The 57,671-nt window shown below is 35.6% G+C and carries 45 protein-coding genes and 1 pseudogene (2 of these 46 cut by a window edge); 33 read left to right on the forward strand and 13 right to left on the reverse strand.

The features are described 5' to 3' along the window. From OPR21_RS06445 to OPR21_RS08610, 24 genes are all read left to right on the forward strand, one after another. A protein-coding gene (locus OPR21_RS06445) for a phage portal protein (protein ID WP_265029851.1) crosses the window boundary here: on the forward strand, positions 1-377 show its end. Its footprint begins 1,051 nt before the window's first position; 377 of the gene's 1,428 nt are visible here — the last part of the coding sequence; the start codon falls outside the window, past its left edge; the stop codon is at positions 375-377. Beyond that, entirely contained in the window at positions 374-1,411 is a 1,038-nt protein-coding gene (locus tag OPR21_RS06450) for a S49 family peptidase (RefSeq protein ID WP_141457038.1), read from the forward strand. The genes OPR21_RS06445 and OPR21_RS06450 overlap by 4 nt, the downstream gene beginning before the upstream one ends. 67 nt (positions 1,412-1,478) lie before the next feature. After that, positions 1,479-1,850 carry a head decoration protein gene (locus OPR21_RS06455; protein ID WP_265029852.1) on the forward strand — a complete coding sequence of 124 codons (372 nt, stop codon included), beginning with the start codon at positions 1,479-1,481 and terminating at the stop codon, positions 1,848-1,850. Positions 1,851-1,874: 24 nt separating this feature from the next. Next, positions 1,875-2,879 (forward strand): major capsid protein, encoded by a 1,005-nt coding sequence (locus OPR21_RS06460; RefSeq protein WP_264376316.1) that lies wholly within the window; start codon positions 1,875-1,877, stop codon positions 2,877-2,879. A gap of 83 nt (positions 2,880-2,962) precedes the next feature. Then, positions 2,963-3,283 carry a head-tail joining protein gene (locus tag OPR21_RS06465; RefSeq protein WP_174516711.1) on the forward strand — a complete coding sequence of 107 codons (321 nt, stop codon included), beginning with the start codon at positions 2,963-2,965 and terminating at the stop codon, positions 3,281-3,283. Next, the gene (locus OPR21_RS06470; RefSeq protein WP_265029853.1) at positions 3,276-3,755 is read left to right on the forward strand and encodes a phage tail protein; all 480 of its coding nucleotides are present in this window, start codon (positions 3,276-3,278) and stop codon (positions 3,753-3,755) included. The genes OPR21_RS06465 and OPR21_RS06470 overlap by 8 nt, the downstream gene beginning before the upstream one ends. Beyond that, positions 3,736-4,263: a hypothetical protein gene (locus tag OPR21_RS06475; RefSeq protein WP_224721422.1), complete on the forward strand. Its 528-nt coding sequence runs from the start codon at positions 3,736-3,738 to the stop codon at positions 4,261-4,263. The genes OPR21_RS06470 and OPR21_RS06475 overlap by 20 nt, the downstream gene beginning before the upstream one ends. After that, positions 4,253-4,822 carry a phage baseplate assembly protein V gene (locus tag OPR21_RS06480; RefSeq protein WP_205517798.1) on the forward strand — a complete coding sequence of 190 codons (570 nt, stop codon included), beginning with the start codon at positions 4,253-4,255 and terminating at the stop codon, positions 4,820-4,822. The genes OPR21_RS06475 and OPR21_RS06480 overlap by 11 nt, the downstream gene beginning before the upstream one ends. A 39-nt stretch (positions 4,823-4,861) precedes the next feature. Further along, a complete protein-coding gene (locus OPR21_RS08500) occupies positions 4,862-5,314 on the forward strand; it encodes a PAAR domain-containing protein (protein ID WP_318010167.1) in 453 nt (150 codons plus the stop codon). A gap of 5 nt (positions 5,315-5,319) precedes the next feature. Then, on the forward strand, positions 5,320-5,655 hold the full coding sequence (locus OPR21_RS06490; RefSeq protein WP_015588498.1) for a GPW/gp25 family protein: 336 nt from the start codon (positions 5,320-5,322) through the stop codon (positions 5,653-5,655). 9 nt (positions 5,656-5,664) lie between these two features. Continuing rightward, positions 5,665-6,462 (forward strand): baseplate assembly protein, encoded by a 798-nt coding sequence (locus OPR21_RS06495; protein ID WP_015588499.1) that lies wholly within the window; start codon positions 5,665-5,667, stop codon positions 6,460-6,462. Positions 6,463-6,468: 6 nt separating this feature from the next. Further along, positions 6,469-7,686, forward strand: a complete 1,218-nt coding sequence (locus OPR21_RS06500) for a phage tail protein (protein WP_265029854.1) — start codon at positions 6,469-6,471, stop codon at positions 7,684-7,686. A gap of 20 nt (positions 7,687-7,706) precedes the next feature. After that, positions 7,707-8,390: a hypothetical protein gene (locus tag OPR21_RS06505; protein WP_265029855.1), complete on the forward strand. Its 684-nt coding sequence runs from the start codon at positions 7,707-7,709 to the stop codon at positions 8,388-8,390. Between the two features lie 16 nt (positions 8,391-8,406). Beyond that, positions 8,407-10,347 carry a DUF4815 domain-containing protein gene (locus OPR21_RS06510; protein WP_265029856.1) on the forward strand — a complete coding sequence of 647 codons (1,941 nt, stop codon included), beginning with the start codon at positions 8,407-8,409 and terminating at the stop codon, positions 10,345-10,347. Positions 10,348-10,367: 20 nt separating this feature from the next. After that, a complete protein-coding gene (locus OPR21_RS06515) occupies positions 10,368-11,564 on the forward strand; it encodes a hypothetical protein (protein WP_265029857.1) in 1,197 nt (398 codons plus the stop codon). A 7-nt stretch (positions 11,565-11,571) separates the two neighbouring features. Beyond that, entirely contained in the window at positions 11,572-11,775 is a 204-nt protein-coding gene (locus OPR21_RS06520; protein ID WP_264687101.1) for a hypothetical protein, read from the forward strand. Further along, complete coding sequence (locus tag OPR21_RS06525) at positions 11,762-13,213, forward strand: SF-assemblin family protein (RefSeq protein WP_265029858.1); 1,452 nt, start codon at positions 11,762-11,764, stop codon at positions 13,211-13,213. The genes OPR21_RS06520 and OPR21_RS06525 overlap by 14 nt, the downstream gene beginning before the upstream one ends. 14 nt (positions 13,214-13,227) lie before the next feature. Next, positions 13,228-13,788, forward strand: coding sequence for a hypothetical protein (locus OPR21_RS06530; protein WP_012673237.1), 561 nt, complete (start codon positions 13,228-13,230; stop codon positions 13,786-13,788). Next, on the forward strand, positions 13,781-14,938 hold the full coding sequence (locus tag OPR21_RS06535) for a phage tail sheath subtilisin-like domain-containing protein (protein ID WP_264376307.1): 1,158 nt from the start codon (positions 13,781-13,783) through the stop codon (positions 14,936-14,938). Before OPR21_RS06530 ends, OPR21_RS06535 begins: the two co-directional genes overlap by 8 nt. A 21-nt stretch (positions 14,939-14,959) precedes the next feature. Then, the gene (locus OPR21_RS06540) at positions 14,960-15,463 is read left to right on the forward strand and encodes a phage major tail tube protein (protein ID WP_265029859.1); all 504 of its coding nucleotides are present in this window, start codon (positions 14,960-14,962) and stop codon (positions 15,461-15,463) included. A 16-nt stretch (positions 15,464-15,479) separates the two neighbouring features. Then, entirely contained in the window at positions 15,480-15,731 is a 252-nt protein-coding gene (locus tag OPR21_RS06545; protein ID WP_174516917.1) for a phage tail assembly protein, read from the forward strand. Positions 15,732-15,843: 112 nt separating this feature from the next. Continuing rightward, complete coding sequence (locus OPR21_RS06550; RefSeq protein ID WP_265029860.1) at positions 15,844-18,015, forward strand: phage tail tape measure protein; 2,172 nt, start codon at positions 15,844-15,846, stop codon at positions 18,013-18,015. A 3-nt stretch (positions 18,016-18,018) separates the two neighbouring features. Continuing rightward, on the forward strand, positions 18,019-18,444 hold the full coding sequence (locus tag OPR21_RS06555) for a phage tail protein (RefSeq protein WP_264687705.1): 426 nt from the start codon (positions 18,019-18,021) through the stop codon (positions 18,442-18,444). Positions 18,445-18,454: 10 nt separating this feature from the next. Next, a complete protein-coding gene (locus tag OPR21_RS08610) occupies positions 18,455-18,691 on the forward strand; it encodes a tail protein X (protein WP_406829252.1) in 237 nt (78 codons plus the stop codon). Here the strand turns inward: OPR21_RS08610 and OPR21_RS06565 are convergent. Beyond that, positions 18,632-19,597: an IS110 family RNA-guided transposase gene (locus tag OPR21_RS06565; RefSeq protein WP_265029861.1), complete on the reverse strand. Its 966-nt coding sequence runs from the start codon at positions 19,595-19,597 to the stop codon at positions 18,632-18,634. The two genes, OPR21_RS08610 and OPR21_RS06565, sit on opposite strands and share 60 nt — an antisense overlap. A 308-nt stretch (positions 19,598-19,905) precedes the next feature. Here OPR21_RS06565 and OPR21_RS06570 point away from each other — a divergent pair, with 308 nt between their 5' ends. Beyond that, positions 19,906-20,886, forward strand: a complete 981-nt coding sequence (locus OPR21_RS06570; RefSeq protein ID WP_265029862.1) for a phage late control D family protein — start codon at positions 19,906-19,908, stop codon at positions 20,884-20,886. Here the strand turns inward: OPR21_RS06570 and OPR21_RS06575 are convergent. After that, positions 20,852-21,388 (reverse strand): ankyrin repeat domain-containing protein, encoded by a 537-nt coding sequence (locus tag OPR21_RS06575; protein WP_007549904.1) that lies wholly within the window; start codon positions 21,386-21,388, stop codon positions 20,852-20,854. The genes OPR21_RS06570 and OPR21_RS06575 overlap by 35 nt on opposite strands. A gap of 124 nt (positions 21,389-21,512) precedes the next feature. On the opposite strand from OPR21_RS06575, the gene OPR21_RS06580 reads away from it, so the two are divergent. The 5 genes from OPR21_RS06580 to OPR21_RS06600 all read left to right on the forward strand — a co-directional run bounded on the left by OPR21_RS06580 (position 21,513) and on the right by OPR21_RS06600 (position 38,779). Beyond that, the gene (locus tag OPR21_RS06580; protein WP_012673232.1) at positions 21,513-21,731 is read left to right on the forward strand and encodes a hypothetical protein; all 219 of its coding nucleotides are present in this window, start codon (positions 21,513-21,515) and stop codon (positions 21,729-21,731) included. 9 nt (positions 21,732-21,740) lie between these two features. After that, on the forward strand, positions 21,741-22,658 hold the full coding sequence (locus OPR21_RS06585) for a patatin-like phospholipase family protein (protein WP_265029863.1): 918 nt from the start codon (positions 21,741-21,743) through the stop codon (positions 22,656-22,658). A gap of 100 nt (positions 22,659-22,758) precedes the next feature. Beyond that, positions 22,759-30,018 (forward strand): SpvB/TcaC N-terminal domain-containing protein, encoded by a 7,260-nt coding sequence (locus OPR21_RS06590; RefSeq protein ID WP_265029864.1) that lies wholly within the window; start codon positions 22,759-22,761, stop codon positions 30,016-30,018. Between the two features lie 57 nt (positions 30,019-30,075). Beyond that, positions 30,076-30,441, forward strand: coding sequence for a hypothetical protein (locus OPR21_RS06595; protein WP_265029865.1), 366 nt, complete (start codon positions 30,076-30,078; stop codon positions 30,439-30,441). Between the two features lies 1 nt (position 30,442). Next, on the forward strand, positions 30,443-38,779 hold the full coding sequence (locus OPR21_RS06600) for a Tc toxin subunit A-related protein (protein WP_265029866.1): 8,337 nt from the start codon (positions 30,443-30,445) through the stop codon (positions 38,777-38,779). Positions 38,780-38,824: 45 nt separating this feature from the next. On the opposite strand, the gene OPR21_RS06605 is transcribed toward OPR21_RS06600, so the two are convergent. The 4 genes from OPR21_RS06605 to OPR21_RS06620 all read right to left on the reverse strand — a co-directional run bounded on the left by OPR21_RS06605 (position 38,825) and on the right by OPR21_RS06620 (position 48,898). Next, positions 38,825-46,672 carry an ankyrin repeat domain-containing protein gene (locus OPR21_RS06605; RefSeq protein WP_265029867.1) on the reverse strand — a complete coding sequence of 2,616 codons (7,848 nt, stop codon included), beginning with the start codon at positions 46,670-46,672 and terminating at the stop codon, positions 38,825-38,827. A gap of 490 nt (positions 46,673-47,162) precedes the next feature. Next, positions 47,163-47,534, reverse strand: a complete 372-nt coding sequence (locus tag OPR21_RS06610; protein WP_265029868.1) for a helix-turn-helix domain-containing protein — start codon at positions 47,532-47,534, stop codon at positions 47,163-47,165. 34 nt (positions 47,535-47,568) lie between these two features. Next, positions 47,569-47,856 carry a helix-turn-helix domain-containing protein gene (locus tag OPR21_RS06615; RefSeq protein ID WP_265029869.1) on the reverse strand — a complete coding sequence of 96 codons (288 nt, stop codon included), beginning with the start codon at positions 47,854-47,856 and terminating at the stop codon, positions 47,569-47,571. A 97-nt stretch (positions 47,857-47,953) separates the two neighbouring features. Then, complete coding sequence (locus OPR21_RS06620; RefSeq protein ID WP_265029870.1) at positions 47,954-48,898, reverse strand: hypothetical protein; 945 nt, start codon at positions 48,896-48,898, stop codon at positions 47,954-47,956. 177 nt (positions 48,899-49,075) lie between these two features. Between OPR21_RS06620 and OPR21_RS06625 the strand changes: the two genes are divergently transcribed. Beyond that, the gene (locus OPR21_RS06625) at positions 49,076-50,158 is read left to right on the forward strand and encodes a hypothetical protein (protein ID WP_265029871.1); all 1,083 of its coding nucleotides are present in this window, start codon (positions 49,076-49,078) and stop codon (positions 50,156-50,158) included. Positions 50,159-50,308: 150 nt separating this feature from the next. Here OPR21_RS06625 and OPR21_RS06630 read toward each other — a convergent pair whose 3' ends face one another. From OPR21_RS06630 to OPR21_RS06645, 4 genes are all read right to left on the reverse strand, one after another. Then, complete coding sequence (locus OPR21_RS06630; protein WP_265029872.1) at positions 50,309-50,671, reverse strand: helix-turn-helix domain-containing protein; 363 nt, start codon at positions 50,669-50,671, stop codon at positions 50,309-50,311. Positions 50,672-50,685: 14 nt separating this feature from the next. Next, entirely contained in the window at positions 50,686-50,970 is a 285-nt protein-coding gene (locus OPR21_RS06635) for a helix-turn-helix domain-containing protein (protein WP_265029873.1), read from the reverse strand. Positions 50,971-51,123: 153 nt separating this feature from the next. Continuing rightward, on the reverse strand, positions 51,124-51,783 hold the full coding sequence (locus OPR21_RS06640; protein ID WP_265029874.1) for a JAB domain-containing protein: 660 nt from the start codon (positions 51,781-51,783) through the stop codon (positions 51,124-51,126). Positions 51,784-51,815: 32 nt separating this feature from the next. Then, a complete protein-coding gene (locus OPR21_RS06645) occupies positions 51,816-51,980 on the reverse strand; it encodes a hypothetical protein (RefSeq protein WP_265029875.1) in 165 nt (54 codons plus the stop codon). Between the two features lie 228 nt (positions 51,981-52,208). Here OPR21_RS06645 and guaB point away from each other — a divergent pair, with 228 nt between their 5' ends. Further along, positions 52,209-53,702 carry an IMP dehydrogenase gene (gene guaB / locus OPR21_RS06650; protein WP_006279746.1) on the forward strand — a complete coding sequence of 498 codons (1,494 nt, stop codon included), beginning with the start codon at positions 52,209-52,211 and terminating at the stop codon, positions 53,700-53,702. A 63-nt stretch (positions 53,703-53,765) separates the two neighbouring features. Continuing rightward, positions 53,766-54,747 (forward strand): annotated as a pseudogene (locus OPR21_RS08795) (IS3 family transposase). A 44-nt stretch (positions 54,748-54,791) separates the two neighbouring features. Here the strand turns inward: OPR21_RS08795 and OPR21_RS06665 are convergent. The 3 genes from OPR21_RS06665 to leuS form a co-directional block, all read right to left on the reverse strand. Beyond that, positions 54,792-55,624 (reverse strand): IS5-like element ISWpi1 family transposase gene (locus OPR21_RS06665; RefSeq protein ID WP_236514306.1). Its coding sequence is split into 2 segments (ribosomal slippage): positions 54,792-55,255 and positions 55,255-55,624, totalling 834 coding nucleotides; the frame shifts between segments, so codons are not numbered across the junction. A gap of 573 nt (positions 55,625-56,197) precedes the next feature. Beyond that, positions 56,198-56,833 (reverse strand): hypothetical protein, encoded by a 636-nt coding sequence (locus OPR21_RS06670; RefSeq protein ID WP_077188484.1) that lies wholly within the window; start codon positions 56,831-56,833, stop codon positions 56,198-56,200. A gap of 128 nt (positions 56,834-56,961) precedes the next feature. Then, positions 56,962-57,671 carry the 3' portion of a leucine--tRNA ligase gene (gene leuS, locus OPR21_RS06675; protein ID WP_077188483.1) on the reverse strand. The gene runs 1,807 nt beyond the window's last position, so the window shows 710 of its 2,517 coding nt (coding positions 1,808-2,517); the start codon falls outside the window, past its right edge; the stop codon is at positions 56,962-56,964.

A 57,671-nucleotide genomic window follows, 5' to 3' on the forward strand; every position in this document is an offset into this window, starting at 1 on the left:
TTCGTCGTAGATGCGCTATGCTGCAACACAACATTATGGTATTCCAGTTTTGCCGTCCTGTATGGGATAGGTGGTTAGAGTTAGCACTACTTTCTGGAGAGCTAGACATAGGTGAAGAATGGACAAAGGGAAAAGAAGGAGCAAAAAAAGAAGTAAAATGGATACCACAGGGATTTGATTGGGTCGATCCGCTAAAAGATCAGCAAGCACAGCAAATGGCAGTAAGAAATGGATTTAAGAGTCGATCGGAAGTAGTATCAGAAATGGGTTACGATGTAGAAGAAATTGACCAAGAAATAGCAGAAGATCAAAGACGTGCAAGTGAACTGGGCTTAAGTTTTGATTCTGACGTTACGGCCAATCAAGAGGTACTATGAAACAACAATGGCTAAACAGATGTGTAATGGTAGAACCAAGGAGTTTTGAATTACTGTCACTACAAGCAGGAAAGCAGCCTATCTTTAAAAATATAAAACATGCAGTAAGAAATAGTGAAAGAGGAATAATACCGATACATGGAATCTTGACAAAAAAGTCAGAAACTTTTGATGGTTTACTGGGTATGACATCATATGAAAAAATTCATGAAGAGATAGAGAGCGCTTTAGAAGATAAAAGCATAGAGACGATTCTACTTGATATAGATAGCCCAGGAGGAGAAGTAAATGGAGTGTTTGACCTTGCTGATTTTATTTATGAATCAAGAGCAAAAAAGAGAATTATTGCAATAGCAAATGACGATGCGTATTCTGCTGCGTATGCAATTGCTTCTAGTGCTGAAAAGATTTTTCTCACCCGCACTTCAGGAGTTGGGAGTATAGGGGTAATCGCAAGTCATATAGATCAAAGTGGGTTTGATGAAAAACAGGGGATAAAATATACTACAGTATTTGCTGGAAGTAGAAAAAATGATTTAAATCCACATGAGCCAATAACTTCTGAGAGTTTAGAAAATCTAAAAAGCGAAGTGAATCGTTTATATGGAATGCTGGTTGAGCTAATAGCGCGGAATAGAAGCCTCTCTGTAGAGGCAATAAAAAATACTGAAGCAGGGCTATATTTTGGGGAGAAAGCAATAGAGATGGGTCTTGCAGATGGAATGACAATTCTTTCATCTATTAATAAAAACAGGAGTATTACTATGAATGAACAAACTACAAATGACCTAGAAACTGATAATTTAACCAAGTATCGTACTGAAGTTCTTGAATTAATACGATTATGTAATATATCGAAGATGCCAGAAAAGATAGGAGAATTTATTGAGCAAAGCGTAAGTGTTGAGCAAGCAAGGGAGGTTTTAATGGAATTACTTGCAGAAAGAACGAAGAAGACAGAGATACTGAGTGCAGTACCACAGAATTCAGGAGAAGAATTGATGATGCAGGTAGCGAAAAGTCGTAGGAGTTAAAGTATTTTTATAACCGCCGTATATAGCATTGATAAAAGCGGCGGTAATCAGTTAAGGAGAGAAATTTATGAGTTGTATAAGCGAACAAAATAATCTGGGTGACTTATTAAAGTATGAGGTGTCAAGTCTATATTCAAGAGATCAGATAACAGTAGCCAAGGGACAAAATATTAAGCTTGGTGCAGTAGTTGCCAAAAAGACGGAAGATGGTCTTATTAGAGTACTTAATCCCGCTGGAACAGATGGCACACAAACAGCGATAGGTGTAATAGTAAGTGATGTAAATGCAATAGAAAATACTAAAGCGGTAATTATTACTTGTGTTGCAATACTAGCAGATCATGCAGTGGTGTGGCCAGCAAATATCACTGAAGAGCAAAAAGCTGAAGCAATAAAGCAACTTGAAGGACGAGGGATCATTATCCGCAAGGTAGTTTAACTAAAATTAATAAGGAGAAAAAAAATGCAAAATCCATTTACAAATACAGCATTTAGTATGACGGCACTAACAAATGCGATGAATATATTGCCGATAAATTATGGACGTGTTGAAAATTTAAATTTATTTCCAAGTAGGTCAGTAAGATTTAGACATATTACCATAGAAGAGCAAAATGGAGTATTAAGTTTACTACCAACGCAAGTACCCGGAGCACCAGCAACAGTAGGAAAAAGAGGAAAAAGAAAGGTAAGAACATTTACGATTCCACATATTCCACATGATGATGTAGTGTTACCAGAAGAAGTACAGGGAATAAGAGCATTTGGATCAGAAAGTGAACTTAAAGCGCTGGCAGATGTAATAACTGACCATTTGCAGCTAATGAGAAATAAACATGCAATAACGTTGGAGCATTTGCGTATGGGAGCGCTGAAAGGAATAATTTTAGATGCTGATGGGTCAGAATTATTAAATTTGTACAACGAATTTGAAATAACACCAAAAGTAGTAAATTTTGCACTGGGAACAGCAACAACAGATGTCAAGCGTAAGTGTCTGGAAGTATTGAGGCACATAGAAGATAATCTAAGTGGTGAATATATGACAGGAATTCATGCTTTAGTAAGCCCTGAGTTTTTTGATGCACTTACTTCTCATACTAAAGTGAAAGAAGCATATGAGAGATGGCAAGAAGGAGCAGCGCTAAGAAATGATATGAGGTCAGGATTTGCGTTCTGTGGAATAACGTTTGAGGAATATAGAGGACAAGCAACTGATCCTGAAGGAACCGTGAGAAGATTTATTGACAAAGATACAGGGCACTGTTTTCCACTAGGAACAGCAAGCACATTTACAACATATTTTGCACCAGCAGACTTTAATGAGACAGTAAATACTCTTGGACAGCCACTATATGCAAAACAAGAGCCAAGAAGATTTGATAGAGGGACTGATTTGCATACGCAGTCAAACCCTCTGCCAATGTGCCACCGTCCAGCAATACTAGTCAAGATCGTTGCAACATAGGTAGAGCAAATATAAAGCGGTGTGAGGCAGAAGAATGCTTTACCTCTTCTTAGCATATAAATGTTAGTATATAGCGGAGAAATGTGCAAGAGAATATTAAGAGATTATTTAAAGATTGTTTTGCTCATTTAGGAAAAGTAGCTTTGTATGAATCAAAGGATAAGTCATATATGGTACAAGTACTAAAGCAACAGCCAGATAAATTATACGAGATTGGTGAAGGACAATTTGTGGGAGAGATGCTTTTTCTTGAGGTAAGCGTTTTTGATGTACTCAGGCCAATGGTGGGAGATATTTTTGTTATTGATGGTTGTAAATATAAAGTATATTCTCCGCCACTGCGAGGTAATTCAGGAATAGTTTGGAATATAAACTGTACAGTACTTGGAGAGAAAGATGTTTAAAATTGAAGTTAATGAAAACATTGAGAGAATTACTCACGACATTAAAGCTAAAGTAGAGTTGGCAGCGGTAAGAGCGCTAAACAAAACGGCATTATGGTTAAAATCTCAGGCTGTCCGAGAAATCAGTGAAGAAAAGCAAATTAGGCTAAAAGTAATTAGAAAAAGGCTAAGAATTATCAAAGCAAGGAAAAGCACTTTGAAAGTTTTAATTAGAGCATATCTGTATGATATAAATATAAAACAAGCAAAAATAAGAACAGCATTTAATGATGAATTTATGGCAACAATGCCAAGAGGCTATCGTGGTATTTTTAAACGTGTAGGAAGAACAGCACTACCGATACAGGAGGTTAAACTACCACTTGAACCTGAGGCTTCAAGGATAATAGAAAATCTTGTTAATTATGAAGTTGAAAGGATATTTGAAAAATATTTTACACATGAGTTATTTTATGACGGCATTTTGGACTAATTTACATGAGGCAATTTGTAATACGCTAAAGGCAGAGATACCAGCAATTCAAACTTGTGAGGTTTATCCAGCAATCAGGAAAGAATTGATAGCACCAGCAGTATTTATAGAACTTAGTGGCTTTGAAAAAGGACATGATCCAGGAACAGAAGAATTAGCGCTGAGAGCAAAATTTGAAGCACGAATTGTGATTGATAGCACAATAGAAAATGCACCTATTATTGTCAGAGCATTGGCGGCAGAAGTAGCAAGAGTGGTAAATAAAAACACTTGGAAAGTGGAGAAAATTTCACCAGGAGAATTTATCTCAGGAGGAGGAGATGATTTTAGGCCAGAGCTCGATGCATATTTAGTGTGGATGGTAGAGTGGGTGCATGAAGTACATCTTGGTGATTCAGTATGGGCAGAGAGTAGTATTCCGCCGAGTACTGTTTACATTGGGTTTACGCCTGATATTGGAGTTGCTAATAAGCATAAATATGTAAAGGTTGGCAAAAATGATGAATAGTTTTGAAGATGCGAACTTACTAATAAAACTTAATAACTTGATTAGAGTTGGCACAGTCGAAGAAGTAGGCTGTGGAACGGCTAAGGTACGTGTAAAAATGATAGGTAATATATTAACAGACTGGTTGCCATGGGTAACAGCAAGAGCTGGAGAAGACAGAAGTTGGTCTGCACCAAGTATTGGAGAACAGGTGATAGTACTTTCGCCATCTGGTGAAATTGCCAAAGGGATTGTCTTACCTGCAATTTATTATAAAAAATATCCTATTCCAGAAGGAAGTAAGGAAGAAGTAAGCGGTTTTGTTTTTAAAGATGGAACAGTTATTTACTATGACCGAAATGGTCATAAGTTTACAATTTCTGTCAAAGAAGAAGGAGCTCTTGTTTTTGCAGTGAAAGAAACGCAAATGGAAGTAACTAGTAAGGAAGTTATTTTAAAAACGGGAAAATCAAGTTCAAATATAACTGATGAAAAGATTGTCTTACAGGTTGGGAACTCAAGTCTAGAGATTACTGAGAGTGGCATTAAGTTAAATGCGAAAAAAATAGATTTAAACTAGCCGGAGAAAAATGTTAGAGCTAATAATGATAAGGGTATTATGATTGGTGATATTGAGTATACCTCTCAAACATCAGAATTAAGTGGATATGAATCAGGATGTGAAGATGAGTCAAGAAGAGAGGAGGAAACAAGAGGTTCATTGTTAGGGCAAAAACGACTTTCAGAATCAGACAAAGATTTAAGTTTGGCAAAACAGGGAAAAGTTGTTCGTTTTGGTGATATGTGTAACCAACATGGAGATTATTTACAAAGCCCTGGCATAGGAGGAAGCAGTAATGTGTTTGTAAATGGTAGGCCTGTGCATCGTCAAGGAGATGAATGGTCACAACATGCATCAACAGACCCTTATAAACCACCACATACTAGTCAATCCCTTCTTGAGGGGTCAGATTCAGTGTTTGTAAATGGCAAAGCCATTGCTCGTACTGGTGACCTAATTTCCTGTGGAGCAGTGGCAGAACAAGGAAGCAATGATGTCTTTGCAGGGTAAGTGATATGCGTGGTATGAATTCTGAAACTGGTAAAACAATAAGTGGTATAGAGCATTTAAAACAATCAATAGTTGATATTTTAACTACACCAATTGGTGCTCGTGTTATGCGCCGAGATTATGGATCAAGGTTATTTGAGCTGATTGATCATCCAATTGTACCTGGTTTTGCACAAGAGCTTTATGCAGCAGTTGCAGAAGCATTAGAAAAGTGGGAGCGTCGATTTAAGCTTAAACGTGTACAAATAACAGAAATAAAAGAAGGTAAAGTAACTCTCATTTTAGAAGGAATCTATCTGCCAAATGGAAAGCCGATCCGCCTTGATGGTATTATAGTATAAGGTAGTAGGATGAAAACACCAAATATTGTCGAAACATTAAAATTTGAGGAAATCTTTTCGCGAATGAAAGAAGAGTTAGTGCGTCGGAATGCAAGTTTTTCTGCACTAACTGAGAGTGATCCAGCAATAAAGATACTGGAAGTAGCAGCCTGGCGTGAACTTTTGCTTAGGCAAAGGATTAATGATGCAGCACAGGCAAATTTACTTGCTTTTGCAAGAGGTAATGACCTTGATCACTTGGCTGAATTTTATGGTGTGCTGAGAAAGGAGTCAGAGAATGATGAATCCTTAAGGAAGCGGGTAAAAGCCAAAATTGTTGGTTGGTCAACAGCAGGGAGTAAAGAGCATTATCGCTATCATGCATTATCTGCTGACACGAGAGTAAAAGATGCGCAAGTGGTATCACCTATACCAGGAAGTGTACAGATTTCAATACTTTCCACAGAAAATGGTGGAGTACCTTCAGAAGAATTGCTAGAGATCGTCAGAAATCACGTTATTCGCGATGATATTCGTGTATTAACAGATACGCTTACAGTTATTGGCTGTGGTATTATTCCCATTACTATTCATGCTAAAGTGCATATTTACCCTACTGCATCAAAAGATGTTATCGAAGCTGCAAAGGAACAATTTATCAAAGGTCTTGAGTCTACTAAAGGTTTAGGGTGGAATGTAACCAGGTCCTGGATTATTGCTCATCTTTTTACAGAAGGTATACAAAATATAGAGCTTACAGAGCCAATAGAAGACATAATTGTACAAAATAATGAATGCGTTGCTTTAAGTGATTTAAGTGTTAGGTAAAAATTGGTGATACTTCCTCCAAATGCTTCAAAGCAAGAGCAAATACTTACAGACATAATTAATTATTCTTTTGATGCAAATTCTCTACGGGGATTTAAATTTAACCCACAGACTGAAATGTTGCCGTGGCTAGTAGCGGAATACGGCTTGGGAGAAATTTTATCCTGGGGTAAGAAAGCTACTAAGAGTGCATTAAAAGAATGGGTCTCAGCTAAGCAAAACGGAATAAGATTTCAACGTTTGCGCGGTACACCACAGTCACTGAAGATGGCGCTGAAGTGGGCAAACATTGATAATATTACCATTCAAGAAGAACCACCAGGAGAGCATTTTGCTGAATTTCAAATTGGCATCTCTGATGTTCCTAATGACTTTTTTGTCGATAGTGTAATTGCTCTGGCAAAACTTTCTGCACCGGCAAGATCTCGATTAATGCGAATATTCAATGACTATTACAATGCTCAGCGATTTATGTTAGATGAAAGTATTTTTGGAGATCTTCTTTCAGACTACTCAGGTGTAAAAATAGCAAAAGAAGGACCAGTATTATCGTTTGGAAGAAAAAACTCATTTGAGCTGAAAATAGGAAATCCAAGATTTAAATTTGGCACTTTTAGATCACATTATGATAGAAGTTACAGTAATGATTTATATAGGTTAGATGTTGCAACATTAGGAGAGACAGAGCCTCACACGAAGAATTACAACGGTACATATGAAAGAAATCATGAGTGGTACAACTTAGAAGCACTATATCCTCTACCACAGAGTTTATTGCCAGAAATTAAGTTTGCTAAAGCATTAATAGTATTGTCAGATAGTTGGAATTTAGGGGATATAAATGCTTGTTTTGCATCGACTACTTATGAAGAAATAGAGCATACATTTCACTTAAGTGAAGATAAACTTTCTGAGCAGATTTGGAATTTTCAACGTACACCAATTTTAGAGCGATTTAGTATAACTTATTACTATGAAGCGAAGAATTTTACTGATCAAAAAATAATAGAGTCTAATTTAGTGGAATATCATGTTGATTGTCAAAATGATTCAGATTCAAAACAGAAAGATCCCATTCATGAGCTAGAAAATTACGTAGCAGCATTCTATTCAGGTATGGTTACTTGGCATGAACATCGCCACTTAAATCGCCCTTGGAAAGATTTTGATCCTATTATTGCAAAAAAATTGGACGTTTTTTCTACGGATCTTGTATATACATAATATCAACTGCACAATCAACTATGTCAGTACTCACACAATCAGGCAGAGCAGCTATTGCTGCGAGCATAAAAGAGCAATCTATCCATCTTGCTTGGGGCAGTGGTGATGCCAATTGGGAAAGTAGTCATAAAGTCGAAAAAGTTTTTGTTGAGGATGAAATAGCTCTAGATCACCACACTATTAAAGATGTGAAGGTTTTTACAGGGCAAACAACTTATCAGCCAAGTATTGACTATACAGTTAATGGCAGTACTGGTGTAATAAAACTTACGGAAAATAGCTCTATTCCAGTAAGTGATAAAGTTACTGTAGAGTATAGTGAAAGCACACCACCAGAGCTGATAACTTCTGAAAAACTGCTCAATGAACTTGGCAGACGTACTGCAGATGAAGTGCTATTCTGCACAGGTGATGAAAATGGCGAACTTATAACTCCATCTGGAAGGTTTAGGCCCTCAAATGTACCAACTAATAATCTCTATCTCAAATTTACTTTCGATTTCACGGATGCAGCAAATCAAGTAATCAGAGAGCTAGGGGTTATGGTTGGTACTAAAATAAAAGAAGAATTACCTGAAGGACAGAGATATTTTGAACCTCAAGATATAGAAGAACATGGGATTTTATTGATTTTGGAACACACCGTACCACTTATCAGAACTGCAGCAACCAGGGAAACTTTTTCATTTGTTGTAACTTTTTGAATTTTTCTAGCATTAAATGACTTTAAACACCTATTATAACCGCTTTAATCCTGACAAAGAATACGAAAAAAGTTTGTTCCTGGCAGGAAGAGGTCTACAATCAGCAGAATTAAACGAGACTCAGGAGTATGCTCTCTCTAAGCTTAAAGGCATAGGTGATGCAATATTTCGTGATGGTGATGTTATAACAGGAAGCAATTGTATTATAGATGGGGAAAAAGTTACACTTGAGGGAGGAAAAATCTATCTGCGTGGAGCGGTGAGAAAAGTAGAGGCAAAAGAGTTTGTTATTCCACTGAGTACCACAGTGCGTATAGGTATTTATTACCTAGAATCTACCATTACAGAACTTGAGGACGAAAATCTTCGTGATCCTGCTGTTGGTACAAGAAACTATCAGGAAGTAGGAGCTGCAAGGCTTAAAGTTTCCACCATTTGGGGATACCAAGTAGAAAGTGTTACTGTTAACTCTACAAATGGCGAATTTTACCCAATTTACAATATTGAAAATGGAGTATTGATAGAACATTCACCGCCACCACAAGCAAATATAGTAACTACTGCGCTTGCTCGTTATGACAAAGAAGCCAATGGTTCCTACGTTGTAAATGGCCTTGAAGTGATGTTCCTCCACAAAGAAGAAAAGGGAGAAGAAGGGGTAAAAAAAGGTAAAAAAGAAATATTTGTGATTAATGAGGGTAAAGCTCATGTTGATGGTTATGAGATTGAACTTCCTCACAGTATTCGTGTTTCTTTTGATGAAGATCCAGATATAAAATCAGTTGAATCAGAACCACATACTTTTCAGCCAAATAGCCAAAGAGTAATGGAACTTAAAGTTAATGATTTTCCAATAAGTGAAATCAAAAAAGTAGATATAACTGTTCAAAAAACTATTACCATTACTCACGGTTCATACTCAGGAGCTGTTGATCCAATACCTGACTCTGCGGTACTTGAGATTATTCAAATTAAACAAGGCAATGTTATTTATGAAAATAGTATAGACTATAAGTTAAACGCAGGAAACGTTGATTGGTCATTACCCGGCAAAGAACCAGCACCTGGAAGTAGTTACCTGATAACCTATCGCTGTCGCACTCATGTAAGTCCTGAAGATATAAGTGAAGAGGGATGCAAAGTAAAAGGAGCAGTTGATAACAGCTTGGTTTTGATTGATTATACCTGGAAAATGCCCCGCTTTGATTTAATTACTATCGATAGCAAAGGGGTGGTAAGGAGAATAAAAGGAATTTCCCATTCTTGGCGACCATCGATGCCTAAAGCGCCCTCTGGACAACTTTTGCTCTGCTACATTCATCAGACGTGGAAAAACGGGGAAAAGGTGAAAATAGTGAATAATGCTATTCATGCTGTACCGATGAATGAGCTTGAAGCAATGAAAAAAGGAATAAATGATCTTTATGCGCTGGTTGCAGAGGAACGTCTACGCAATGATGCAAATTCAAGAGAACCTACAACGAAAAAAGGAGTATTTGTTGATTCGTTTTTTGACGATGATATGCGTGATCAAGGAATTTCGCAGTCTGCAGCAATAGTAAATAGAGAGCTAGTTCTGCCAATAGATGTAGAAGTTGCAGATATTGAAAAAGGTGGGGAAAGATATCTTTTGCCGTATGAACTTGAACCGGTACTGGAGCAGCTTTTACAGACTAAAGGAGAAAAGATCAATCCATACCAAGCTTTTGATCCAGTACCGGCACAAATTACTCTAAATAAAAACATTGACCACTGGACAGAGGTTACCACGAATTGGAAAAGTCCAGTAACAAGAGTATTTAATGTTAAAGAAACGACAGAGCTGCTGTCAAGTACTTCATACGAAACTGAATTTATGAGAGAAGCAATACAGAATTTTGAGATCGAAGGTTTTGAACCAGATGAAAAGCTTAAGGAATTAAAGTTTGATGGAATTTTTATTCAACCTCAAGCATAGAAAATATTTGAAAGAAAAACATGATCGCAACATTTATTGCTGATAACAGAGGAAAAATAAAAGGAAGATTTACTGTACCAAGAAACATTCCTGCTGGAACTAAGTTAGTGCAGTTCTTCGGTGATAAAGGCAGTTATGGAGAAGCAACTTATACTGGTAAAAAAACAATTACCATAGAGGAAAGAAGAAGAGTTATCGCGGCAAGAAGAGTTGATCCTTTAGCGCAAACATTTACTCTAAATGAAAGTAGGCACATAGGAGGCGTGGAACTATGGTTTGTAAATAAAGGCAAAAAACGTGTTGTTGTGCAGATTAGAGAAACAGCAGTGGGAATGCCCTCGCAGACTGTCATTGCTGAAAGTTATATTGAGCCAAGAGATATAAAGGTGGATGGCACAGCAACACGTATTACTTGGTCACCAGTGTTTTGCCATGCAGGACGAGAGTATGCAATAGTACTGCTTACTGATGATCAGGGTACTGCAGTAAAAATAGCAGAACTTGGCAAATATGATGCAGTAAATAGCCGTTGGGTAACGAGTCAGCCATATCAAGTAGGAGTATTACTCTCATCTAGCAACGCAAGTACTTGGACTCCACATCAGAACTTAGATTTAACGTTTCGGCTTTTGGCTGCAAAATTTAGCGAAGTTTCTCACATTATTGATCTTGGCAAGGTTACTGCAAATAACGTATCAGATTTAATTGTTTTGACGAACGTCGAAAAAGTAGCATTTGATACCAATGTAGAATTTATCTTAACAGATGAAGAGGGAAGAGAAAACTTTTTGTCTGATAATTTGCCACTTGCATTGCGTGAAAGATTATCTGGAGAGCTAACGGTAAAAGCAAGCCTAAAAGGAGGGCGAGAAAAAAGTCCTGTTCTCTATCCTGGGTTACAGCTAGTTATGGGTAATCTTTCAGAGTTCGGAGATTATGTTACAAGAAGCATTACAGCAGGTTCTAACACTAAGATAACAATTACCTATGATGCGCTGATACCTGGCACTGCAGACATTAAAACTTATGTAGAGAAAAACATGGGAGAATGGCAATTAGTCAATTTAACATCAGGAAAACCAATAGGGGAAAATTGGGTGGAGAGAACTCATGTGCTATCAAATTTTAATGCTAATGAGACTAGAGTAAAATTAGTTTTAAGTGGAACGGTTGTTTATCGTCCTAAAGTCAAAAATCTCAGAGTAATAGTAACATAAAATTTAAATGACTTTTGATCAAACCAAACGAGGATATCCATTGCCACATCCAGAAAATATTGCAGTAGAAGATGTTGTTCGTATCCGTACCACAATTAAGAAAATAGATGAAGATATCGCTAAAAGAGAAAATGAGCACAATCAGCTTAAAAAAGCATTTGAACGACTGAATTTTGAGACTTTTTTGAATTTTTGGAATGACCATTGCTAACGAAGCCATAGATGCATTGCATCAAAGAATTAAAGATTTAGCAGCAAATAGTACACCTGATCAATTAGCGTACCTTGCTAAATCATTGGAATCGATGATAGGTAAAAAAGCTATTTCTGATATTGCGCAAATGACTAAAGTAAAAGAAATAATTGATGCACTACAAGAAAGGCTTAAGGATTTAGCAGCAAATAGTACACCAGATCAATTAGCATATCTTGCTAAAGCACTGGAATCAATAATCGACAAAAGTGCGGTTTCTGAAATTGTGCAGATGACAGATGGTAAGCTAAAAGAACTTCTTGATAGTGCAAAAAAACACTTAACTGATCTGGATAATAAAAAAGCTAGTTCTTTAGCAGTGATCTCTGAATCAGAGAAGCAGTTATTAAAGAGAATTGATGAAAAAGGGACAACAAATTTATCGCTACTTGATACGAGAAAGAATGCCAATATTGCAGCAATAAATAGCATTAGTAACAGTCATAAAGATGGTCTTAAAGGTTTAGTAGAAGATTTTCGTGCTGTTAATAATGTACCATCTGGCTCATCAATTATTAGGGAAATAGAAACTCGTGATAACCAATTAAAAACATCCCTGATAAATGAGGTAAAAACTCGGGATGAACAGTTAAAAGCGTCTCTTATAAATGAAATAAGAAAGCGTAATATGGTTGAACCAGGGTCATTACCTTTCTTATTTGGTGTACTTGGAAGAAAAAATAATTACTTTGGCCACGGAACTTTTACAACAGAGCTTGGAAAGTGGAGTAGTGATATAACAAAAACCGACTGTATGTTGCAATTACTAGCAGGTAGCCATACATACGATACAGATTACGTTAGTTTTTATCGGCCAAGACAACTCTATTTTATAGAGGGAAATAAAGGAACATTTATTTACGGAGAGTTATGCACAAAAAGTTTTTCGGGTAGTTATGATGAGATATACTATTACCCATATGCTGCACTTGGAGTAGTATTTGTAAAAAATACAACCAATGTGAACATAAATAAGACAATGGAATTTGTTGGATCATCTTATTCTAGTACGGAGTATGGGGGAGCAGGATTATTTGTGGGAACTCCTGATAACACTAATTCTAATAAATCAAGTATTTCAAAAATAGTATGGAAAAATGTTTACCAATACACGAGTTCTGATAGCAAGTTAGCCGGATCTGGCAATGTAGAAATTCCAGCAGGAAAAACAGTTGCAATATTACTTTACACATCATCTTATCTGTATTCCAGAACACAAGTTAGTCAAGGTATGCTTGCATCAAATTATGTACACAACTATGGTCAATTTATTCAGTGGGGGATTTATAACATACGTAGCAATTTTCTGACTACAGGACTTGAAGTAGATGTGGAAAGGACTCTCAGGGCTTGGCAATGCCCAGGATTAGATGCCACCCACAAAATCTGGAATTAAAACGGAGAAAACCAATGCCAATTTATATTAGATTTGAACATAACAAACAAGTAGAAACAACGACGCTTAAAAGCAAACCAGCTGGAAATGATTGGTATGAAGCGCCAGAAAATTTTGAATGGCAAAAGAGTTATTGTCTAACGGAAGGAGGAGAAATTGCTCAGCGTACTAAAGAAGATATACAAAAGGAGTTACTGGATAATGCGAAGCTCTGTGCATTTGACAATATTCGTACTCATTTTAATAACTTTACTAGTAGATTCTCAGGGCACTCTCATCAAAAGGCTAAGTCGTACGAGATTCAAGCAAAAACCGCGGAGAACATTTTAACAACACAAGAATCTATAGATGAGAAGGATGCAGCAATTATAGAGCCACTGGCAAGAGTGAGAGGGATTTCAGTAGTGGAGATGGCAAAAATAATAGAAGAGAAGGCAGAAAAAGCAGTAAAAGCAATAATTAAATGTGAAGAGCTTGAAGATTTAGCCAAGAGAAAGATTGAAGAAGCCAAAAGTGAAGAAGAGCTAGAGGACTTACTAAACAATTTTAAACAAAAGATGCAAAGAAATGGCTGAAGAATTTTTACATGGAGTAAATGTTATTGAGGTAACCTCAGGAGCAAAGACAGTACGTACAGCTAAATCATCAGTGATAGGTGTAATTGGTACTGCCCCTGAAGCTGATGAGCAAAAATTTCCACTCAATAGTCCAGTATTAATAGCAGGAAGCTTAAAGGAAGCAGCAAAGCTTGGGAAAAGTGGAACACTACCTTCTGCAATAAACGGGATATTTTCCCAAATTGGTGCAACAGTAGTAGTTATTCGAGTTGAAGAAAGTGAAGCTATTCAAAATATAATTGGTGGAGTTGATGAAGAGACTGGAAAATATCAGGGAATTCAAGCATTCCTCAGCAGTGAAAGCATAATACATGTTGCCCCAAGAATACTAATTGCACCTCAGTTTACTCATCAATTGCCTGAATCTGAAAATCCTAAAAACCCAGTAGTAGCAGCTTTGATAGGAGTAGCAGAAAAGCTAAGGGCAATAATAGTTGCAGATGGACCAAATACCAATGATGAAGAAGCCATAAAATGGAGAAAAAGTGTAGGTAGCTCAAGAGTTTACGTTGTTGACCCATGGGTTAAGGTGTTTATTGAAGGAAAAGAAGAAATTTTGCCGTCTAGCCCATTTGTAGCTGGTTTAATAGCGAAAGTAGATAGCGAACAAGGATTCTGGCACTCGCCTTCAAATAAAGAGATAAATGGTATTGTTGGAACAAGCAGGCCTATTGATTTTACACTTGGCGATAGAAGCTCTCGAGCAAATTATTTAAATGAAAATGAAGTAACGACGATAATTCATCAAAATGGCTATAGGCTTTGGGGAAATAGAACATGTTCAAACGATTCGAAATGGACATTTTTATCAGTAAAAAGAACAGCTGATTTAATTAATGATAGTCTTCTGCGTGCACACCTTTGGGCAGTTGATCGCAATATCACCAAAACTTACATAGATGATGTGATCGAGGGGGTGAATTCTTATTTGGCCAATTTAAAAGCCCAAGGAGCTATTATCAGCGGAAAATGTTATGCAACACCCGAACTCAATACACCAACAAATATTGCGAGCGGAAAAGTGTATTTTGACTTTGAGTTTACACCACCATATCCAGCTGAGCAGATTACTTTTAGGTCACACCTCGTGAGTGGTACAATATTGTAAAAAGGGAAAAAAGAGGAAAAAATGTTACCGAAGATTTTAAAGAATTTTAACGTATTCGTTGATGGTAGAGGTTATGCAGGGAAAATAGATGAAATAACGCTACCAAAGCTTACCATAAAAACAGAGGAGTACCGTGCTGGTGGTATGGATATTCCAATAAATATTGATATGGGAATGGAAAAACTTGAAGCAGAGCTCACTTTTGCTGAGTATGACTCTGAGCTCTTTAGACTTTTTGGATTAATAGACAATAATGCAGTCTCTCTTACTTTACGTGGAGGATTACAAGGAAGTAATAGTGAAGCTGAATCTGTAGTAGTTAACTTAAGAGGGCTCTTTAAAGAACTTGATTTTGGTAGCTGGAAACCTGCTGAAAAAGCAACACTAAAATGCACTGTAGCTGCCAACTATTATAAGCTTACTATTGATGGCAGAGAATTGATTGAAATTGATGCTGAGAATATGATTCGCAAGATCGATGGTGTTGATCAAATGACTTCTATGCGTACAGCCTTAGGAATTTAACTAAAAGGGTAAAACAATGGAAAAAATTAAATTAACTGAACCAATAAAAATCGATGGAATTTTAGTTTCAGAGATAACTCTACGTCGCCCAAAAGTTCGAGATCGTTTAGCTGTTGAACGTATGGGTAATAGCGATGCAGAGAAAGAAGTAGCACTGATTGCAAATCTTGCAAGTATTTCAAGAGAAGCAGTAGAAGAACTTGATTTGGCAGACTACAGTAAGATTCAAGAAGTGTTACAAGGTTTTTTGTCTCAGCAGAAGAGTTGAGGCTGAGCATATTGTCACTTAGCTCAATGGTTGGTGGTGGAATCAATCAGTGGCTTGATATGGATATTGAAGAATTTATTACTTGGTTTGAAAGTAGCGGAAAATTATACAAATGAAGGCAATTTCTATAGTAATTGGAGCAACACTGCAAAGCAGTTTTAATAGTACGATAGCAGGTAGCACGAAGCAACTTTTCCGTATTGGTAGTACGATAAAACAACTTGAATCATCAAGTAAATCAGTATCCAAGTTTAAAGAGCTTAGCCACGATGCTCTGCTTGCTCGGCGCTCTTGGAATGAGCTAGAAATAAAGACAAAATCTCTGGCTAAACAGATAAAAAACACAGAAGCACCAAGTAAGAGACTACAAAATGAATTTACAAGATCTAAAGCTGCAGCACTGAAAGCTAAAACAGCTTATTTACAAAAAAGAAGTGCTCTCCACCTACTACGCACGGAGTTCAATAAAAGTGGTAGAGATATAAAATCTCTTGTTGGAGATCAAGCTAAACTTGGCTCCTCTATTGAAAAGCTTAAAAATAACTATACAGCTTTAAATTCCGTAATGCAAAAACGTAAAGGAGTTTTAGCACAAAGAGCAAATTTCAAAGCTCAAATGATGGATGCTGTGGCACTTGGCCTCACCCTTGCAGCACCACTTAAGGCTGCAATTAGTTTTGAGAGTGCCATGGCTGATGTAAAGAAAGTTGTAAAGTTTGAAGATACAGATGTAAATGGCTTAACAAAACTTGGGGAAACATTAAAGGAAATGTCGCGTACAATTCCGCTATCTGCGGCAGAACTTGCGCAAATTACTGCAAGTGGTGGTCAACTTGGTATTAAAGCTAAAGATCTTACGACTTTTACAGACACTGTGGCCAAAATGGCAACTGCATTTGATATGTCAGCAGAAGAAGCAGGAGACGCTATTGCTAAACTTTCTAATATTTATCAAATTGAAATTGGTGAAATGAAAGGTATTGGTGATGCAATAAACCATATCTCTGATAACACTGCAGCAAAAGCTAAAGACATTGTTCCTGCATTAAACAGAATCGGTGGTACAGCAAGGCAATTTGGCTTAACTGCAGTAGAAGCGGGAGCTTTAGCAAGTAGCTTTATTAGTCTTGGCAAGGCCCCTGAAAAAGCAGGTACGGCAATTAATGCAATGCTCAGCAAGCTGCAAACTGCAAGCAAACAAGGTGGCAATTTTCAAAAAGCTTTTCAAATGCTAAAAATAAATGCTAATGAATTTGAAAAAGCAATTGGTAAGAATGCACAAGGTACATTAGTTAAGTTTTTAGAAACGATTGCAAAACTAGGTAAACAAGAACGTTCTAGCGTTCTCTTTGATCTCTTTGGCCTTGAATATCAAGATGATATAGCACTACTTATTGGTAGTCTTGATGAATACAAAAAATCTTTACGATTAATAAACGGAGAATATAAGGGCTCAATGCAAAGGGAGTTTGAAAATAGAGCAAATACTACAGCAAATAATCTTCAGCTACTTAAGAATTCAATAGCAGAAGTAGGAATGAATCTTGGTTCTGTACTATTACCACCTTTAAATTTTACTGTTAATCTTCTAAAGTCAGCAACTACACAAGTAGCACTTTGTGCCAAGGAATATCCAGTACTGACTACAGTGGTCATAAGTACAATTGCAACATTGATTAGCATAAAAATAACAGCTATATCTCTTGGATATGCTTGGACTTTCGTAAAAGGTTCTTTATTCGCTCTTTTATCTACTTGGAGAGTGTTTGCATCTGTTATTACTTTGGTAAAAATAGGTCTTTCTGCAGTTTTTCCAGCGGTAATTGCTGGATTTAAAGCACTGACAATTGCTCTAATGAGTAACCCTATTGGGCTAATTATCGGAGGTCTTGTTATTGCTGCAACTTTGATAATTACCAAATGGCAAGTGGTAAAGAATTTTTTTGTTACTATCTGGGAATCAGTGAAAATTGTATGGAAATCTTTTTCTGATTGGGTAGGAAAGTTTTGGAATAATATTACTCAGCCTTTTAAAACAATCAATAATCTATGGAGCAAAAAAAATGAGGCTAGACTAGAAGTTAGGTCTGTAAATAATGTTATAAGCGATTCTCTTAAACACCCAATTGCAGAGCATAATAAGACTATAGAGAATAAAACACACAATAATCACTTTAATATTAATATTCACCCAAGCTCTGGACAAGACGTACGTAGTATTGCTGATGAAGTAATGGAGCGAATTAGAGAACAATTTAGTGGTGCGCTTTACGATATAAATTAAATTATGCTATCTCTTGGTCCATATAGATTTTCATTAACTGAGCGAGGCTTTACACGGAGGAGTGAATATCGCTGGCCTGCACTTGAGCGTATTGGAGAAAAGCCATTGCTTCAAAGTATTGGTCCTGGAGAGGATGTTATTGAGCTTGCGGGAGTAATCTATTCGCATTTTTCGGGAGGATTGAAGCAAATAAATAATATGAGAAATTCATCGAAGCCTTTTTTACTCATTGATGGCCAAGGTAACATTTTAGGCCATTTTGTTATCGTAAAAATAGAAGAAACGCAGAAATATTTTTTTCCAAATGGTGAACCAAAAAAGACTGAGTTTCACTTAAGTTTGAAGCACTATGATAACGCGTTGTCAGACGGATCACTAAATAATCTCGTTGATGATATACAACTTGATGATGATGTGTTACAAAACTAAGGAAAATGATATGTTAGATTTAATCTGCTGGAACTACTATGGATTCAGCTCAGGAGCAGTTGAGATTGTGTTAAGAGCTAATCCTGGACTTGCAGCAGTTGTGTTAAAAGTCAATAGAAAAATTGATGTAGCTGTGAATAAGTACTTAAAATTTGTGTGGGCGTACTTATTCACAGCTATGCTATTACTATATAGAAGCAGTTTTAGGGCTATACCCCTCAGTAAACAGTCTACCGTCTCTTACTAAAGAGTTAGCAAGGATAAGTAATTTTCTCATTGCAGCAGTAGAGGCAACTTTATATGGTTTTTTATATTGATTGTATAGCCTATCAAAGAAGATTTTTATATAAGAATTGTACCTTTGCGCACTAAGAATGCACATATGTAAAACCTTTCTAATTTGTGATCTACCACCCTGAATACACCTTTTTCCCTTACTAAAACCACTATCTCGATTAAAAGGTGCAACTCCGGAAAGGCTGGATATTTCTTTATGTTGGAGAGTTCCAAGCTCGGGTAGATAACAAATAAAAGTAATAGCTGTTATTGCACCTACACCAGGTATACTAGTTATTGATATATACTTTTTTTTAAGCTCTTGATTTTTATCGACTAATTCCATTACCTCATCTTCTAAAACTTGAATTTGATTTTGTAAAACTGCAAGTAGCTCTTCCATTTGTTTGATTATAGATAAATCGGTTACTTGATGAGCTTGGGTTTTTTGTATTTTTGCTATTTCTACTAGTTGATTCCTGCGAGATAATTTTTGCTTCAAACAGTCAATACTACTAACTTTTAAAGGAGTGACACGCATGTCTGTATTACTAACATAACGTGAGATGATGCTACAGTCTATTTTATCAGTTTTAGTAGCAATACCAAGGCTTTTTGCATAGTCTCTCACCCATCTTGGTTGAATGACATATACTTCAAAACCATGGCTTAATAAAGTATAAGCACATAATTTTTCGTACCCACCAGTTGCTTCAAGTCCAACTTTGGTTACGTTATGTAAACGCAAAAAGTCGAGCATTTGATCAATAGCTTGAACGTTATTTTCAAATACTTTATGATGTCCAAGTGGATGAATGTGGATGTCTAGTTTATTTTTGCTAATATCAATTCCAGTAATAATATTTGATAAATTCATAATTCCTCCATAAATAATGTGTATACTGCATTTTCCACCCTTATATACGAGCCTAAAAGCTCAACCAGTTGTTCGGAACTTTCAGTATAATACACCAGAGAGGAGAACCTTGCTGCAAGACGGTCCTTATGACCAAGAGTATGGACGGTTCCTCCTCTCTCCGTGTCTTTATACTGCTATTTCGTGACATTTATAAAGACTTGTTTTTAACATATAAGAGTATGAACTTCTTCCTGCAGGCTTAATTATTAAATTGCCTGTCATTCAAAGAACGATACAAAAGCAAGTAATAAAACTATGGGATTAAAATGACACCAGACTTTAGTATTTCAGTAGAAGGCATTTCCATCACTGAGTTGATAAAAAGTCGGTTAGTATCAATGCATATTACTGATGAAGCTGGAGTAATAAGTGATACTGCTGTAATTCATCTTGATGACCGTGATTCATTATTTGAGATTCCTAGAACTGGAGCAAAGCTGAATATTTTGCTTGGATATAAGGAAACTGGCATTATGCCGATGGGAGATTACATAGTAAATGAAATTACGATACAAGGTCCACCACAAGCACTAAAGATTAAAAGTCATGCAGCGGATCTAAAAGAGTCATTAAAGGAACAAGTGTTTAATGAGTGGCATCAAATTACTTTGAATGATTTGGTGAAAAAAATCGCAAGCAAACATGGCTATCAAGCTAAAGTTGCTGCAGAGTTTGTAAATATCATGATATCATATATTGATCAAACTGCAGAGAGCGATATGCATTTTTTAACCAGGCTTGCTCAAATTTATGGAGCAATAGCAAAACCTGCAGGAGGATATTTACTGTTTGTTTCAAAAGGAAAAGCAAAATCAGTTACCGGAAAAACTTTAAGCACTATTACTTTAACACCTAGAGATATTACAAATTGGAAAGTAAAATTTAATGAGCGTAATCAATATGGCTCGGTTATTGCTTACTGGTATGATTATGAAAAAGCAGAGACAATAACGGAAAAAGTAGGTGATCAAGAACCAAGCTATATTTTGCGAGATATTTATGCAAGTAGTGATTTGGCACAAAGTGCAGCATCTGCGAAGTTGAATCAGCTGATGAGTAATGCAGCAACACTCAATGTCACAATGCCAGGAAATCCTGAATTATTTGCTGAAGCAAAGATTAATCTTTCTGGATTTCGCAAAGGAGTTTATGGTAAATGGATAATAAATAGGGCTGAGCATGTAATTGATAACCTTGGCTATCGTACTATTGTTACGGGAATAATTGATAGTTGGAAAGTAAATTGATAATTTCTTCATAGATATCTTCTTTATTATTGTTTAATTCCTCTACAGCAAGATCTAAAGGAGTTTTTTTATCTTTGTTTTTAGCAGAAGGATTTGCTCCATTTTTCAGTAGAAATTTAGCAATTTCCAGATGTCCTTTTCGTGCAGCATAGTGCAGAGCCGTCCAGCTAAAAGCATCAGTAGTATTTACATCAATGCCTTCTTCAATTAGAAATTTTACAACTTCTAAACAGCCTCCACTTGTAGCATAGTGTAATGATGTTGCACCAAAATGATGAGTAGCATTGATATCTACTACATTTTTTATTAAGGATCTTACAGTATCTAAATTACATTTTTCAGCTGCAGTAGATAATGTTTCCAGATCATTGCCACTTGCCTTACTTTTTATTGGCACATCTTTTGATAATTGGTCTGTACTAAAGTGCTGATACAGAACAATAACGCATATTATTGGTATTATTGAACTTGTTAACAATTTCCAAAAAAGGCTAGATTTCATGTTGATTATATTATTTACATCGCTTGTTTAGTGCAACTAATTAACTTTATTTTAGAAAAGATTTTTTGGACGTATTTTTGATGAATCTTGTATATGTATATATACAACTTTTCCTTTAAAAAAGATGACAAACACAGGAAAGATCCCTGTAGCAGTAATTGCTACTATGGTGATACAAACAATAGCATTGATCTGGTGGCTAGCTAAGCTCGACTTAAGAGTTCATATGCATGATAAATTTATAGAGCAAAATCAAAGGACTACAGAAATCATCTATCGTCTTGAAGAAAGGGTCAAAAACCTTGCTGAAGAAGTTAACGAGCTTGAGCAGAGACAAAAATAACTATAACAAATGACAAAGTACATTTTATCTGTAGATGGAGGAGGAATTAGAGGAATCATTCCTGCCATTATTCTAGCAGAAATTGAATCTAGGACAAAAAAGCCAATTTCCCAGATCTTTGACTTAATGGCAGGAACCTCAACCGGTGGAATTGTTGTTGCTGGACTTTGTAAAAGCAATAAACTTCAATACTCTGCCAATGATTTGGTTGAACTTTACCAAGAGTATGGACCATATATCTTTCAAGCATCACTTTGGAGAAAATCAATTGCTTCTTGGCTGAGTGGTTCTCAGTACTCATATAAAAATATGGAATTTATTCTCAACAAATACTTCGGCGAAAGCACTATGGCCGATGTTGCGAGTAATCTACTGCTCACTAGTTATGACATTCACAATAGTTGTGAATTTTTCTTCAAAAGTTGGAAAGAAAAAAACATTAAGTTGAAAGATGCACTCAGAGCTACAACAGCTGCTCCAACGTACTTCACACCAAAACGTCTGAAAATTAGCCAAACAGAGAGAGTGTTGATAGATGGCGGAGTGTTTGCCAATAATCCAGCGGCTTGTGCATATGCAAGTGGTAAAAGGTTATTTCCAAATGATGAGATTATACTGCTATCAATAGGCACTGGTGGAACAGATAGAAGTATAAAGTATGCTAACTCGAGGAGATTTGGAAAAATAGGGTGGGTCAAGCCACTACTGAATGTGATGTTTGCCTCTGGACTGGATTGCGTTGATTATCAACTAGAGCAAGTAATGGGTGATAAATATATACGAATACAATCACAACTCAAAGTAGCATCATTTGAGATGGATAATATAACGTCTAAAAATATTAAATGTTTGCAGCAAGAGGCAAAGGCAATAATAGAAAGTCATCAACGAGTAATTAATGATTTTTGTGCTATCAAAATAATATAAGTTTAAGGCAAGACTTTTTTGATAAAAATAATTTGGACGTTTTTTTTACCAATCTTGTATATATATAACATAAAAGCGCGTTTTCACGCAATCAAATCAAATGGAACATAACAAAGATACTTCACAAAAGTCTACTATTGAGGCCAAAAAGCTTGAACTACCAAAAGGTGGAGGAGCGATAAAAGGAATCAGTGAAGCTTTTGAAGCTAATTCGTTCACTGGTACTGGGTCCTTCTCAATACCAATTCCACTTCCAACGTGCCGTAATTTTTCGCCTTCTTTAAGTGTTGATTATAGCTCTGGTGGTGGTAATGGAGTATTTGGTGTAGGGTTTAATGTTTCAATAGCAAGTATTATCAGAAAAACATCAAAAAAAATTCCAACTTATGATGATGAAGATATTTTCGTACTTACAGGAGCAGATGACTTGGTTGCGATTAATCAAACAAGTAATAGCGAATATGACATTACTTATTATAAGCCGCGTGTTGAAGGATTATTTGCCAAAATAGAGCGTTTGATAAGTAAAAATGATAATAGAGTTTATTGGCAAGTTACTAGTAAAGATGGCAGCATTGCTATTTATGGTAAGAATGAACAAGCACAAATTTATGATCCAAAGAGTAATAGACGCATAGCAGAATGGTTACTTGAGGAATTAAGTGATGTATATGGAAATAAAATATCCTACTATTACCGCTCCAGCAAAGTAGAACAAGGTAGCGGCAGAGTAATTGATCGCATTACTTATGGACATAATAAAGAATTAAAGTACAACCATTTTGAAGTTCTGTTTGATTATGGCGAAAACGATTTTACCAGCCCGATAGATAAAAAGTACAACGAAGAGAGAAAAGCTATCATCCGCCCGGATCCATTTACTTCGCACATTACAGGATTTGCAGTAAGAACTGAACTCTTATGCCGGGCGATAAGAATTTATCACCGTTTTGATGCAGAGCCAATATTAGTAAATGGCACATATTTTGATTACGACGAGAGACCAACGATTACCTACTTAAGAGCGGTAAAACAAGTTGGCTATTATGAGAGAGAAGGCAAAAGATTTACTAAGACTACGCCAATTTTAGTTTTTTCTCATACCAGTGATGATTCTACTTACATTTCAACAGTTTCATCGGTAACACTGAGCGATGGCAGTAAACCGTCTAAAGAGCTTCTACAGATTCTAAAAGAACAAGATTTTGCCTTTTCAGAACAAAATGCAGAAATCTCTGAAGAAAACTCAAATTGGAAAATCAAAGACAGTGAAAAAACTCTTGTCATAAAAGAAAAAGGAAATTTTTTAGACCTTTATAATTCAAATAATAAAAACTCTTTTAAACCGGTAAAAATTCAAGGGTTTGCTGGGTACCTAAATGACCGAAGATTTCAATCGGTAGATCTATATCAAGAAGGTATTGAAGGAATATTATATAATGATGGCAACACAATCCTTTATTTCAGACCAAATGGTGATGGAGAGTTTGCTCAAGCTAAACTACTGGAGCGTTTTCCATCGCTGCTTCGTAAAACTACTTATTCACTAACGAGCTTAGAAGGTAACGGTGAGTTACAGCTTTATGTAAATGAAAGTGGTTTTCAGGGTTACCATGATTTTGATAGTAATAGTAAATGGAGTGAATTTAAGCCTCTTGAATCACAAGTAATCAACTTGAGCAGCGAAATTCAAGAGATGATAGACGTCACAGGAGATGGAAGAACTGATATCGTAGTATTTGAAGGAGAAAGCGTCAGAGTATATCCATCAAAGGGAAAAAAAGGTTACAAAAAAGCTATTTACAGTAAAGCGCCAAAAGACTTGCCAAATCAACGTGCCAGTTCAGAGAGTACTTTAGTACGCTTCGCTGATATGTTTGGTGATGGTAAGAGCCATCTAGTTAAAATAGAAAATGGTAAAGTAGAATGTTGGCCAAATCTTGGTTATGGTAAATTTGGCGAGAAAGTTACATTTAAGAACGCTCCATATTTTAGGGATGGATTCAATGCGAAAAGACTTTACTTTGCTGATATTGATGGTTCTGGTACTACAGATTTAGTTTATGCAAATCACAATAGCTTAGATATCTACTATAACAACAGCGGTAATTCTTTCAGTAAACCAGTAACTTTGAAATTACCGGTAGATTACAATCATATTGGTCGAATTGAGTTTGCTGACATTCTAGGGAATGGTACCAATTGTTTGCTTATTAGTTATCTTGATCAAAACTTAAAGTTACAACATTTATACTATGATTTTTACAATGGAGTAAAACCGCACTTACTGAAGCAAATAGATAATAATATGGGTAACATTACCCGTCTTCATTACGCAGCTTCTACTAAGTTTTATTTAGAGGATAGAAAAGAAAACCGCCCGTGGGTAACAAGTCTGCCGTTTCCAGTACAAGTAATTGAAAAAATAGAGACCATAGACAATATAGTAGGAAGCAAACTTACCAATAAATATCGCTATCATCATGGATTTTATGATTACACTGAAAAAGAATTTCGCGGATTTGGTTTTGTCGAAACCTGGGATACAGAAGATTTTTCTACTACTGACCAAGCTGAAAGAGGGCATTATGTTGCTCCTATTTATACCAAAACCTGGTATCACACTGGAGCTTATAAAAAGGCAGGAGATTTAGTTGAGAGCTACAGAAAAGAATTTTACCAAGGAGATAGAGAAGCGTTAAAAATAACACCGCAAGTGTTTGATGAAAATATCATCTCAATAGAGGATAAAAGACAAGCATACCGTGCTATTCAAGGGCAAATGTTAAGACAAGAAGTATATGGTTTGGATGAAAATCCTGATCTTTATCAGCATCCATATTCGGTAACAGAGTCCAGTGCTTGTGTAAAATTGCTTAGTACAAACAGTTCTCACAAAATATTCAAATACGGAATTTTCTTCGTTAATTTACAAGAAACTATCACTTATCACTATGAAAGAAACTGCTGTGATCCACGTATTCAGCAGGACTTTGTTTTAGAAGTTGATGAATATGGTAATGTTATTAAATCAGCAAGTATTACTTATTCGCGTCGAAATCAGCAAAATAATTATTCAGAGCAGCAAAAGCTGCATGCTACTTTAGAACATAATTTCTACGTTAACAACACAGAAGGGTTTTACTTACTTGGAGCTCTCTATAAATCACAGGCTTTTGAGATTGGTGGATTAGGAATGCCTGCAAATGGCTATACTAATATTAGTGACCTAAAAACCCAAGTAACGAACTCTTTACAAAATATTATCAAGTTTGAAGAAAATCTAAGTCATACAAGACCACAAGCAAGACTCTTAAGTAAAAATCACAATTATTACTGGAATGAAGTGCAGAATGCGACTTTACCACTTGGCTCTGTAACGCAGCAAGCGCTTCTTCACCACACCGAAGCTATGGCATTTTCAGATAGCCAAGTAAAAGAAGTATTTGCCGGAAAAATCGCGTCTGATCAAATGCTAAAAGATCTTGGCTATAAAAAAACTTCTGACTTTTGGTGGGTACCAAGTCCGACACAATACTATTATGGTAGTGATAAATACTATTTACCTGAAAAAGTAATTGATGTTTTCGGTAGCGAAACTGCAGTTATTTATGATCAGTATAATTTACTGCCAATAAAGACGATAGTAAAGGCAACTGAAAGCTCAAATTATGAAACTACTGTAGAATATGATTATCAACGTTTAACGCCAGTAAAACTAACTGATCACAATGATAATGTTTCAGAAGTTATATTAAATCCACTTGGGGTGGTAGTTGCCACATCTCTTTATGGCAGTGAAAAAGGGGAAAAGAAAGGTGATAAACCACTACTCGAATATCAAGTCAGAAAAAATCCAAATTTTGAAGATGTTTTAGGCTTGGCAGATAGAGCAAATGGTCCTGAGTACTACTTACAGAATGCAACCAGTTTCTTTTATTATGACTTAGATGCTTGGAGAAAAAATGGCCAACCTGTGCATGTGATTAATCTGCAGAGAGAAACTCATGTTTCAGAAGGAAGTTTTACAAGAATAAGGCAAATTGTAACTCACATTGATGGCTTTGGTAGAAACCTTGAGACTAGAATGCTCACTGATTCTGAGAGTGAAAAGTGGCTAGCATCAGGGAGAGTTGTATATAACAATAAAGGTACGGAGGTAAAAAAGTATGAACCTTTTTATAGTAATTCACCTTTTTATGACCTCGAAGAGAGTGTGCGTAATCAAGGAGTATCTGACACTCTTTATTATGATCCTCTGCTGAGGAATATTCGTATTGATACGGCAAAAGGGTTTTTCAGCAAAGTAGAATTTGATTCGTGGAGTACTAAAAATTTTGATCTTAACGATACGGTAAAAGATTCAAAGTATTACAAAGAATTTACCGAAAGGTGGAATGGAGCAAGCACAGCAGAGAAAGTAACTCTAAGGGATGAAAAAGATGCGCTTGATAAAACAGAAAAGCATTATAATACGCCAACCATAGAACATTTAGACAGTTTAGGAAGAAAGTTTTTGCAGATAGAGGTTTTAAGTAAGGATAGACAAAGCAATTTAGAATTAAAATCCTACGTCAAACTTGATATTCAAGGAAATGAACTGGAAAGTATAGACCCAAGGTTTTATGAACAAAATAAAGGCAAATCAGAAAATGAGAGAGTAAAAAACTTTCGTCATGTTTACTCTATGGCAGGACTCTTGAAAAGTATCAGTGTTGATGCTGGAGAGACCTGGAATTTAGCAAATGTTGCTGGAAGTGCAGTGTATAATTGGGATGGCAAAGGGTCGCTTACTTACACAGAATATGATAAATTGCAACGGCCAGTAAGAGTAAAAGTTACTGATCAGGATCTAAATTTAAATGGTAATGTTGTCGAAAGATTCTTTTATTCTGAAGATATTCAAGATAAAGCTACCAATCGCTATGGAACGCTGATTGCTCATTATGACCAAGCAGGACTTACAAGAGTCGAAGAAAATGATTTTAAAAGTCAGACATTAAAAAGTAGTTTTCTTTTAAGAAAAAACTATAAGCAAGAAGCAGATTGGAAAAGCGTTGAAAGTATTGTTACAGTGCATGCAGATCTTGAGCTGGAAGTGTTTAATTCAAGCATAAAATATAATGCAATTGGGGAAATAATTGAAAAGACAGATTCGCAAAATAATACTCATATTCCAATTTATGATATAGCTGGAAGAGTAAAACAAATTAACCTTAAGAAGCAAGGAGAAAACATAAAAACCTATGTTTCAGACATCAGCTATAATTCTAAAGGTCAACGTACATCGATTACCTATGGCAACGGAGTTGTTACTAGTTACAGCTATGACTCGAAAACATTTAGATTAACCAAACTTGAAAGCGTTAAAGGACAAAAGAAATTACAAAGTATTAATTATACATATGATCCAATAGGAAACATTACTTGCATGAATGATGAGTCTTATAAGACAATTTTTCCAAATAACAAAAGTATAGATACTAAGTCCGATTATCATTATGATTCGCTTTATCGGTTGATTGAGGCAACAGGAAAGGAACATCCAGCGCTTAGTGGAAAGGAAGAAATTATTACACCGATTCCGCATCTAAACAACCAAAATGTGATTAGCAATTACACGGAATATTATGACTTTGATTATGGAAGTAACATTACGAAAATTAGGCATAACGGGGGAAATCATTCTACTAAAGAGTTTTACATCTCAAATAAGTCCAATAGAAGTTTGCCAATAATAGATAGAAGATCTGTCAATGAAAGCAATATAGATGAGAGTCATGATGAAAGAGGTAATTTACTTAAGCTTCATGGTTCACAAAATTTGCATTGGAATTACCGAGATAACATAGCGTATGTTGATATTATAACAAGGCCAAGTGGTAAAAATGATAGTGAATATTATGTGTATGATAGTGGTGGACAAAGAGTCAGAAAAGTTACCGAGACTTATCAGAACAACGAGACAAGTTCTACTCGAGTAGAAAAAATCTACTTTGGCGATATTGAAGTTACGAGAACTTATCAAGAGAGTGGTTTAAGTAAAGAAAAGTATACTGTCCATGTAATGGACGATAAAAGTAGAGTAGCTCTCCATCATTATTGGACTAAAGGGACTTCTGACGAGACCAGAGAAAGTCAAAGTCGTTATCAGCTAAGTAATCATTTAGATTCAGTTGCCTTAGAATTAAATGATAATGCTGAAATCATGAGTTATGAGGAATATCTGCCATTTGGTGGTACAGCCCTTATTGCAGGAAAAACAGCTCGTGAAGTAACTGAAAAAGAATATAGATATTCAGGAAAGGAAAGAGATGAGAGCACGGGTCTTTACTACTACGGTGCACGTTACTACGCTCCTTTGCTCCTAAGGTGGATAAATCCTGATCCTGCTGGGACTGTCGATGGGTTGAATCTTTATCTGTTTGTTGGGGGAAATCCAGTTAATAGTGTTGATGATGGGGGAATGGCACGCCGCAAAGGAATAATTCAGGATAAATTACCGATTTACACACAAGCTAGAGATCATGCCTACAATCGTGTTGTTGATTTTTTTAGTGCAATAGCATTAACTCAAGGTTTAAACATAAGTAATAATATAGATCTCACTAGTCAGGATCTCTTACGGGATAGTCGGAGTGATCCACACCCGTTTCAAAGAGCTGCTAATTATCAGGACAGAAATGCTTACCGTTCAAGTGGTAAGCAGGCAGCTCACACTGTAGGATTTGGCATCTCTGAAAAAGCTACTGGTCGATTGATAGGTAGAGGAGTAGATCATACAAAAAAAAGTCTAGGAATGATAGTAAAAGCCCAGTTTGGAAAAACTGAATTAATTCCAACTCAATTAAACCAGCAAGGAAGCCTAGATGATGCTGTTGATCGATACCAGTATGATTTTGCAGTAGAAAATTGGCGCGAACAGCTTAGCAATCAGATGATTTCAAATTATTTGACTGGATTGATTGAAAAAATAGAGTCATACCCTATTCCTAGTATGGATGAAAAGGATCACCATTTGCTTTTCTGGGCTAAACAGGATTATTTATCTGCTTTTCACGATATACTACGTGACGTTAGGAATAATGCCATTCCATTAGAGATCAGCAGATTAGCTTTAAATCTAGAGATAGAACTAGGTGTAACTATCCCGGTAACGCTTAATAATTCTGGCAGGAGTAGTGGAAATCAAGATATTATTAATAAACATAGACTGAAGCCAGTATATAAAAATCTCATGAGTGAATTGATTCAACGCACGCAAGAAATAGCTATAACAAATAATGAACGGAAAAGACCTGCTAACGATAATCAAGCTAGTAGTTCTAATAAAAAGCAAAAAAGAGCTCCTGGTGCATAAATAGACCTGAATAACCTCAAAAATATAAGAATTCTTACAACCAAAGGGGAAATTACAATGAATAAAAATACAGCAAATGATTCTCAACTTCGCCTAGAAAAGATGGGAATTGAAAACGTTGAAATAACTGAGAAATTACTCAGCTTTAAAAACGAAAATGACGAGTATTTACATGACTCAGCATTTAAGATAACAGATTTATGTGAGGATGTCTTTATTGAAAGGGTAAAAGACGTAATTACAGAGCAAGAAGCTAAGGATATTTACCATAAGGCCTTAGCAAGAAGGGAATTCGTCTCTCGGTATATAGAAAATGCCAGAGAAATGACCGAACCACATTACCGAGCACTACGAGTTTGCAATATTGATCATGATACTGCAGAGAAGTGCGACGCAATTATACATAGTTTACAAGGGGAATAATATGACAACCACAAGTACTAATGCAGATAGCAACATAGTTGAAGATATATTTAAAACTAAGGATGGTTATAACGAATGTGACCATTGCCAGTCAGTCTTAAGTCCAGCGGCTTATTTTGTTAAGTTGGTGGAGACAATTGAAAAGTACATCCCAACACATCAACTTAAAACACGTCGTCCTGACTTATTCAAAATTCCACTGGATTGTGATAGCACTAACAAGACAAAGCTATATCTGGAAATTGCTAATGAAATAATGGAAGAAAACTTAGGTAAAAAGCTAGGTGGAAATGCTCTGCAGAAGTTAGCAACAGCTAAATATCCTTTTAACTTGCCTGCTAATTTTCCTTTAGTTAGCATACGCGCTTATCTCGAAAAACAAGGCATTACTTTAGCTGATCTATATAAGGTGCTAAAACCAGAAGCTGATAACGTTGCAGAATCTTTAGGTCTTTCATCAGAAGAATATGAACTTATTACTTCTGCAAGTTCTAACTTAAGCGAAGTTTATGGTATAAGTAAAAGTGAGCTTAAAGACGTTGAGAAGTTCATTGCTCAAACTAATATAGACTCTGATAAATTAGAGTGGCTAATTGACTGCTATAACAGAATTGATCCTGCCAATAAGCTAAGTATCAATTCTGGTAATATAGATAACATTGATCAGGCATTAGGCTTTCTACATCGCTTTATTCGCCTTGCAAATAAACTTGGCTGGTCATTTGACGAACTGAGTGGCGTACTGATTGCTGTTGATAATAGAAAAATAAAAGAAATCGATGCAAATTCTTTAAAGGAGATAAGCAGAATAAAAAACTTACAGGAAAAATTTAAGAAGCCTTTGAGTGAGGTATGTAAACTGTACCAAGATGCCTCTATATCAATAGAAGCCAGTAAAAATAAAGAAGATGCTAGTAATGCAGCAGAATCTCTATTCTTTTTACAAGGAGTAAAAGCATCAGACTTAAAGAAAATTTATGGTATAGAGGAACCTTCTGAACCATTTAAAGAAGAAAATTTTGATGAATTCATTGCAAGAACTGGAGTCAAACGTCAGGAAGTGGAATGGCTGCTTGATAACTATAAATCTACTACTCATAGCAAGAAAGCCAAGAAACAAGAAAAAATTAGTGTCAAAGAGCAGAAATTTTTACACAATTTCGACCGGTTAACTGAAAGGTTTAAATTATTGTTTAAACAGTTAAGCAATTTGACTAAGGCTTTGTCAAGTGAATTTAAGCTTAAAGATTTAGTTGCAAACATAGATAACAGCATCGTATTACAAAAAATTTGGAACATCAGTAAGGAAGAACTGACTTCTTTGATTAATTATAACGACAAAGTATCAAGCAAAGCTGGAAAATCGCTTATTTTAGAAGTACACAAACAAATTCTGCTAGCAAAGTTGATGAATATTTCAATAGCTGAAGTTATACAGATTTTACTACAGTTAAACATTAGTGAGCTAACAATAAACAACGTAGAGCACGTTATTGAGTTAAGCGATTGGTTAAGCAACAATTCCATCACTATTGAGCAGTTAAGTACACTGGTAAATTCTTCTGCGCTTTCTCATAAGTATACAGAACAGATAAGCAAAATATGTGAAGAACTGGAAAGGGATCCAGAGCTAAAGCGTGATGAAAAAGCCTTTCATAACTTAGTACTGCAATATATAGGAGAACAGCTTAATGAAGAAGGACTAGCTGCAACACATGAGTTTACAAAAAAACAACCAACAAATTTACAACTGCTAAGGCTTGAATCATTAGATAAAAGTATCGTTCATGATGTAGGAATCATTGGTCAAAAGGCTGTTTTTCTTGGAGAAAGCAAAGTACTTAAAAAGGATCTTGTAGAGCATGCAATTAGTGAGCCAAGAGAGAATGTTGCAGTAGCAACGGTTGGTGCAAAGGCTATTTTCTTTGGCGGTAAGAAAAGTGAAAATGAATACTCACGAAAAATAGACATTTATGATGAAGATACTGGAGGCTGGTCAACTGAAGCAGCTAGTGAGGCACGTGATAGTGCTGCAGTGGCTGTTATTGGCGGCAAAGCTATTTTCCTTGGTGGAAATAAAGATAGCAAACTATGCTCATCACAAGTAGACACATATGATAATGGAGTATGGAAAAAGCATATAGCTAGTGGAGCTCGCTCTGATGCTTCGGTTGCTGTAATTGGTGAAAAAGCCATTTTCTTTGGTGGCAGAATTAATAATACGAGATCCAGTGCGGTAGATATATATAGTAATGGAACATGGATAGTGCATACAGCAAGTGAAGCACGATCAAATGCGTCAGTAGCTGTGGTTGATACAAAAGTTATTTTCTTTGGTGGCAATAAGGGCGGTAACCAACCTTCTGCCAAAGTTGATATCTATGATAGTAAGACTGAAGAATGGACAACACATACAATTAGTGAAGCCCGTGAAAATGCATCAGTAGCCGTAGTTGATGGCAAGGCTATTTTCTTTGGCGGTAAAATAGGTCAAACAAGGTCCAATAAAATAGACGTTTATGATGCTAAAACTGAAAAGTGGGTAGAAGTGCACGATACAATAAGTGAAGCACGTGATATGACATCAGTTGCTGTAGTTAATAAACAGGCTATTTTCTTTGGCGGCGATAAGGGTAATGAACAGTTCTCTTCACAAGTAGATATTTATGATAGTATTGCTAATAGTTGGACAATGCATACAGTTAGTGAAGTTTGTGAAAATGTATCAGTAGCTGTAGTCGGTGCAAAGGCTATATTTTTTACAAGGAAGAAGGATAATAGAGCTACCGGTCAAGTATATATTTATGATTCTATAAGTAAAAGTTGGGTAGTGCATGTAGCTGTAGATAATGAAATACCTGATGGATTGCTTGCAGAAATCACAAGTAGCACAAGATATTGTGGAAAAATAGATATTTATGACGACACGGCTAAAGCTTGGAAAGCTGTTGATGTTTACAAACCTGGTGAGTGTACTTCCATAAGTGTTCGAAATAATAAAGCAACTCTAGTTTTCAAGAATGCAAAAGGTGATACATACGAACGGGTATACTCGATAGGTTTATCTGTAACGTATGACGCAGCAATCGAAGAGCTTTTAAATAATACAGCTGTATTTATAACGCTCAAGATGGATGCAGAAGATATAAATCATATTACAAATCATGCAGATGCCTATAGGCTAAGAGCAACGTGGACAGAAGATCAGATTAAGACTCTTGAAAATTACAAAACACTTCAGGATGAGTTTCCAGGTAACGAACTTACTCTTTCACAATATGTAGAATGGCTACGTGACAGTTATGATGAAAGCAAAGTCACAGAAAAAATAGCACAGCTTGCTAATTGGGATAAAAAGTTACTAAATCAAATCAAAGAAATTAATGCTTTTAAAAAGTGTTTCAGTAAAGAGAATCACCCTCTAGATTCTTTACTAAAAATCAAGTCTTTTACGTACATGTCAGAGCAATCAGGAATAGCTGGTGAGATTTTGTTGGAACTAAAAGACTTGCATAATTTACCAGCATCTACTGGATGGAATAAGTACAATGGCATTGAAAGGAAACTACGGGAATTGCTAAGTTATGTAGAGGGGGTAAAAGAACATCTAGAAAACCAGAAGCGCAATATTCTGGCAGGTTACATGTTACACACATACCCTGGAATCAAGAACAAGAATATGCGCAACCTATACGCATTCCTATTAATCGATGTTGAAATGAGCGATTGCTCAAAAATTTCTCCGCTCAAAGCAGGGCTAAATAGTCTTCAGCTTTATATTCACCGTTGCATATTGGGTCTCGAAGAAGGAGTAACAGTTAATTCTAAATTAACCGAGGAAATGTGGGATTTGTTGGATAATTATAGAGAATGGGAAGCAACTAAAAAGGTTGCATTATACCCTGAAAATTACCTCAACCCTACGCTACGTAAATCTGCAACTGCAGAGTATAGGGAATTACAAAATACTTTAATGCAAGGCAATCTTGCAGACGAAGAAGCAGCTTATGCATATATTAAGTACTTTGAAGATTTTTCACAGCTTATTAATTTGCAGATAGTTGATACTTATTTTGCGAATAATATATTACACATTCTAGGTCGAACTCAAGCAGAACCTTATGCTTACTATTATCGTGTTGCTGATTTTGGAGGTGGTAAGGTGCAAAATTGGCTACCTTGGGAAAAAGTCAATACACAAGTATCGGCTAGTTTAGCAAGGGTAATTCATGCATTTGGTAAAGTATTTATTTTTTGGCTACAAAAGACTGAAAAGCAAAAGCAAATTGAGGATGTGTCAATTAATGACTCTACTTTGAATGTGAGTTATATTTTTAAAAGAGTAGATGGTAGCTGGTCCGCTCAGCAGAAATTGCCAAGTGAGGTTATTGTAAGTAGAGAGTTTGAGTCTCAGATAAGAAAAAATTTTGATTTAAGAGATCAGAATAAGAAATACCAAGAAATATGTGAAAATTGGCGAGCAAGGGATGAGAAGACAAAAGTAAATTATAGCAAAGATGGTGAATGGACTATAAATCAACCTGTAGAAGGAGCTATAGAATACTTTAAGAACAAGATTAAAAGTCTAAACAACTTTATACAAGGTGAAGCGCAAAAATCAAAGGATATAAGTAAGGAATTTAGAGGAAAGCTAGGAGCGCATTTTGATAAGCAGAAAAGGGAAATAATATTTGTATCATTGGAAGAAGGTTTTGAAAATAGCCGATTTGTATTGAAAAAGAATTTAAGTATAGAAAAAGTAGATTCAAATTTAAGTTTCAATAGTATCGAATCAGCAGATATAGAAAAAAGTATCGGGGAGATGTACGAAAAGCGATATAAGGAAAGCGTTGAGGATCAAGAAAAAGAAATAAAAGAAAGAATAGAAAGGGGTAGCCAAGAGGTAAAAAAATTAGAAAAAAATCTGAAAGGGCTAGAGAAAGAAAAGAATGACAAAGTACAGCAAAAAGAATCACTGCAAAGTGAGATAGATGCTATAGCAGATAGAAAAAGTAACGAAAACAATTTACAGAAAAACGCAGAAGATCTGAAGAAACGGTTAGATAATCTACAACAACAAGAGTCAATACAAGACGATTTAACAACAGTACCAATAGAAAAAGGAAAGTTACAGGCAGCAGTAAATAATTTGAAGCAAAGGCTAACAAAATCAAAGCAGATTGCAAAAAGTAAAAGAGAGGAAGTGAAGACACAATTAACAGATCTAGAGAAAGAAATAATGGAGCTGATTGATAAGATTAATAAATTAGCAAAGGAAAAAACCATAGAGATTTTAGAAAAAGAAAAGAATGAGTTGCAGAGAAAAGGTACCATAGATGGCCTTACAGATGCAATAAGCAAATTAGATAAGAAAATAACAGACAAGAAAAATGAAATAAAGGAAATTAATAATAAAATAGAATCCTTAAACAAAGAGAAAACAGAATATGAAATTAACGGTAAAAAGCATAAGGATTATAAAGCGCTAAACAAAGTAAAGCAAGATGAAGAGGTAGAATTAGCTAAAGCTTTAGTTAGTCGAAGGGATGCAGATAACAAACAAGACAGTTATAAAGATAAAACAGTTGTTGAATTTGTTAGTGAAGCTTACAGAGAAGCTTATACAAAAGGAACAGAGGTTATCTTAATGTCTGAGAAGCAACAAGCTCTCAACTTCTACGGATTTTATGGAATATATTTATGGGAAATATTCTTCCATATTCCAACACTGGTTGCATATCTTTTCAACCAGGAGCAGAAGTTTGCTGAGGCACGTAAGTGGTACCAATATATCTTTAACCCTCTCAAAAAAGATTGTAATGCTTGGCAATTTTCTCCTTTTAAAACTAAATGTCCTCCAGGCAATATTAATCACCAATGTGATAGCAGAGAATTAGTTGACTCACTTAATCCATATAAGGAAGCTGACAAAGAGGGAAAGGTTTCTTTTGAAAAATACATAATCATATCGTATGTAGATAATCTAATTGACTGGGGTGATATGCTATTCTCTCAAAACTCATGGGAGGGGATTAATCAAGCAACAATGCTTTATATCAGAGCTTGGGATCTTCTTGGAGAAAAGCCTAAAAAGAAAGGAAAATTTAAAATTAGATCTAGAAACGTGTGCGAAGTATTAACTGCTAACAGGGAAATGCTATGTAAAGCAGAAACAATAACCCCAGCCCAAAGTAGTGGGAATGGTCAATTTGCACTTAATCCTGTTTCATCTGATACAACTGAATATTGCAGCTATTTCTGTACTCCGGAAAATAAAGACTTTATTGGTTTATGGGATAGAATTGAGGATCGTCTTTATAAAATAAGACATTGCTTGGATATCAAAGGTAAACGTTTAGAGCTTCCTCTATTTCAACCACCAATTGACCCAAGGCAATTGGTAAGTGCAGCAGCAGGTGGAAGTACTATAAGGTTACCAAAGATAGCTCAAGTACCTCATTATCGCTTTAAGTACATGATCACTTATGCTAAATCAATTGCTGATACTGTTACTCAAATTGGTTCAGAGTTGCTCAGTATTTTAGAAAAGAAAGATGCTGAAGCACTTACCTTGCTTTACAACAAGCAAGAAGCTACAATGGCTAACCTAATGACAACTATTAAGGAAAAAGCCGTAGAAACATTAAAAGAAGAAGCTAAAGCCCTTAATGCAAGCTTAAGCAGTGCAAGAGATCGAAAATCTCATTATGAAAAATTGATTGAACAAGATTGGTCAGCTCTTGAAATTTCTTCTATGGCTACATCTGTAGCATCAACAATTACATTAGCTGCAGCAGGTATTGCTAGACAAGTTGCAGCTCCGCTACACGCTATTCCTACAATATTTGGCTTTTCTTGTGGAGGGTTTCAACCTGGTAGTTCAGCAGATTCAATAGCACGTGGGCTTGAAATATTCTCTAGTGTAACTGGTGCTCTCTCGCAGAATCTCAGTATCTCAGCAAGCTACGAAAGACGGGCACAAGATTGGGATCTGCAAAAAATCATGGCAACTCATGATGTTGAGCAAATTAGCCATCAAATAGAAGCTAATAGAATAAATCAAGCTAATGCTACACAAGACCTTAGAGCCCACAAGGAATCAATCAAGCAAATCAGAGAAAAAGAAGAGTTCTTTAGAAGTAAATTTACTAACCAAGAGTTATATAGCTGGATGAAGGGAGAACTTAAAAGCTTATATATTAAAACTTATAGACTTGCACTAGAAGTTGCAAGGCAAGCTGAATGGGCTTATCAGTATGAGATTGATAATGATAAAACATTCATTCAATCTGGACACTGGAACAGTTTAAAAGAAGGCCTACTTTCAGGGCAAAAGTTAAAGTTTGAACTTGAGCAACTTGACAAAGAGTACCATGACATCAATGAAAGAAGGTTAGAAATCACTAAAGTAGTTTCACTAAAACAACTCGATCCTATAGCACTTTATAATCTTAAAGCTAAAGGCAGTTGTAAATTCCCTTTCACAGAAAAACTTTTCGATCTGGATTTCCCTGGTCACTATGCTCGTAAGATTAAAGATATAAAGATTACTGTTCCAGCAGTAGTTGGTCCTTATGAAAATGTTCATGCAAGTTTGCAACAAACAAGTAACCAAGTAGTGTTAAAAAGTGATGGTGCAATAAACGCAATTGAATATTTAGTGAACCCAAGTGAAGAAGAACAGCCTGAAACTGATCTTTTAAGAGTTAACTGGAAGCCAAATCAAGAAATTGCTATCTCAAAAGCTGATCAAGATAGTGGGTTATTTGAACTTAGTTTTGGTGATGAACGTTACTTACCATTTGAAGGCACAGGTGCAGTTTCTACCTGGGAATTAAGCCTTCCTCAAGCAACCAATAGGTTTGATATTAGTACTATTTCTGATGTGATAATTCATTTGGACTATACAGCTCTAAATGGAGGTGAGGTTTTAAGTCGTCAAGTAAAAAATCTTGATCAAATAAAGTATTATCAAGGCACATTAGTAGCAAATTTAAGTACTCTTTACCCAGAAGAATGGGAAAAATTTAAACAAACAAAAGGACGTCCTGCTGAACTGAAATTCAAACTATCCTCTGAAATTTTCCCTATTCACATTAAAAACCCATCTGTTGATTTAGATGGAGAAAATAATATTTGTGTTATACCCACTACACCAGATATGAGTAGAATAACCATTAAGGTGAATAACTATAGTTGGGAACGTAATTCTAAAAAGATTGTTAATCCTTCACTTACAATTGGCAGTGATTGGAGTATGAAAATTAACAACGCTGATACAAACAAAATTGAGGAAATCATGATTATGGTTCCTTATAAAGCAATGATTAATTGGTAACCTCCTAAACCTGCTATTTTAATAACGAGTAGCAGGTTTATATAGTTATGTCAGCGCTTCTTTACTTTCGTTTTTTATGCATTTTTCTACAAAAACGTTCTGCATATGAGAAGCAACCTGAACATCAGCCTGGATTTTGCTTGGGCTACTCTGTAGCTCATAATAATTGTCATATAGAATTTGACTTTTTTCGCTATTATAAGCTCTTTTAAAATTATTAACCTGTTTTGAGCTTAAATTCTGTAGACATGCTTTGTCTACATATGAATCTAAAAGACTAGGAATTGAATCACCACTTGCAATTTTCGCTGAAATAGCTTTTTGTACTTCTAAAAAGTCAATTTTTAATGACTTCCACGCTATACCACTTCTATATGCTGCATTTTTTACTGCTAGTGTAAATTCTTCTCCGACGCGTAATGAGTATGCGATTATGCTTTCACTAGATAAACCATTGTTCTCAAAATTTACAGGTGTGATTTTATGTTTATTTCCCTGAAACCAACTATATAACATATAGTAAAATATCATATCCCCACTGTTAATATTGTTAAGTCTCTCTTGAATAATCGATGTAGCTGTTTGGCAGTAAGGAGATGATGTTTTCTGATTCGTGCGATCTTTTTCAAGTAAAGAAACAGGATAATTTAAAGAACTTGGTTGCTCTATGGCTTTGATCGATTGTGAAAATAACTTGCTTGTCCAATCTTTTATCCAAGTTATTCCACTATTTATAAATGAGGTTTGTGTGCCTGCTCCGCTACTTTGTGATTGATCAGCAATAGCAAAACGTCTATTTCTTTGACCTCTTCTTTCCTGTACTTGAGTTAAATATTCTGCAACTCCTTCGTATTGTTTAGCAATGGCTATATCAAGAGGACTCTCACGGTTAACAGTGAGTGAGTATACATCTGCTCCCATCTCTTCTATAAGGAATTTTACAGTCTCCAAATGACCATGACTAACAGCATAATGGAGTGGTGTCCATTTCCTAGCATCCTGATCATTAATACTCAATCCCTTATCAAGGAAAAATTTTGTAATATTCTTATGTCCATTCTCAGCAGCAATGTGTAATGGCTTTCTACTTCTTGAATCCTTCGCATTAATATCCGCTCTTTTCTCTTTCACTAAAAACCTTACTGTGTCCAAGTGACCGTTTCTTGCGGCATAATGAAGGAGTGTCCAATTGTTCTTACCTAAATCATTAACACTCATCCCCTGGTTGATTAAAAGGTCTATAATCCTTGGGTACCCACGTTCTGCAGCAATATGTAATGGCTTTGCACCATTAGTATCTATAGCATTAAAGTCTGCTCCTTCAGCTAAAAGCGACTGAACAAAATCTAGGTTACCAGAATAAACAGCATAGTGTAACGGTGTCCACATTTTGCGAGTATTGGGATCATTGATACTTAATCCTTGCTGTACAAAAAACAGTACAATGTTCTTATGCACATTTTTAGCTGCAGAGTGCATTGGTTTGTTACCATGATTATCTATAGCTCTAATATTTCCTCCTTCTTCTACAAGAAGCTTTACAACCTCTAAATGGCTATGTAGAGCAGCATAATGCAAAGGTGTTAGTTGGTCAAAATCAGTGCTGTTAACGTTTAATTCCTTTTGCATGAAAAACTCTACAATACCTTTATGTCCATACTCAGCTGCAATATGTAAAGGCCCAGCGCCATAGGAATCTCTTGTGTTAATAACATTCCTATCTTGACGAAAAAGAAATTTGATGACTTCCAGAAGCTTACTCTCGTTCACATATTTATGAGTTATATCATCCCTGCCACTAGCAGCATAATATAAAGGTGTCCAACCATCTTTACCTTTATCATTAACACTTAACAGCTTTTGTATAATGAAAAACTCTACAATATCTTTATGACCATATTGAGCAGCAGTGTGAAAAGGCTTTCCATCATTAGAATCTTTGGCATTTACATTTGCCCCTTTGTTGCAAAGCAATTTAACCATTTCCAAACTACCTCCTTTGGCAGCATAGTGGAGTGATACTCTATTATCACTGTCTGGATAATTAATGTTTAATCTTCTATTTAAGAAAAACTCAGCTGCAGCTTTGTGCCCGTGCTCAGCTGCTACATGTAAAGGACTTACGCCCCTAGCATCAAGTACATTAACATCTGCTCCTTTATTGAAGAGAAAGTTGATAGTACGTAAATTACCGCTCTCGGCTGCATAATGCATTACTGTACGATTGTTTTTGTCTTGATCATTAGCATTGAACTTCTTTTCTACGACAAAGAACTCTACTAAATCTGTATGGCCATGTTGAGCAGCAACATGCAGAGGTTTTAAGCTATTAGAATCTTGTGCATCAACACTTGCTCCTTTGCATATAAGGAGCTTTATAATCTCCAGATTACCGCCTTTAGCTGCATAATGAAGTGGTGTCCATTTATCATTATCACAATCATCAACCGACATCCTCTCATTCAGGAGAAATTCTACAACGTCCTTATGACCGTATTGAGCAGCAATATGCATAAGGTTTACTCCATTTCTTGCGTTATCACAAATATTTGCTTTATGACCGATAAGCAATTTCATCACCTCTAAGTTACCACCCTTTGCAGCTTCATGTAATGCACTAAAATAATGCTTATTATCTTTAGCATTAACACTAGCATTCTTGTTAAGCAAAAACCTTACAATTTCTAGGTCACCAAGTGATGCAGCTTTATGTAGTGGCGTAAAACCACTGCTATCTCCTGCATTAACATCTGCACCTATATGAAAATAATACTCAACTCTTCTTAAATCTTTCTGCTCTACTGCATAAAATAGACCTGCACCTGACAGAGCTTTTACCACTTCAAGATTGCGCTTTTCAGTAGCTAACTGTAATGGCGTTCTACCACTAAAGTCCTGGGCATTAATGTCTGCTTTTTTCTTGACTAAAAACTTAACAACGCTCAAATTGCCTTTTTCAGCTGCATAATGTAATGGTGTCCAGCTTTTATAACCTGGATCGCTAACATTTGCACCCTTGTCGAGAAAAAACTCTATTATGTCTCTATTTCCATGCAAAGTAGCAACATGTAATGGCTTTACATCATTAGCTGCAATATTAATATCTGCTCCTTCTTCGACTAAAACTTTTACAAGCTTTAAATTTCCTAAATCCGTGGCACAATGCAGCAATGTCCAATCACTATGTCCAGTATAATTGACATCAGCTCCTTTTTTGAGATATCCTTTAACCATTGGTATATCATTATGCAATACAGCATAATACAGTGCTTCGTTTAACAACAAATCAACAATCTCGCTATGATCCTTTTCCTCAGCAAGTTGTAATATTGTTCTATCATCAGTGCTTCTAGCATTAATGTTCGCACCTTTTTTGAGTAGAAGTTTCGAGAGTTCTAAATAATCTCCATCAACAGCATAGTACAGTGGTGTCCAGTTATTTTTACCCAGACTGTCAACACTTGCTCCACGATCAAGGAAAAACTCTACAACATCAACTTGCCCGTTCTTAGCAGCAATATGTAATGGGTTTTCTCTGTCGATATTCTTAATATTAATGTCTGCTCCTCTATCATCTACTAAAAACCTGATTATTGATAGATTACCATCTGCAGCAGCGGTATGTAACATTCCCCATCCCCATTTATTAGTAATGTTAACATTAGCTCCATTATTAAGATACTCATTAACTTTATCACGATCTCCCTGCTTAACAGCATTAAATAACGCCTTATTTTGTAACAATTTAATAATCTCATGGTCAGTTGCGAGTTGTAATGGCATGTTTTCTTCAGAATCTTGAATATTGATATCTGCGCCTTTCTCTATCAAAAATTCTACAACTGCTGAATGGCTTTTCTCAGCTGCTTGATGCAAAGCTGTTTTTCCACTTGTACCTTTGTCATCGATACTCAACCCTTCTCTGTTTTTCCTTAGGAAAAACTCCACCACGTTTGTATGACCATATTGAGCAGCAATATGCAATGGCTTATTTCTGTTAGTATCCCTAAGATTGATATCCGCGTCTTCTCCTACCAGAAGTTCTACTACTGCCAAGCGTCCATGTCTAGCAGCATAATGTAGCGGCGTCCAATTATTTCTACCACGATCGTCAACATTTTCTCTCCTTCCTTGTAGTAAAAATTTTACCAAATTTTCGTGCCCGTTTCTTGCAGCATAATGCAAAGGTTTGGCATCATAAGACTTGGCATCAACATTTGCTCCTCGTTCCTTTAAAAGTCTGACAATTTCAATATAACCTTTGCTAGCAGCGTCATGTAATGGTGTCCAATCATTCTTACCTTTATAATTAGGGTCGGCTCCATCAACAAGGTACTGCTCAACTTTACCACGGTCTCCTTGTCTCACAGCATTAAATAATGCATTGTTAAGCAATAACCTGGTCGCTTCTTGATGATTTTTACCACTAGCTAATTGCAATGGTGTTTTGTTGTCAGTACTTTTAGCATCAATATCTGCTCCTTTTTCTATCAGGAACTTTACAACTTCTGGATAACCCTTATCAGCAGCACAATGTAGCATAGTCCAATCGTCATGACCTTTGTCATTAATACTTACTTCGTTTTCATGCTGTCTTAAAAAAAATTCTATAATGCCTCTATGTCCATTATCAGCAGCAATATGCAATGGCTTATTGCCACTAGAGTCTTGGGCATTAATATTTGCCTTTTTTGTTATGAGAAGCTTTACAACTGCTAAACCGCCTCTGTTTGCAGCGTAGTGCAGCGGTGTCCAATTGTTTTTGCCTATATCATTAACACTAAGACCTACTCTTGGCTCCCTAAGAAAAAATTCGACTATATTTTTACGACCGTAATCAGCAGCAATGTGCAAAGGCTTGTTATTATTTGAATCTCGAGCGTTAATATTTGCTTTTCTTGAAGTTAGCGCTTCTACAATTCCAAGATGTCCTTTACTGGATGCATCATGCAATACCGTCCAACCATTCCTACTTGAGTAATTAACGTCGGCTCCGCTGTCTAAATACCTTATAACTTCATCATCATTCCCCAATTTTACAGCACGAGATAATGCTTCATTTTGCAGGAGCCCTTTAATGCGCTCTTCGGTAGTAAGCTGCAATGGTGTTTTTCCATCAAAACTTATCGAATTAACATCTGCTCCATTCCCTATAAGAAACTCTACTACTTCTGAGTGGCCATATTTGGCAGCATAGTGTAGAGGCGTCCAATTATTTTTGCCTCTGTCATTAACATTTAACTTTCCAACGTTTGCTTCACTTACACTATTTTTTCTATTAAGAAAATATTTTATAGTCTCTAAAGAACCTTTTTCAGCGGCAATATGTAAAGGTTTATCTCCATCTTTAGTTTTAGCATTGATATCCGCTCCTTGAGTTTCCACCAAAAACTTTATTAATGGTAAATCATCTCTTACAGAAGCAACATGTAAAAGCCCCAATCCCCACCTATTAGTAGAGTTTACATTAGCCCCATCTCTGAAAGAGTCTTGTACTCTAACTAAACTTCCTTCTTTCACAGCATCAAAAAGCGCTTTATTTAACAATAACTCCTTGACTCTTTCATCCTTGGCAAGTTGTAGAGGTGTTTTGCCACCAGAGTTTTCTGCATTGATATCTGCACCTCTTGTTATCAAAAGCTCTGCAACTTCCGACCTGCCCTGCTCAGCGGCATAATGGAGTGGTGTCCAGCTATCTTTACCTAAATCGTTAACACTGAGCTTTTTATCAAGAAAAAACTTTACTATATCCGTATGTCCATTCTTTGCCGCAAAGTGCAGAGGTTTATTCTCATCGGCATCTTTAAGATTAATGTTTGCGCTTTTTTCTTCTACCAAATATCGGACAATTTCAAAATGATTGTTCTCAGCAGCATAGTGTAGAGGTGTTCTGTTATCTTTACCCCTGTCATTAACTTTGCTATTGAGTAGAAGCTTTACAGTATTTGTATGACCATATTGTGAAGCGATATGTATGGGCTTATTCCCATCTGAATTTTGAGTTTCAATATTTGCTCCTTTTTCTATAAGAAGAATAACAATTGATAAGTTACCTTTTTTAGCTGCATAATGGAGTGGTGTCCAACTACCTTCACCTGGAGAGTTAGGATCAGCCCCACTCTCAAGAGACTTTTGAACCTGAACATATCTTTCTTGTTTTATAGCATCAAGCAATGACTTACTTTGCAATAATCTTATAATTTCTTGATTACCACTTGCAAGTTCCAAAGGTGTTTTACCTTGAGCATTTTCGATAGTAATATCTATGCCTACCTTTCCTAAAAGAAAACTTACAATTTGTGAATGATTATTTGCACTAGCATAGTGAAGTGGTGTCCAACCATCTCTACCTGAATCATTAATATCCATTCCCCGTTCATTAATGAAAAATCTTACTATTGACTGATGCCCACTTTTGGCTGCAACGTGTAATGGTCTGTCCTCATCGGAATTTCTAATGTTAATGTCTGCCCGTTTTTTCGTTAAAAATTTTACGATTTTTAGATGTCCGCCTTCAGATGCATAATGCAGTGGAGTCCACTTATTTACATCAGTTGCATTTACGTTAGCTCCATGCTCAATTAAAGGTTCAACTATATTTAAATAGCCATGCTGTGCAGCGTGGTGAAGCGAAGTTCCGTTACTTTGATCTCTATAGTCAACCTCAACTTTTGTGCCGTTAACTTTCTTATTAAGGTAATTCGTCACCTCCAATACTCTATTTTGTTTTACAGCATTAAATAGTGCTTCATTCAGTAAGAATTGAATTACTTCAGACTCATTTGCCAGATCTACTGGTGCCTTACCTTGAGAATTTTCAGCATTAATGTTTACTCCTTTCTTTATAAGGAATTTTACGATTGGTAGATGACCTTTATTAGCAGCATGATGCAAAGGCGTCCAATTATCTTTGTCTTGTATATCAATATCTGCTTTTTTATCCTCAATTAGGTACTGTAGAACGTTAAGATGGTTGTTTGCAGCAGCATAATGTAGCAGTGTCCATTTATCTTTTCCTTGCTCATTAATGCTTAATTTCTGATCATCAATGAAAAATCCGATAATGTTTTTATGTCCATTTTTTGCAGCGATATGTATAGGCTTGTCTCTATCATCAGTTTTAGCATTGATGTCTGCTCCTTTTCTTACTAAAAATTCCACAATTTTCAGACAACCTTTACCAGCAGCATGATGAAGTGGTGTCCAATCATTCTGGTCTGAATAATTAACATCAATTTTATTATTGAAAAACTCTTTAATTTCATCAAGATTATCGTCAAGAGTATTACTTTTTACAGCATTAAATAATCCTCTGCTTCTCAATAATTTCACAACCTTCTCATGACTATCACCTTGTTCGATAGCTACTTGTAAAGGTGTTTTATCACTGGAGTCTTGAACATCAATATTTGCTTCTTTTTTTATTAGGAACCTTACAATTGGCAAATGACCTTTTTCGGCAGCAAGATGAAGAGGTGTCCTACCATTTTCATCTTGAGCATCAATGGTTGCATTTTTTCTTAGTAAAAACTTCACAAGCTCTAAGTGACCTTTATTAGCAACATAATGCAAAAGGGTCCATTGATCTTTACCTTGATCATTAACATCCATTCCTTTATCAATAAAGAACTCCACAGTTTTTTTATGTCCATTATCAGCTGCAATATGCAAAGGTTTATTCCCTTCATTAGTTTTAACGTCAATGTCTGCATTTTCCTTATCTACCAAATGCTCTACAACTTTATAACTGCCAAATTTGGCAGCATAGTGTAATAACTTCCAGCCATCTTTATCATTGGCCCCAACATCAACAATGAACTTTTTTAACTCTCCTACATCATTATTTTGTATAGCTTGTGTTATAGTGTCATTAAAAGATTGTTGACCTACCACTTTACCCTCCTAATTTTCAAATTAATAACCACTCACTAGTAAGAAGCTATATGTGCCAATATTCCAATCTCTTAATATATAACCTGATCATTTTACAATGCAAATATTTCTTTCAAGGTCCATAAAATGATATTACACACAGCCTACATTTGGATTTGGGAATTGTCCTCTTAATATCAGTCTAGTAGGAGCCCTAATAGAAAAAGAAGCTGAAGTTAATGAAGCAGATCGATTTAGGAATATTTTGATCTGCTCAAGAGGTCCTATCCCTTATTAGTTGGTTGTGTTCTAAAAGGCTCAGCTAAAAATGATAGGATGAGAAGGCTGCTAGACGCAATTTCTACTACGCAAACACTAGAAACAGAACCTAATATTGACGAAAAATGCTACACTGCTGTTTGCATAGCAATTGCTTTACTTTGCCGTTAAGATGTGGAGGTCTTGGCTTGATAGAACGAAATTTGATACGATATTTTCTTTGGGGCCTATATTATTTATTAGCAAGTGCTTTTATTACTGAATGGACAATATCATGCAACGTTTCATCCTTAATTTTTCTATATTCTCTTACTAGTCTAGATATTTCTTCGCTGCCCACATCACTATGGAAGGCCTTATCATGCAAATCTTCAGAGGCTTTGGTAAAAAAATACGACATATCAACGGACAAAGCTTCTGCCAAATTATACAGCCTATCAACTATAAGCCTTACCTCTCCAGTTTCATATCCTTGTATATGCTGAAATGAAATTCCAAGCTTTTTTCCTAAGTCCCTTTGGCTAAAACCACACATTAGCCTTCTTTTCCTTATTCTTTCACCTATTTCTTTATCAATAGGGTGTTGTTCAGCTTGCACAATCATTTGTTAATATCTTAATTTATATATCAAAGCAATACTAACTCTCATTGTAACCTTGAGAAAAAGATTTTACTAACGTATAAACTACACTACGCAACCTTTTGCTCTTAATTTCGTTATATCCTTTGACTAATTTTAGTATTTCTTCATCGTAACTTTCATGTGAGTCGGCGTGCATATCAGTAAAGAAATCAGCAACATTAATCGATAGGGCTTTTGCTAAGTCATACAGTCTACTGGCTAAAATGCAATTTGAACCATTTTCGTACCTTTGTATCTGTCTATATGAAACACCTATTCTTTTTCCCAATTCAGTTTGTGTCAAACCACAGTATAACCTAAGTTCCTTTATTTTTTTGCCTAATTGCACCTTTAATTTCAGTTATTCAATTTACAACAAATTTTATGAAATGGAAAAACAGTCAACAAAAAAATTGCTTCAATAATTTCTGTCTTTCGCTAATTAAATTATGTAGCGTTATATACCTTTTCTCAATTTCCCTCATCTCTTTTTCTCGTTCTGCAATGCTATTTCGTATTACTTCAGCCGAATATTTGCTTTTACCACTTGCAAACTCTGATCTTAATCTTCTAACCTTATATTCAAGCTCAGAAAATCTTTCATGCTGCTCGAGAAGTTCTATCATGTAACTGATTTCAGAACTTAACTTTTCTTCCTCTACATCTCTCACAATAAAAGAAAGCAGAAGCTTATCTATTTGGTAATCAATATTTGGTTGAGCAGCAAATAGATCAATCATGGCTTTTACGTCAGTGGGATTTGCAACTAGTAAGTTAAAATTACTACATAAAAAACTATAGAATTTTATTGTCTTCTCAAGATAATTTTTCATATCTTGTGATAATTGCAATTCTTTGTGAATTCCTGACAGCAATATTTTTAATTCTTCCAAGTATTCTACATCAAAATTACCTACTTCTTGAGGTAGAAGGATCATGAGCAGCTTTTTTACAAGCTCAACATCATTTGATTTTACTGCATTATAAAGAGCTTTATCCTTATCTTCTTTTAAATCATAAAGCTCCGACGAGTTATCTATGCTGAATAGATATTCAGTATTTCCTTGAGGAGAGTAGATTAAAATGTCCACTTCTCTTAGCGGGTGGTCATCATTAAACTTTTCTAGTAACTGCTTATCGGTAGTTTCCTCTATTGCTACAGCAGCTTTACTGATCTTTTTCAGTTCAGAAACATTATCTCTTGAATTTTCAAGTATGTCTTTAGCCTTGTCTAGCAGCTGCTCATATAGAATTATTTTTTCTTCATTATCAAGTAGCTGACAATGCTTCTTCAACTTTTCAGTGGAGTAAGACAAGAGATCCATTTCTTTCAGTTTTATAATCACAATACCCAACTTTGATTGAAATTGAAATAATTTTTACAAGATGTGTTTTTCTAGTGTAAATGCCCGTAAAACTTGTTATTATAACATACAGTAAATCAATAAGTCATATAATATTAACAATTAAATAATATTTATCACGATATGATCGAATAGTAATGAAATTAAGTGAGGATTACAATGAAAAAAATAAATGGTAAAAATTTGTCTAGTAAAATGTTAAAAGCGGTAGAGCGAATAGCAAAAGAAGGGTTATTACCTAATTTTATAAAAGCTGCTCCAACAGCGAATAAAAAGATTAGTAAATTACCTGTCTTAACATATCCTGAGGAGCTCAATCCATTTCGATCAGCTTTATGCAGGATAAGACTAAGTGAATATGAAAATATGAAACTAAATGAATTCCTGGAAAAAGCTATTGCAGCTAAAAATATAAACGAGTTAAGTAAAGTTATCGATGAAGCTTTAGACTTAGGAATAAGAATAAATGCTGCCAATGAAGATGGCTTTGGCTTCGCTAACGTTACAATGTTTAAGATGTATCGTGATGAATTCAAAGGGAATAAACAAGAGGATATAATCAGAAAGTTAGCATTAAATGGAGCAGATTTTAATGTACAAGTTGATAAGAAAATAACTGAAATTCATCAAAAGGTGCAAAAAGAAATTGAGCCACAAATATATAGTAGGCTCAAGAAACTTAGGGAAGTTGGAGAAGACGCTACTATAGAAGGAACTGTTGAAGATGTAGAAATTGATAATAAGACCTTCTATATTGAATTTTCACATAGCTGCATAGTTGATGTTGCCAAAGTTATAGAAGGTGCAAAAAATTTGGGCTTAAGTAAAGGAGACTTAAACCTTGGCGGTAATATCATAAAAATAGGTGATGGTGAAGTTGAGGTCAAAACCGGGAAAGACGGTAAAAGAAATTACGTAGATATATCCGATAACAGCGCTTTTACAGTAACACTTTGCACTAGCCTAGGAGAGCTAAATTTAATGGTATATCACGATACAGGAGACTATCATCAAGTACAAGTTGAGGTGGAAGATGAAGAAATGTGGAATGAGTTGCAAAAAATAGGAGAAATCATAGGACAGGGGTGTTTATTTGGTGGCATGTCTGTTAAAGAAGCAGTAGAAAAAGGCAGTTTTACTAGGTGTGGAAGATGGGGCGATCCAAATTCTAAGAGTAGTGAGACTTTTTCTTGGGTAGATAAATTAAAAAATGACAAAACGACATCTGTAGGACGTTCTTGATTGGTGGCTATGTTTTACATAGCCATAATTATTGCAAAGTAAAGTAGTTTTTGAAATTTAATTAAGATTACCATAAAAAATTTACCTTAATTAGTATTGCTTGTAGAAGTGTTTTATATTATAAAAAATACCTGAACTTTAAAATTTGTACTATTTGTTAGCAAGAGCCTTTATCACTGAATGCACAATATCACGCAATGTTTCATCTTTAATTTTTCTATATTCTCTTACTAATCTTGATATTTCTTCGCTGCCTACATCGCTGTGAAAGGCCTTATCATGCAAGTCCTCAGAGGCTTTGGTAAAAAAATATGACATATCAACGGACAAAGCTTCTGCTAATTTATATAACCTATCAACTATAAGTCTAACTTCTCCAGTTTCATATCCTTGTATATGCTGAAATGAAATTCCAAGCTTTTTTCCTAAGTCCCTTTGGCTAAAACCACATATTAGCCTTCTTTTCCTTATTCTTTCACCTATTTGCTTATCGATAGGATGTTGTATGGTCATTTTACGTATCAGATCTATGTATTATCACTTTGGGAAAAAGATTTTACCAATATATAAACTACACTACGTAACCTTTTGCTCTTAATTTCGTTATATCCTTTGACTAGTTCTAGTATTTCTTCATCGTAACTTTCATGTGAGTCGGCGTGCATATCAGTAAAAAAATCAGCAACATTAATCGATAGGGCTTTTGCTAAGTCATACAGTCTACTGGCTAAAATGCAATTTGAACCATTTTCGTACCTTTGTATCTGTCTATATGAAACACCTATTCTTTTTCCTAATTCAGTTTGTGTCAAGCCACAGTATAACCTAAGTTCCTTTATTTTTTTGCCTAATTCCACTTTTTATTACTAATTTTAGCTGTTCAAGCTTATATTGAATTTTTTAATTTATGAAGTGGAAAAAAAGAAGGAAAGCTAGAGAACTTTCCTTCTTTGATTTATAGCATACTATAATAAACCACTATCATAAAAACTAAAGTGGCTCTTCTGTGTTACGATTATATGATCTATTAATTTCATTCCTACATTTTCACAGGTTGCAGCTAATGTAAGTGTGTTATCCTCATCCTCCTTTGATGGCTCTATATCTCCACTTGGATGATTATGTGAAATTGCAACAGATGATGCGTCAATCAGTAATCCCTGTTTTATTATTTCCCTCACATACAGAGGTACTCTGTCTATAGTTCCACAGTCTTGAATATACTCATATATTAAATGACCACTTCGATCTAAGTATACTACTCGTAAGCTTTCCTTTCGTGACTGCCCTATTGCTGCTTTAAAGTATTTTAATAGCTCTTCTCTATTATCAAGAATCGACAGCTTTTTTAACTTACCTTTCAATATCCTATCGAAAATCTCTTTCAGGCAAAAAATACTTGCTATTGCTCCATCGTTCATTCCTGTAACATTTTTTAGTTCATGAAAATCAGCATTAATTACCCTCCCTAAACTACTAAAGAGCTCCATTAGCCTTTTGGCAACTTCTCTTCCTTCTGCATATTCAGATAGATTACGCTCCAGTAGCTCATGGTCAAGCAAAGACCTGCCTCTACTTGATAAAATGCGAGTTTCTAACTTCTCTTTTCTCTCACTATTATTCATAAAAACCTCCAAGATCAACATTATATACAAATTCAGCGCCAGCTTTCTGACGCAGTAGTTCTCGAGGAATAACCCTTTTGAACTCTAAATTTGCAATGTTGTCCTTGTTGCTTGGGCACTGGGATGACATCATAGGGACACTGGAATGACATCATAGGAGGCTTGGATGACACCTTAACGATTTGAAGAACCGTCATCCCGCTGCTTGTTAGCGGGATCTAGAGATACCGCGAATGAATCGTGGTATGACGTAGGGAAACCTTTCTTGGGTTAGCTATAGAATGCTTATTCTGCAATAAAATGTATTAGCAACCATATAGCTTTTCTATCTCCTAAAAACAGTTAGAGCTATACAATTAAAGGCTCCTAGCTAATTTTGCCTATTGCAATTTAATTAATTGGCGTATAAGCTTTAAATAAAGCCTATGAAAAAAATGGAAGCTTGTTATTCGTTTGACGATATACTTCTTTTGCCAGCCTATTCTAATATATTGCCTTGCGATGCAGATACAAAAACTTATTTAACAAATAGTATAGAACTAAATATCCCTCTCATATCCTCTGCAATGGATACTGTTACTGAATCGGGCTTTGCAATAGCTATTGCCCAACATGGAGGGATAGGTTGCATACATAAGAATTTATCAATAGATGAACAAGTTTTAGAAGTAAGAAGGGTGAAAAAATATGAAAGTTGGATCGTGTATAACCCAATTACGATTTCACCGGATAAAACAGTTGCGGAAGCAATTTCATTAATGAGAGAGCACAATTATTCTGGCATTCCTGTAGTCGATCAACGCAAGTTAGTTGGAATTTTAACTAACCGAGATGTGAGATTTATTGAAGACCAGAACATGAATGTAAAAGTTTCCGAAGTGATGACAAAAGATAAGTTAGTGACAGTGCGGGAGCAGGGAGTGAATAGTGCCTCAGCAATGAAATTGTTGCATGAAAATAGAATAGAAAAGCTTTTGGTCGTAGATGAAAATTCTTGTTGTATAGGTTTAATTACGGTTAAAGACATTGAAAAATACAATAGATACCCAAATTCATGTAAAGACAGTAAAGGGCGTCTCAGAGTTGCCGCTGCAATTGGCACTGGTAAAAAAGATGGTATAGACAGATGTGAAGCTTTGATCGGAGAAGAAGTTGATGTAGTTGTTGTGGATACTGCTCACGGTCATTCCGAAAACGTTATCAATACCATTAGGGAAATAAAAAAGATGTATCCTAATACGCAATTAATTGGCGGAAACATTGCAACAAAGGAGGCTGCTGAAGCGTTGATTGATGCGGGTGTTGATGCAGTGAAGGTCGGAATAGGACCAGGATCAATCTGTACAACCAGAATAGTTACAGGTGTTGGTGTGCCACAATTCTCTGCAATCAAGAATGTTGCAGAGGCGTGTAGAGCAAGAAACGTCAGACTAATTGCTGATGGTGGGGTAAAATACTCAGGAGATGTTGCAAAAGCTATTGCAGCTGGTGCTGACTCTGTGATGATTGGTTCGATTTTTGCTGGCACTGACGAAAGCCCAGGTGAGATTATTATGTATAAGGGCAGAGCATATAAAGGCTATCGAGGAATGGGATCTATTAGTGCAATGAAACGAGGTTCAGCTAGCCGTTATTTTCAAGATAAAGATTCAAAACTCAAATTAGTTCCACAAGGAGTGGAAGGAAGAGTTCCATTCAAAGGTCCAGCTTCAGGAGTAATCCATCAATTGATTGGCGGATTGCAAGCTGCAATGGGGTATACTGGTAATAGGAATATAGAAGAGATGAAAAAAAATTGTAAATTTGTTACTATTACTGCATCAGGATTAAGAGAGAGTCACGCTCATGATATAGTCATTACACAAGAAGCTCCAAATTATGCTTATCAAGCGTCCAATTTGTCAACCGATTCGGAGTAGTCCAGAAAAAGTAGAGAGAAAGTTAAGACGTTTTTGGAGTAAAATAAAACGTTTTTTCAAAATATGACAAATAGAAGAGAATATACAGCAGAATTCAAATTAGAAGCTGTTAAGCTGGTTAAAGAAACAGGTCAAGCAAGTACAAAAATAGCAAAAGATCTAGGTATAGATGGCAGTATGTTAAGTAAGAAAATATGATGGAAAAATGTCTGGAGCATACGCATTTCCAGGCAAAGGCTCCTTATGACAAAGAAAGATTTGATCTAAAAAAAGAGCTAATAAGAGAAAGAGACATCTTAAAAAAAGCCCTGGGCAAAGAAAAAGAGTAAAGTATTCTTTTATATAGAAATTGCTATAAAACACAGGAACTATGTAGGGTTTTGTACTGGTGGTATGGGTTGCTAAGGAAAAAAGCAGTAAAGAATTAGCAAAAGAAGGGCTTCTAGCAGATATTCAAAAAATACATCAAGCATTCTAAATGCAGATATGGAGCCCCTAAAATTCACGCTGAATTAAAAGCTTTAGGCAAAAATTAAAACAGTACAAAGTGTTATGCAAGAAAATGGCATTAAAACCAAGCTTAGACGAAGGTTCAAAAATAAAAAACAGCAAATAAGCAACCGAGTTGTGGCTCCGAACACATTGGATCAAAATTTTACTACTGATCAGCCAAATAAAGTTTGGGATTACCTACATAAAAACTAAAGAAGGTTGTTGGCGGCAATAATTGACCTATATTCACGCATGGTGGTTAATGAGTAACATGATAATTAGTTATAGATTCTTTATTGATGGCCGTTGATAAACGCAAACCCGATAAAAATCTGCTGTTACATAGCGATCAAGGGTCACAGTATACCTCTCAAAATTACCAATTTCTATTGAATACAAAAAACATCATTTCCAGCATGAGCCATAAGGGCTGTTGTTACGATAACTCTGTTGCAGAAAAGTTCACTTAAAAGGGAGCTGCTTATTGATACTTCTCGCTCAACAAACCAGAACTGCCATATTTGAATACATAGAAATCTTTTATAACAAATAACGTAGACATTCTACTATTAAGAGGTTGTCCGGAAACTAGTAAATTCAAGCATATTCCCTCTTTAACATAACCCTACTCATAGCTAGGTATATGAAATTCTCAGTGGATGTTGTGAGTAAATCATACTCCTTCGATAGCCTTCTATTCCTATTAACCCAAGCAAAAGTCCTTTCTACAACCCATCTTCTTGGCTGTACTTTAAACCCTTGTTCTCTTGTTGGTAGTAGCTCAGGTGGCGTATCTTTGTGCACCCAAAATCTACATGGAGGCCTTGTAACAATTTCAATATCTATGTCATATTCTTCCTTTATGTGATTCTTTAAATTTCTTCCTTGGTATCCCATGTCAGCCCACATTTTTTTAACTTTAGTATATTTTGTTCTCATATTGTTTAATGCTATTTTAATACCATCTCTATCATTTTCGTTAGCAGCGCCTACGTAACAACCTAGTATAAAACCCTGAGTGTCTGTAATTATATGCCTTTTTCTACCCTTTACTTTTTTACTTCCATCATAGCCTTTGATCCCCCCTTTTCTGTAGTCTTTACAGATTGACTATCTACTATACAGGCACTCGGCTGCTCATTCCTTCCTATTTTTCTTCTACTATATTTTGTAATTTCATAATTCATTTTCTCAAAAATTCCCTGCTTCTTCCATTGCCTGAACTGCTCATACACAGTCTTCCATAGCGGAAAATCATTTGGTAAATACCGCCATTGACACCCTGTACGCAATACATAGAAAATTGCTTCTAATATTTCTCTTTTGCTATACTTTGGCGGCCTTCCTCCTTTCTTGTATGATACTCTGAAGTGTTTTTCTATTCTTGCCCATTCCCTTTCGCTTAGATCTGTTGGATACTTTTTTCTCATCTTTACCCCGTACTAAAATTTCAGATATTATAGCCTTTTACTTGTTTCCGGACAACCTCTAACTATTGCATTCCAGAACAATTTGATGCATCATTCTTTTTGTAAAAAACATTCCAAACTTTCTCTCCACTTTTTCTGGGTAAGGTCAATTGATAACTGTCCACTTTCTATTCCCATGGATTCATATTTTTTGCCTTGACCAAGAAAAAATTCAGCTATTGCCTTACTTTCTCTTGCAACAACTTCTTCCTTAACAATTTTTCCTTTCTCATCAACGATACTTATAAAAGTTTCTTTTAGTGAGATCGCTATAATATTCCATGAGACTGCTCCTACTAATAAAAGTTTAAATTATTTTTGAAGAACTTATTCTACTGAATTCGTTACTTCGTGCTAAAATAATGGACTCCATCATTCAACAGCAATTACAGTATGTTTACCCTTTTTCTTGTTATTTTTCTAATCTATAGCTAGCGTTCAAAACCATATTCGAAAATACGTTTTCGGATTTTTTTTAATGCTGTTTATTTCATCCTCAACATCGTCTCTACCTTTATGAACTAAGTAGCAGCATTAAAAATTATAACGTACCCCTATCTCTAGAGTTGCATCTGGTATTTGTTTTGCTTTTATACCACTTAGTTGCCCACCCATGGTCATACCAACTGCACCAATTATCTGCGGAGTAATTTCATAATCAACACCTAACTTTAGTTTATAGGAAATAGAACTCAGTATTTTATCTACTACAGATGAACCAGCAGCTTCACCACCTGATTCTGGAGCACCTTGTGTTTCTTCTTCCTTTTCTTTTTCTTCTTGTGAACTATTGTCATCACCATCAACTGTATCACTAACACCAAAGCCAAAAGGTGTTATTTGGAGATATCCTCCTAAACCTCCGCTGACATATAGTTTAACGGGATCAATATCAAGGTCAGGATAGAAGCGGTAGTTTGCCAATAAGCTAGCTCCTATGCTCTTTAATGACTTAATATTACTGAGAACCTCAAGTTCAAATTTAGAGTTTTGGTCATAATGGTAACCAAGAACAACACCAGGTTTCATTTTAAAGCCACCACCCCAACCAGCACCAAAGTTTAAACCTGCATAGTACTTATCTTCTGACTTACTTGCACTATTACTAGCTGCACCTGCTAGAGATGAAGTAAGCAACACAGCCAAAACGCACAATCTCTTTATTTTCATATAACTCCTCATACAAAAAAATATATAATGCATAAGTATATATCCTTTATATTAAAAAAGATATAACTACATGTCAAAAAAAGTATAGCCATAAAATCAGATTATATAAAACGTACTACTCAGGTCTTTTATATAACTATATTTACTATCTTATTTGGTACAGCATATACAGTGCGAACTTTGCTTTGATCGATCTTACTGGACACAGAGTCTATCGCTATTTTCTTCAATTCTTCTTGAGGTAAGTTAATTGCCACCTTGATTGTTGTACGTAATTTTCCATTGATTTGCACTGCTATAGTTACCGTATCGTCAACTAATAATGATTCATCAGCTTTTGGCCAAGGTTGACCTCCTATTTCTTGCCATAGGCTTTCAGCTAGATGTGGTATGAATGGTTCGATTACTCTGATTAATATACATATACCTTCATCAATAAGAGATTTTCCAGTTTTTACGTCTATTTCAGCTATTAAATTCGTCATCTCACGAAATTTTGCCACTACACAGTTTAATCTGCAGTTTTCCAAGTCATCTGTAAGTCCGTGTAAGAGTTTATGAATTTTTTTTCTGTACTCTAGAAGTCCACCCGTAACATTTTCATTATCATAGTGTATATTTACAGGTCTTAGCTGCATGACCATACGCCACAATTTATTTACATAACGAGAACAACCTTCCACGCCATCATCGGACCATTCCATATCTTTCTCCGGAGGAGTGTCGGACAACACAAACAAGCGGGCAGTATCAGCACCATACTTTTCTATGATAAAATTTGGATCAACTGTGTTCTTTTTCGATTTGCTCATTTTCTCGACTTTTCCAACTTGAACCT

The organism is Wolbachia endosymbiont (group A) of Philonthus cognatus (assembly GCF_947251755.1).
In the GTDB taxonomy this organism is placed as follows: Bacteria; Pseudomonadota; Alphaproteobacteria; order Rickettsiales; family Anaplasmataceae; genus Wolbachia; species Wolbachia pipientis.

Bases quoted from the DNA above. Each gene is read 5' to 3' on its own strand.
- OPR21_RS06515 (WP_265029857.1), top strand. From the start codon at position 10,368: ATGATCGCAACATTTATTGCTGATAACAGAGGAAAAATAAAAGGAAGA.
- OPR21_RS06630 (WP_265029872.1), bottom strand. From the start codon at position 50,671: ATGACCATACAACATCCTATCGATAAGCAAATAGGTGAAAGAATAAGG.
- OPR21_RS06475 (WP_224721422.1), top strand. From the start codon at position 3,736: ATGACGGCATTTTGGACTAATTTACATGAGGCAATTTGTAATACGCTA.
- OPR21_RS06490 (WP_015588498.1), top strand. From the start codon at position 5,320: ATGCGTGGTATGAATTCTGAAACTGGTAAAACAATAAGTGGTATAGAG.
- OPR21_RS06580 (WP_012673232.1), top strand. From the start codon at position 21,513: ATGACAAACACAGGAAAGATCCCTGTAGCAGTAATTGCTACTATGGTG.
- OPR21_RS06470 (WP_265029853.1), top strand. From the start codon at position 3,276: ATGTTTAAAATTGAAGTTAATGAAAACATTGAGAGAATTACTCACGAC.
- OPR21_RS06570 (WP_265029862.1), top strand. From the start codon at position 19,906: ATGACACCAGACTTTAGTATTTCAGTAGAAGGCATTTCCATCACTGAG.
- OPR21_RS06555 (WP_264687705.1), top strand. From the start codon at position 18,019: ATGCTATCTCTTGGTCCATATAGATTTTCATTAACTGAGCGAGGCTTT.
- OPR21_RS06450 (WP_141457038.1), top strand. From the start codon at position 374: ATGAAACAACAATGGCTAAACAGATGTGTAATGGTAGAACCAAGGAGT.
- OPR21_RS06535 (WP_264376307.1), top strand. From the start codon at position 13,781: ATGGCTGAAGAATTTTTACATGGAGTAAATGTTATTGAGGTAACCTCA.
- OPR21_RS06495 (WP_015588499.1), top strand. From the start codon at position 5,665: ATGAAAACACCAAATATTGTCGAAACATTAAAATTTGAGGAAATCTTT.
- OPR21_RS06595 (WP_265029865.1), top strand. From the start codon at position 30,076: ATGAATAAAAATACAGCAAATGATTCTCAACTTCGCCTAGAAAAGATG.
- OPR21_RS06540 (WP_265029859.1), top strand. From the start codon at position 14,960: ATGTTACCGAAGATTTTAAAGAATTTTAACGTATTCGTTGATGGTAGA.
- OPR21_RS06545 (WP_174516917.1), top strand. From the start codon at position 15,480: ATGGAAAAAATTAAATTAACTGAACCAATAAAAATCGATGGAATTTTA.
- OPR21_RS06520 (WP_264687101.1), top strand. From the start codon at position 11,572: ATGACTTTTGATCAAACCAAACGAGGATATCCATTGCCACATCCAGAA.
- guaB (WP_006279746.1), top strand. From the start codon at position 52,209: ATGAAAAAAATGGAAGCTTGTTATTCGTTTGACGATATACTTCTTTTG.
- OPR21_RS06480 (WP_205517798.1), top strand. From the start codon at position 4,253: ATGATGAATAGTTTTGAAGATGCGAACTTACTAATAAAACTTAATAAC.
- OPR21_RS06565 (WP_265029861.1), bottom strand. From the start codon at position 19,597: ATGAATTTATCAAATATTATTACTGGAATTGATATTAGCAAAAATAAA.
- OPR21_RS06530 (WP_012673237.1), top strand. From the start codon at position 13,228: ATGCCAATTTATATTAGATTTGAACATAACAAACAAGTAGAAACAACG.
- OPR21_RS06600 (WP_265029866.1), top strand. From the start codon at position 30,443: ATGACAACCACAAGTACTAATGCAGATAGCAACATAGTTGAAGATATA.
- OPR21_RS08500 (WP_318010167.1), top strand. From the start codon at position 4,862: ATGATTGGTGATATTGAGTATACCTCTCAAACATCAGAATTAAGTGGA.
- OPR21_RS06585 (WP_265029863.1), top strand. From the start codon at position 21,741: ATGACAAAGTACATTTTATCTGTAGATGGAGGAGGAATTAGAGGAATC.
- OPR21_RS06670 (WP_077188484.1), bottom strand. From the start codon at position 56,833: ATGAAAATAAAGAGATTGTGCGTTTTGGCTGTGTTGCTTACTTCATCT.
- OPR21_RS06455 (WP_265029852.1), top strand. From the start codon at position 1,479: ATGAGTTGTATAAGCGAACAAAATAATCTGGGTGACTTATTAAAGTAT.
- OPR21_RS06645 (WP_265029875.1), bottom strand. From the start codon at position 51,980: ATGACGGTTCTTCAAATCGTTAAGGTGTCATCCAAGCCTCCTATGATG.
- OPR21_RS06460 (WP_264376316.1), top strand. From the start codon at position 1,875: ATGCAAAATCCATTTACAAATACAGCATTTAGTATGACGGCACTAACA.
- OPR21_RS06610 (WP_265029868.1), bottom strand. From the start codon at position 47,534: ATGATTGTGCAAGCTGAACAACACCCTATTGATAAAGAAATAGGTGAA.
- OPR21_RS06525 (WP_265029858.1), top strand. From the start codon at position 11,762: ATGACCATTGCTAACGAAGCCATAGATGCATTGCATCAAAGAATTAAA.
- OPR21_RS06590 (WP_265029864.1), top strand. From the start codon at position 22,759: ATGGAACATAACAAAGATACTTCACAAAAGTCTACTATTGAGGCCAAA.
- OPR21_RS06575 (WP_007549904.1), bottom strand. From the start codon at position 21,388: ATGAAATCTAGCCTTTTTTGGAAATTGTTAACAAGTTCAATAATACCA.
- OPR21_RS06625 (WP_265029871.1), top strand. From the start codon at position 49,076: ATGAAAAAAATAAATGGTAAAAATTTGTCTAGTAAAATGTTAAAAGCG.
- OPR21_RS06640 (WP_265029874.1), bottom strand. From the start codon at position 51,783: ATGAATAATAGTGAGAGAAAAGAGAAGTTAGAAACTCGCATTTTATCA.
- OPR21_RS06550 (WP_265029860.1), top strand. From the start codon at position 15,844: ATGAAGGCAATTTCTATAGTAATTGGAGCAACACTGCAAAGCAGTTTT.
- OPR21_RS06505 (WP_265029855.1), top strand. From the start codon at position 7,707: ATGTCAGTACTCACACAATCAGGCAGAGCAGCTATTGCTGCGAGCATA.
- OPR21_RS08610 (WP_406829252.1), top strand. From the start codon at position 18,455: ATGTTAGATTTAATCTGCTGGAACTACTATGGATTCAGCTCAGGAGCA.
- OPR21_RS06510 (WP_265029856.1), top strand. From the start codon at position 8,407: ATGACTTTAAACACCTATTATAACCGCTTTAATCCTGACAAAGAATAC.